The sequence below is a fragment of the Stenotrophomonas sp. YJH_SMC_10 genome, assembly GCF_059371555.1.
Map to the genome: position 1 here is coordinate 1 of NZ_JCAFUS010000009.1, position 55,772 is coordinate 55,772.

Annotated in this window: 53 protein-coding genes (1 of these 53 running past the window's edge); 25 read left to right on the plus strand and 28 right to left on the minus strand. The window is 67.6% G+C overall.

Annotated features, from left to right (window positions below):
- Positions 1-272 (plus strand): hypothetical protein (locus AC5P9C_RS12565; protein WP_495205175.1); only part of this gene is annotated, 272 nt, incomplete at its 5' end.
- A gap of 213 nt (positions 273-485) precedes the next feature.
- A complete protein-coding gene (locus AC5P9C_RS12570) occupies positions 486-3,512 on the plus strand; it encodes an autotransporter family protein (protein ID WP_343541280.1) in 3,027 nt (1,008 codons plus the stop codon).
- Positions 3,513-3,600: 88 nt separating this feature from the next.
- Here AC5P9C_RS12570 and AC5P9C_RS12575 read toward each other — a convergent pair whose 3' ends face one another.
- A complete protein-coding gene (locus AC5P9C_RS12575) occupies positions 3,601-4,035 on the minus strand; it encodes a hypothetical protein (protein ID WP_064239189.1) in 435 nt (144 codons plus the stop codon).
- Positions 4,036-4,449: 414 nt separating this feature from the next.
- Here AC5P9C_RS12575 and AC5P9C_RS12580 point away from each other — a divergent pair, with 414 nt between their 5' ends.
- From AC5P9C_RS12580 to AC5P9C_RS12600, 5 genes are all read left to right on the plus strand, one after another.
- The gene (locus AC5P9C_RS12580) at positions 4,450-5,493 is read left to right on the plus strand and encodes a S41 family peptidase (protein WP_064239188.1); all 1,044 of its coding nucleotides are present in this window, start codon (positions 4,450-4,452) and stop codon (positions 5,491-5,493) included.
- Positions 5,490-5,828, plus strand: a complete 339-nt coding sequence (locus AC5P9C_RS12585; protein ID WP_049414632.1) for a hypothetical protein — start codon at positions 5,490-5,492, stop codon at positions 5,826-5,828. The genes AC5P9C_RS12580 and AC5P9C_RS12585 overlap by 4 nt, the downstream gene beginning before the upstream one ends.
- Positions 5,829-5,877: 49 nt before the next feature.
- The gene (locus AC5P9C_RS12590) at positions 5,878-6,180 is read left to right on the plus strand and encodes a type II toxin-antitoxin system HigB family toxin (protein ID WP_064239187.1); all 303 of its coding nucleotides are present in this window, start codon (positions 5,878-5,880) and stop codon (positions 6,178-6,180) included.
- Complete coding sequence (locus AC5P9C_RS12595; RefSeq protein WP_064239186.1) at positions 6,177-6,536, plus strand: helix-turn-helix domain-containing protein; 360 nt, start codon at positions 6,177-6,179, stop codon at positions 6,534-6,536. The genes AC5P9C_RS12590 and AC5P9C_RS12595 overlap by 4 nt, the downstream gene beginning before the upstream one ends.
- An 84-nt stretch (positions 6,537-6,620) precedes the next feature.
- Positions 6,621-7,055, plus strand: a complete 435-nt coding sequence (locus AC5P9C_RS12600) for an SseB family protein (RefSeq protein WP_005419309.1) — start codon at positions 6,621-6,623, stop codon at positions 7,053-7,055.
- A 79-nt stretch (positions 7,056-7,134) separates the two neighbouring features.
- Here AC5P9C_RS12600 and AC5P9C_RS12605 read toward each other — a convergent pair whose 3' ends face one another.
- Entirely contained in the window at positions 7,135-8,355 is a 1,221-nt protein-coding gene (locus tag AC5P9C_RS12605) for a multifunctional CCA addition/repair protein (protein ID WP_343541275.1), read from the minus strand.
- 206 nt (positions 8,356-8,561) lie between these two features.
- A complete protein-coding gene (locus tag AC5P9C_RS12610; RefSeq protein ID WP_343541273.1) occupies positions 8,562-10,547 on the minus strand; it encodes a transglycosylase SLT domain-containing protein in 1,986 nt (661 codons plus the stop codon).
- Positions 10,548-10,698: 151 nt separating this feature from the next.
- Between AC5P9C_RS12610 and AC5P9C_RS12615 the strand changes: the two genes are divergently transcribed.
- Positions 10,699-11,106: an ExbD/TolR family protein gene (locus tag AC5P9C_RS12615; protein WP_343541271.1), complete on the plus strand. Its 408-nt coding sequence runs from the start codon at positions 10,699-10,701 to the stop codon at positions 11,104-11,106.
- Between the two features lie 53 nt (positions 11,107-11,159).
- Here the strand turns inward: AC5P9C_RS12615 and AC5P9C_RS12620 are convergent, their stop codons facing one another.
- Positions 11,160-12,047 (minus strand): hypothetical protein, encoded by an 888-nt coding sequence (locus AC5P9C_RS12620; protein ID WP_141098714.1) that lies wholly within the window; start codon positions 12,045-12,047, stop codon positions 11,160-11,162.
- A gap of 309 nt (positions 12,048-12,356) precedes the next feature.
- On the opposite strand from AC5P9C_RS12620, the gene AC5P9C_RS12625 reads away from it, so the two are divergent.
- The gene (locus tag AC5P9C_RS12625; RefSeq protein WP_414615312.1) at positions 12,357-15,167 is read left to right on the plus strand and encodes a TonB-dependent receptor; all 2,811 of its coding nucleotides are present in this window, start codon (positions 12,357-12,359) and stop codon (positions 15,165-15,167) included.
- Between the two features lie 103 nt (positions 15,168-15,270).
- Here AC5P9C_RS12625 and fhuE read toward each other — a convergent pair whose 3' ends face one another.
- From fhuE to AC5P9C_RS12640, 3 genes are all read right to left on the minus strand, one after another.
- Positions 15,271-17,409: a ferric-rhodotorulic acid/ferric-coprogen receptor FhuE gene (fhuE, locus tag AC5P9C_RS12630; protein WP_343543300.1), complete on the minus strand. Its 2,139-nt coding sequence runs from the start codon at positions 17,407-17,409 to the stop codon at positions 15,271-15,273.
- 184 nt (positions 17,410-17,593) lie between these two features.
- Positions 17,594-18,151 (minus strand): M23 family metallopeptidase, encoded by a 558-nt coding sequence (locus AC5P9C_RS12635; protein ID WP_343543299.1) that lies wholly within the window; start codon positions 18,149-18,151, stop codon positions 17,594-17,596.
- Entirely contained in the window at positions 18,148-18,621 is a 474-nt protein-coding gene (locus AC5P9C_RS12640) for an Lrp/AsnC family transcriptional regulator (RefSeq protein WP_312580750.1), read from the minus strand. The genes AC5P9C_RS12635 and AC5P9C_RS12640 overlap by 4 nt, the downstream gene beginning before the upstream one ends.
- Positions 18,622-18,693: 72 nt before the next feature.
- Between AC5P9C_RS12640 and AC5P9C_RS12645 the strand changes: the two genes are divergently transcribed.
- Positions 18,694-19,563 (plus strand): EamA family transporter, encoded by an 870-nt coding sequence (locus AC5P9C_RS12645; RefSeq protein WP_343543297.1) that lies wholly within the window; start codon positions 18,694-18,696, stop codon positions 19,561-19,563.
- A 109-nt stretch (positions 19,564-19,672) separates the two neighbouring features.
- Here the strand turns inward: AC5P9C_RS12645 and AC5P9C_RS12650 are convergent, their stop codons facing one another.
- The 4 genes from AC5P9C_RS12650 to AC5P9C_RS12665 all read right to left on the minus strand — a co-directional run bounded on the left by AC5P9C_RS12650 (position 19,673) and on the right by AC5P9C_RS12665 (position 22,961).
- Positions 19,673-20,410 carry an endonuclease/exonuclease/phosphatase family protein gene (locus tag AC5P9C_RS12650; RefSeq protein WP_176422037.1) on the minus strand — a complete coding sequence of 246 codons (738 nt, stop codon included), beginning with the start codon at positions 20,408-20,410 and terminating at the stop codon, positions 19,673-19,675.
- Between the two features lie 53 nt (positions 20,411-20,463).
- Positions 20,464-21,297, minus strand: coding sequence for a thiol:disulfide interchange protein DsbA/DsbL (locus tag AC5P9C_RS12655; RefSeq protein WP_343543479.1), 834 nt, complete (start codon positions 21,295-21,297; stop codon positions 20,464-20,466).
- Positions 21,298-21,403: 106 nt separating this feature from the next.
- Positions 21,404-22,054 (minus strand): DsbA family protein, encoded by a 651-nt coding sequence (locus AC5P9C_RS12660; protein WP_164083083.1) that lies wholly within the window; start codon positions 22,052-22,054, stop codon positions 21,404-21,406.
- Positions 22,055-22,160: 106 nt separating this feature from the next.
- Entirely contained in the window at positions 22,161-22,961 is an 801-nt protein-coding gene (locus tag AC5P9C_RS12665) for a c-type cytochrome (RefSeq protein ID WP_057495005.1), read from the minus strand.
- 157 nt (positions 22,962-23,118) lie between these two features.
- On the opposite strand from AC5P9C_RS12665, the gene yihA reads away from it, so the two are divergent.
- On the plus strand, positions 23,119-23,721 hold the full coding sequence (gene yihA, locus AC5P9C_RS12670) for a ribosome biogenesis GTP-binding protein YihA/YsxC (RefSeq protein WP_049466467.1): 603 nt from the start codon (positions 23,119-23,121) through the stop codon (positions 23,719-23,721).
- 72 nt (positions 23,722-23,793) lie between these two features.
- On the opposite strand, the gene AC5P9C_RS12675 is transcribed toward yihA, so the two are convergent.
- From AC5P9C_RS12675 to AC5P9C_RS12685, 3 genes are all read right to left on the minus strand, one after another.
- Positions 23,794-24,765: an MBL fold metallo-hydrolase gene (locus tag AC5P9C_RS12675; RefSeq protein WP_414615310.1), complete on the minus strand. Its 972-nt coding sequence runs from the start codon at positions 24,763-24,765 to the stop codon at positions 23,794-23,796.
- Positions 24,766-25,390: 625 nt separating this feature from the next.
- Positions 25,391-26,215, minus strand: coding sequence for a helix-turn-helix transcriptional regulator (locus AC5P9C_RS12680; protein ID WP_053506212.1), 825 nt, complete (start codon positions 26,213-26,215; stop codon positions 25,391-25,393).
- Complete coding sequence (locus AC5P9C_RS12685) at positions 26,212-26,916, minus strand: VIT1/CCC1 transporter family protein (RefSeq protein WP_057495007.1); 705 nt, start codon at positions 26,914-26,916, stop codon at positions 26,212-26,214. The genes AC5P9C_RS12680 and AC5P9C_RS12685 overlap by 4 nt, the downstream gene beginning before the upstream one ends.
- 151 nt (positions 26,917-27,067) lie before the next feature.
- Here AC5P9C_RS12685 and AC5P9C_RS12690 point away from each other — a divergent pair, with 151 nt between their 5' ends.
- A complete protein-coding gene (locus AC5P9C_RS12690; protein ID WP_049470395.1) occupies positions 27,068-28,432 on the plus strand; it encodes a glutamate--cysteine ligase in 1,365 nt (454 codons plus the stop codon).
- Between the two features lie 91 nt (positions 28,433-28,523).
- On the opposite strand, the gene AC5P9C_RS12695 is transcribed toward AC5P9C_RS12690, so the two are convergent.
- Entirely contained in the window at positions 28,524-29,582 is a 1,059-nt protein-coding gene (locus AC5P9C_RS12695; RefSeq protein ID WP_343541585.1) for an NAD(P)-dependent alcohol dehydrogenase, read from the minus strand.
- Between the two features lie 104 nt (positions 29,583-29,686).
- Between AC5P9C_RS12695 and AC5P9C_RS12700 the strand changes: the two genes are divergently transcribed.
- Positions 29,687-30,571: a LysR family transcriptional regulator gene (locus tag AC5P9C_RS12700; RefSeq protein ID WP_049470402.1), complete on the plus strand. Its 885-nt coding sequence runs from the start codon at positions 29,687-29,689 to the stop codon at positions 30,569-30,571.
- Positions 30,572-30,622: 51 nt separating this feature from the next.
- On the opposite strand, the gene AC5P9C_RS12705 is transcribed toward AC5P9C_RS12700, so the two are convergent.
- Entirely contained in the window at positions 30,623-31,039 is a 417-nt protein-coding gene (locus AC5P9C_RS12705) for a VOC family protein (RefSeq protein ID WP_312558159.1), read from the minus strand.
- Between the two features lie 114 nt (positions 31,040-31,153).
- Here AC5P9C_RS12705 and AC5P9C_RS12710 point away from each other — a divergent pair, with 114 nt between their 5' ends.
- A complete protein-coding gene (locus tag AC5P9C_RS12710; protein ID WP_343541592.1) occupies positions 31,154-31,831 on the plus strand; it encodes an SMI1/KNR4 family protein in 678 nt (225 codons plus the stop codon).
- A gap of 49 nt (positions 31,832-31,880) precedes the next feature.
- Here AC5P9C_RS12710 and AC5P9C_RS12715 read toward each other — a convergent pair whose 3' ends face one another.
- Positions 31,881-32,984, minus strand: coding sequence for an alkene reductase (locus AC5P9C_RS12715; RefSeq protein ID WP_343541595.1), 1,104 nt, complete (start codon positions 32,982-32,984; stop codon positions 31,881-31,883).
- A gap of 130 nt (positions 32,985-33,114) precedes the next feature.
- On the opposite strand from AC5P9C_RS12715, the gene AC5P9C_RS12720 reads away from it, so the two are divergent.
- Positions 33,115-34,020 (plus strand): LysR family transcriptional regulator, encoded by a 906-nt coding sequence (locus tag AC5P9C_RS12720; protein WP_049470409.1) that lies wholly within the window; start codon positions 33,115-33,117, stop codon positions 34,018-34,020.
- Here the strand turns inward: AC5P9C_RS12720 and AC5P9C_RS12725 are convergent.
- The gene (locus tag AC5P9C_RS12725; RefSeq protein ID WP_049470412.1) at positions 34,002-35,042 is read right to left on the minus strand and encodes a hypothetical protein; all 1,041 of its coding nucleotides are present in this window, start codon (positions 35,040-35,042) and stop codon (positions 34,002-34,004) included. The two genes, AC5P9C_RS12720 and AC5P9C_RS12725, sit on opposite strands and share 19 nt — an antisense overlap.
- Before the next feature lie 177 nt (positions 35,043-35,219).
- On the opposite strand from AC5P9C_RS12725, the gene frmR reads away from it, so the two are divergent.
- From frmR to AC5P9C_RS12750, 5 genes are all read left to right on the plus strand, one after another.
- On the plus strand, positions 35,220-35,495 hold the full coding sequence (gene frmR / locus AC5P9C_RS12730) for a formaldehyde-responsive transcriptional repressor FrmR (RefSeq protein ID WP_049470415.1): 276 nt from the start codon (positions 35,220-35,222) through the stop codon (positions 35,493-35,495).
- A gap of 58 nt (positions 35,496-35,553) precedes the next feature.
- Positions 35,554-36,663, plus strand: a complete 1,110-nt coding sequence (locus AC5P9C_RS12735) for an S-(hydroxymethyl)glutathione dehydrogenase/class III alcohol dehydrogenase (RefSeq protein WP_053461366.1) — start codon at positions 35,554-35,556, stop codon at positions 36,661-36,663.
- 8 nt (positions 36,664-36,671) lie between these two features.
- Positions 36,672-37,016 (plus strand): YqcC family protein, encoded by a 345-nt coding sequence (locus AC5P9C_RS12740; RefSeq protein WP_049470423.1) that lies wholly within the window; start codon positions 36,672-36,674, stop codon positions 37,014-37,016.
- A gap of 22 nt (positions 37,017-37,038) precedes the next feature.
- Entirely contained in the window at positions 37,039-37,869 is an 831-nt protein-coding gene (gene fghA / locus AC5P9C_RS12745) for an S-formylglutathione hydrolase (RefSeq protein WP_049470427.1), read from the plus strand.
- A gap of 1,219 nt (positions 37,870-39,088) precedes the next feature.
- The gene (locus tag AC5P9C_RS12750; RefSeq protein WP_343542644.1) at positions 39,089-40,534 is read left to right on the plus strand and encodes a GGDEF domain-containing protein; all 1,446 of its coding nucleotides are present in this window, start codon (positions 39,089-39,091) and stop codon (positions 40,532-40,534) included.
- 89 nt (positions 40,535-40,623) lie between these two features.
- On the opposite strand, the gene AC5P9C_RS12755 is transcribed toward AC5P9C_RS12750, so the two are convergent.
- The 5 genes from AC5P9C_RS12755 to AC5P9C_RS12775 form a co-directional block, all read right to left on the minus strand.
- Positions 40,624-40,962: a hypothetical protein gene (locus AC5P9C_RS12755; protein ID WP_049469108.1), complete on the minus strand. Its 339-nt coding sequence runs from the start codon at positions 40,960-40,962 to the stop codon at positions 40,624-40,626.
- Between the two features lie 77 nt (positions 40,963-41,039).
- Positions 41,040-41,981 carry a DegV family protein gene (locus AC5P9C_RS12760; protein WP_049469102.1) on the minus strand — a complete coding sequence of 314 codons (942 nt, stop codon included), beginning with the start codon at positions 41,979-41,981 and terminating at the stop codon, positions 41,040-41,042.
- Positions 41,982-42,076: 95 nt separating this feature from the next.
- On the minus strand, positions 42,077-42,709 hold the full coding sequence (locus tag AC5P9C_RS12765; RefSeq protein WP_057494602.1) for a 2-hydroxychromene-2-carboxylate isomerase: 633 nt from the start codon (positions 42,707-42,709) through the stop codon (positions 42,077-42,079).
- Positions 42,710-42,729: 20 nt separating this feature from the next.
- Positions 42,730-44,013, minus strand: coding sequence for an amidohydrolase family protein (locus tag AC5P9C_RS12770; protein WP_057494601.1), 1,284 nt, complete (start codon positions 44,011-44,013; stop codon positions 42,730-42,732).
- Positions 44,013-45,422: an amidohydrolase gene (locus AC5P9C_RS12775; protein ID WP_329851574.1), complete on the minus strand. Its 1,410-nt coding sequence runs from the start codon at positions 45,420-45,422 to the stop codon at positions 44,013-44,015. Before AC5P9C_RS12775 ends, AC5P9C_RS12770 begins: the two co-directional genes overlap by 1 nt.
- Before the next feature lie 152 nt (positions 45,423-45,574).
- Here AC5P9C_RS12775 and AC5P9C_RS12780 point away from each other — a divergent pair, with 152 nt between their 5' ends.
- Positions 45,575-46,351, plus strand: a complete 777-nt coding sequence (locus tag AC5P9C_RS12780; RefSeq protein WP_005419211.1) for an AMP nucleosidase — start codon at positions 45,575-45,577, stop codon at positions 46,349-46,351.
- Positions 46,352-46,394: 43 nt separating this feature from the next.
- A complete protein-coding gene (locus tag AC5P9C_RS12785; protein ID WP_049469087.1) occupies positions 46,395-46,934 on the plus strand; it encodes a DUF924 family protein in 540 nt (179 codons plus the stop codon).
- 118 nt (positions 46,935-47,052) lie between these two features.
- Here the strand turns inward: AC5P9C_RS12785 and grxD are convergent, their stop codons facing one another.
- Positions 47,053-47,979, minus strand: coding sequence for a Grx4 family monothiol glutaredoxin (gene grxD / locus AC5P9C_RS12790; protein WP_057494598.1), 927 nt, complete (start codon positions 47,977-47,979; stop codon positions 47,053-47,055).
- 59 nt (positions 47,980-48,038) lie between these two features.
- On the opposite strand from grxD, the gene AC5P9C_RS12795 reads away from it, so the two are divergent.
- A complete protein-coding gene (locus AC5P9C_RS12795) occupies positions 48,039-48,818 on the plus strand; it encodes a polysaccharide deacetylase family protein (RefSeq protein WP_343541826.1) in 780 nt (259 codons plus the stop codon).
- Between the two features lie 98 nt (positions 48,819-48,916).
- Here AC5P9C_RS12795 and AC5P9C_RS12800 read toward each other — a convergent pair whose 3' ends face one another.
- Genes AC5P9C_RS12800 through AC5P9C_RS12810 form a run of 3 tightly spaced genes read right to left on the minus strand, consistent with a single transcriptional unit; the run spans position 48,917 to position 51,536 of the window.
- Positions 48,917-49,636: a class I SAM-dependent methyltransferase gene (locus AC5P9C_RS12800; RefSeq protein ID WP_057494596.1), complete on the minus strand. Its 720-nt coding sequence runs from the start codon at positions 49,634-49,636 to the stop codon at positions 48,917-48,919.
- A 4-nt stretch (positions 49,637-49,640) separates the two neighbouring features.
- Positions 49,641-50,258, minus strand: coding sequence for an SGNH/GDSL hydrolase family protein (locus AC5P9C_RS12805; RefSeq protein WP_343541828.1), 618 nt, complete (start codon positions 50,256-50,258; stop codon positions 49,641-49,643).
- 3 nt (positions 50,259-50,261) lie between these two features.
- Positions 50,262-51,536: a pyridoxal phosphate-dependent aminotransferase gene (locus AC5P9C_RS12810; protein WP_049469076.1), complete on the minus strand. Its 1,275-nt coding sequence runs from the start codon at positions 51,534-51,536 to the stop codon at positions 50,262-50,264.
- Positions 51,537-51,648: 112 nt separating this feature from the next.
- Between AC5P9C_RS12810 and rsgA the strand changes: the two genes are divergently transcribed.
- Both rsgA and AC5P9C_RS12820 read left to right on the plus strand, forming a co-directional pair.
- A complete protein-coding gene (gene rsgA / locus AC5P9C_RS12815; RefSeq protein WP_049469074.1) occupies positions 51,649-52,758 on the plus strand; it encodes a ribosome small subunit-dependent GTPase A in 1,110 nt (369 codons plus the stop codon).
- 137 nt (positions 52,759-52,895) lie between these two features.
- Entirely contained in the window at positions 52,896-54,149 is a 1,254-nt protein-coding gene (locus tag AC5P9C_RS12820) for a flavohemoglobin expression-modulating QEGLA motif protein (RefSeq protein WP_049469072.1), read from the plus strand.
- A gap of 438 nt (positions 54,150-54,587) precedes the next feature.
- Here AC5P9C_RS12820 and AC5P9C_RS12825 read toward each other — a convergent pair whose 3' ends face one another.
- A protein-coding gene (locus AC5P9C_RS12825; RefSeq protein ID WP_343541832.1) for a TonB-dependent receptor crosses the window boundary here: on the minus strand, positions 54,588-55,772 show its 3' portion. Its footprint extends 1,113 nt past the window's final position; the window shows 1,185 of its 2,298 coding nt (coding positions 1,114-2,298); its start codon lies beyond the right edge, outside the window; its stop codon occupies positions 54,588-54,590.

Genomic DNA, 55,772 nt, shown 5'->3' on the forward strand with positions numbered 1-55,772 from the left:
TCTACGGGGTGTATCGGCGGCTCAATCCACGCATGGCGTGGAGCTACCCGATGTATCGGCGGTTCAATCCACGCATGGCGTGGATCTACCCGATGTATCGGCGGTTCAATCCACGCATGGCGTGGATCTACGGGGTGTATCAGTGGCTCAATCCACGCATGGCGTGGACCAACCGGGTGTGCCGGCGGCTCAATCCACGCATGGCGTGGACCAACCGGGTGTATCGGCGGCTCAATCCACGCATGGCGTGGATCTACCAGGTGCGCCAGTAGATCCACGCCATGCGTGGATGCTCTCGCGACGTATGACCGCCGCAAAGATGAACGATTTCAGGCACGTAGAGGCCAGGTGATGCCCGATCAAGTTCGCATCTGAACTGTGATGAGCGGCACGCAAATTCACCTGACGAAACCATTCACCACGGCGCAGACTGCGCTCGCAGTACCGCATATCCGCAGTTCCTGATCCCTTGCCAGGAGTGCTGTATGTCCCGTGCCGTCCCGCGCGCAGTGCGTATGCGCCGCCTCACTGTTTCCGTACTGCAGGCCTTGGCTGTTCCGTCCGTCATGTTGTTGACCGCCAGCGCCGCCTGGGCCGGCTGTGACAGCGTGGCCCCCGCCGCCGGCCAGACGGTCACCTGCGATGCCAACGCGCCGAACCCACAGACCGTGCCCGTCACCGCCAATGGCGCCGCCGGCATCACCGTCACTGTCGCCAACACGGCACAACTGCAGCAGAGCGGTGGCAGCAGCGCGATTTCGCTTGTCGGCGCCGGCGGGCACCTGCTGTCCAACCTGGGCACGATCAGTTCGGTGGGCGGCCTGGCGGTCCAGCTCGGTGGCGGCAGCCGCGTCGAAAATGCGGGAAGCATCAGTACCGGCAACAACACCGCGCTGCAGTTCGTCGGCGCGGGCGACAGCGTGCTGGTCAACCGCGGAACGATCAGCGGGCGCACCGGCGTGCAGTTCGGTGCCGGCAATGACCGCCTGGACATGCAGGCCGGCAGCATCAGCGGCGGCGTCCTGCAGGGCGATGGCAACGACGTGCTGGTGCTGGGCAACGGTACGATCGACAGCGTCGACCAGGGCAGTGGCGATGACCAGATGACCGTCACCGGTGGCACCGTCACCGGCGTGGTGGCGCAGGGCAGTGGCCGCGATGATTTCGTCATGAGTGGCGGCACGATCGGCGCGCTGCAGCAGGGCGACAACATCGATACCTTCCGCATGAGCGGTGGCCGCATCATCGGTGCGTTCGAGGATGGCGACCAGGCCTGGATGACCGCAGGCCGCATCGGCCGCGTCAACATGAAGCTGGACAAGAACCTGTGGGACCAGTCCGGCGGTACTGTGGATGGCAACGTGGTGACCGGCTTCGACACCGACACCATCATCATTTCTGGCACGGCCTATATCGGCGGCAACATCAGCGTCAGCGGCGGCAACGACAGCGTGACCATCACCGACGGCACCGTGCGCGGGCAGGTACTGCTCAGTACCGGCGATGACACCTTCAACTGGAATGGCGGTGGCATCGTCTACGGTGCGATCGACATGGGGCCGGACAACGACGTCGCCACTCTCGGCAACCTCAACCAGGGCAACCTGGGGGCGGTGCCGCTGTTCGACGGTGGCAGCGGCATCGACCAGCTCAACCTCAGCAACGTCAAGACCGCCGGCGTGGGCCGTTTCCAGAACTGGGAGACGGTGCGGCTGGCCAACAGCACCGAGCTGACCTTCGATGGCGATCTGGTGCTGGGCGACAGCAGTACCGGCACCGGCACGCTCACGGTGGATGACACGAGCACCGTCTATGCAGGCAGTGGCGGCCATGCCATCCGTCCGTTCAACAGTGGTGCACTGGTGGATATGGTCAATGCCGGGCGCATCGACCTGACCGGCACCGGCGCAGGCGACGTGTTCACCGTGCGCGGCAATTATCGCGGCGACGGCGGTGGCCTGTACCTGCGCACCGTGCTGGGCGCAGACAATTCCACCAGCGACCGCCTGGTGATCGATGGCGGTTCCGCCACCGGCACCACCGGCATCGGGGTACTCAATGCGGGCGGCAGCGGTGCCGCCACGCTGGCCGATGGCATCCTGGTGGTGCAGGCCTTGAATGGTGGCCGCACCGCGCCGGGCGCGTTCTCGCTGTTTGCGCCGGTCGCGGCCGGTGCCTACGAGTACTTCCTGTTCAAGGGCGGTGTCAGCGCCGGCACCAGCGAGAACTGGTACCTGCGATCGACGCTGGTGACCGGGCCAACGCCGGCACCCAACGGTGATGGCAGCGCCGCGCCACCGCCGCTGACGCCGCCGGTCGCACCGCCGCCGGCGATCACCCCGGCACCGCCGCCGCCACCGGAAGGCGCCACCGATCCTGACCTGACCGCCGGAGAGACCGCGCCGCCACCGCCGCCACCGGAACCGGCGCCGGTGGCACCGCCCAGCGATCCGGCGGTGCCGGATGTGCCCGTGGCCGGCGGTGCGCTGCCCGGTACCGGCGCCCCGCCAACGCCGGGTGCACGCCCGGCCGAAGGCGCGGTGGTGCCGCTGTACCGCGTGGAGGCCGCCGCCTACGCGGTGGTGCCACCGCTGCTGCGCGAGACCTCGCTGGCCAGTCTCGGCACGTTCCACGAGCGGCAGGGCGAGCAGCGCCTGCTGTACAACCAGGGCGCATTCCGCACCGCCTGGGGCCGGTTGGTGGGGCAGAGCAGCGAGATCCACTGGAAGGGGGATGCGCAGCCGGGCTTCGATGGCGATGTGATGGGCCTGCAGGCCGGCCTCGACGTGTGGGCTGCGGCGTCTGACAACCACCGCAACCAGATCGGCGTATTCGTTGGCCGCACCCGCGCGCAGGGCAAGACCACGGGTCTGGCACTGGGCTGGGAGAACGTGCAGGTGGGCCAGAACCGCCTGGACGACAAGCACGCGGGCCTGTACTGGACGTTCACCGACAGCAATGGCGGCTACATCGACGCCGTGGCGATGCAGAGCCGCTACGACGGCCGCGTGCGTTCCTCGCGTGGGCTCGGCTTCGGCATCAACGGCGATGGCACCAGCGTGTCAGTGGAGGCCGGAAAGCCGCTGCTGCACGTCGGGCAGTCCGCATGGTGGCTGGAACCGCAGGTGCAGGTGATCTGGCAGCGCACTTCGCTGGATGACCGTCGCGATGAAGTATCGAGCGTGCGCTTCGACAACGACAACGCCTGGACCGGCCGCATCGGCCTGCGCCTGGCCGGCGACTACCAGCTGGCCGACAACGGCTGGCAGCCGTATTTCAAGCTCAATTACTGGCATGGCCGTTCCGGCGAGGACCGCATCCGTTTCGACGACGACGTGATCGTCAATGCGCAGCGCTCACGCGCGCTGGAAGCTGGTGTGGGTGTGGTCGGGCGCTTCAACCGCATCATCAGTGCGTACGCCGTGGCCGACTACACGCGCGAGCTGGGCGGCGACCGCAACGAGAAGCGCCGCATCATCGAAGGCAACATCGGCCTGCGCGCGGACTGGTGACAACCGCAACCTTGGGTAGGTGCCGACCTTGGTCGGCACGAATCCCACCCACGCCATGACCTCTGCGCAGCCGGGCATAGGCGCAGCTCTATAGCAGCGGTGCGCACGCATCCGGTTCCACCAACGCTCCGGCATGATCGGCCAATACCACCACTGCGTGCAGCAAGCCTTCCTCCACCTGCGGCGGACACTGCGCCTGCGCATCATCCATCTCGCGTGCCGACTGCGCCGCCAGCAACACGCCCCCACACGCAGACACTGCCGCCAGGCAGCGCGTTGCCTCCGCCAGGTCCCGGCCGCGCGCCTCGCTGAGTTGCCGCTCGCGCCACGCCTGGCCGTCGGCTGCGTGGCTGTGAGCGATGCCGCGCAACCGGGCGAAGAACGCCGATGGCGGCGCCTGTTCGTTGGCTTCGGCGAGTGCATCTTCCAACGCTTCAGCGACGGCAGTGGACAGCTGCAGGCCGGGCAGTGCAGCGCCGAGCAGGGCATGCAGGCGTGGATAGGTGGGGTGGGGCGTGTTCATGGCGGCAACCTCACGAGGCGAGGCCACCTGCGGGATGCAAGGTGGCGGGCGGTGCGGGTTGGCGTGCCGGTGAAGCTCTTCACGAGGAATGACGCCGGCGGATCCGGGGATCCCCTCGCACCGCCCGCCGCAGAACGACGGACGGTGCATTGTTCGGGCCGGCAACGAGGTTGCAAGCCTGCTCGTGAAAAACTTCATTCAGGACGCCAATCCCGACCAGCGCAGGAGGCGCCGGCAAAGCCACCTTGGCGCGTTGTACCCCGCGATGACATGGGCAAAGTTGTAATGTTGTGATCGCAGTGAGCGTGTCTGCCTGCAATCTGCGGAGGAGGCAAATACGACAGTTCGCGCGTGGCGCAAGCGATCATGCCCCGGTTATGCTGCGGTCCTGATTCAACGACAAGGAAGCGTCGCATGCAGGTTCGCAAGGGAGTGCGTCGCATCGGCGCGCTGATGCTCGTGTTGCTGGCGACCGGCGCCATGGCCGATACCCCAAGCGCGGTCGAGGTGCCCTCGCCGGAGGCCCAGGCCGAGATCCTCAACCTGCTTGAACGCCAGGCGCTGTATCGCGACCGGATGGACTGGCCCGCCACCCGCGTACGCCTGCAATCGGCGCAGGGCGACCCGGCGCGACGGCTGGCCGTTCTGCGCGAAGCCATTGCGCTCAGCACCGGCCACCATGGTGCGTGGACCACGACCCAGCGTCAGCGCAAATCCCTCGCGCGTGCGCAGCAGGCCGGTGCCGCCGCCGTGGACCGGGCCAAGGCCGCTGATGCGGTGGATGCGCGCATCGGCTGGGTGGTCATCGAGGGCTATGCCTCCTCGCCGGGCGCGACGCCGCAGGAAAAATTCCGCCAGGACATCCAGCGTGCCGCGCGGTGGCAGCAGGTCATCCGCAGCAAGGACGACGGCGCGCGCTGCGGCTGGATCGTCGACCTGCGGGACAACGGTGGCGGCTCCATGTGGCCGATGCTGCTGGGCATGGCACCGCTGCTGCGCACCTCGGTGGTGAACAACGAGGACGTCGGCTCGTTCGAAACCGCGCAAGGGCCGCAGCGCTGGACGTTGACGGCGACTGCCGTGCAGCTGGCGGGCAAGCCGCTGCTGGACTTCGGCCAGTCGGGTCACGCGCTGCGGCAGCCTGGTGCGCCGGTGGCGGTGCTGTTCGGGCCCCGCACTGCCAGTTCGGGCGAGGCCGCGGTGCTGGCGTGGCGTGGCCGGCCGCAGGCGCGGAGCTTCGGCCAGCCGACGGCGGGTGTCTCCACTGGCAATGTCGTGCACACGCTTGCCGATGGCAGTCGCCTGCTGCTGACCACCAGCGTGATGCGGGACCGCGATGATCGTGGCGATGGCTTGAAGATCGAGCCCGACCAGCGCGTGGAGGGTGACGCGGCCACCGTCGCCGCCGCCCAGGCTTGGCTGCTGGCCCAGCCCACCTGCCGGGGCAACCGGACATGATCCTGATCGGCCAACAGGAACGGGTGCTGATCGTCGGCCCCACCGAAGCGCACCACTGCCTGCGGTGCCAGACGGAAACCGAGTTCGCGCCGCAGCTGCGCTACAAGATGGCGCGCATCGACCTGCTGTTCGGGTTCACCTACCAGCGCCGCTACGAGCTGGCCTGTACCCGGTGCGAGCACGGCTGGGTGCTGGATACCGAGACCATGGACCAGCAGCTGGGCGGGGTGCCGATCCCGTGGCGGCACCGCTTCGGCCTGCCGTTGATGCTGGTGGGCGTGGCCGGGTTGGCCGCGCTGGGCTGGCTGTGGCGGCACGGCTATATCGGCCGCTGATGAAGATGAAACGGTTGCTTATGTCCCATATTGGGACTAGGATGTGCGGATGAAGGTGGTTGCTTTGGCGACGCTGAAACGATTCTGGGAACGTCACCCTGATTCGGAAGCAGTGCTGAGGTCCTGGTACGACGAAGTCAGGCACGCCGTATGGGACACGCCGCACGACGTACGCCAACGTTATGCAAGCGCAAGTTTCGTGGCGAACAGTCGTGTGGTGTTCAACATAAAGGGCAACAGCTACCGGCTCATCGTCGCTGTGAGTTACAGGTTTCAGGTGGTCTACATCAAGTTCATTGGCACCCACGCCGAGTACGACCGGATCGACGCCGACACTGTGGAGCTTCTATGAACATCCAGCCCATCCGTACGGAAAACGACTACGAAAATGCGCTGCGCGAGATTTCGGCCTATGTGGACAACGAGCCGGAGCCGGGCAGCGAGGAGGGCGATCGATTCGAAATTCTCGTAACGCTGGTTGAAGCCTACGAAGCGAAGCACTACCCGATCGAACCGCCAGATCCCATCGACGCAATCCGCTTCCGCATGGAGCAGGGCGGTCTGACCGTGAAGGATCTGGTGCCGTCCATCGGCCAGCTCAACCGTGTCTATGAGGTGTTGAATCGCAAGCGCGGTCTGACTCTGGAAATGATCCGGAAGCTTCACCGCAACCTGGGCATTCCCGCGGAAAGCCTCATCGGCCGCTGAAGCCGGTGTCCCTGCCGAGGCGCTGCCGTGCCTCGTGCCCGGCCTGCTAAAGTTGCAGCCTGCAACCACGTACCGGAACCGACCATGGACCACGACACCCCGTTCGAACCCCTCAACGACCTCGAGGTGCGCCTGCTGCAGGCCCAGGACGGCACGCTGACCGCAGCGCAGTTCCTCGATGGCCTGCTGACCTCGACGGCGTTCGTGCTGCTGGACAAGGCCATTGGTGAGGATGGCGCCTGGGACGAAAGCATCTCGCCGCTGGTGCTGACCAGCGAGAGCGGCGAGCCGATGTTCGCGGTGTTCACCGCGCCCGAGCGTGCCGGCCTGTGGCACGAGCAGCTGCCGCAGTTTGCGCATGCCATGCCGATCGCAGTGCATGCGCTGCTGGCCGGTATCGGCGACGGCGTCGGCCTGGTGCTGAACCCGGGCCTGGACGTGGGCATGGAGATGATTCCCGATGCCGTGGCCCAGCTGAAGCAGCGTGCGGCGGCGATTACCCGTGGGATGGCGCACTGAAGCCAGTGATATAGGGGTGCCGGCCAGCGGCCGGCACTACCCGTGGGAGTCGGTGCGCGGCCGCCACGGCGGTTGCGGATCAGCGGGCGGCGGCGATGGCTTTTACGCGCGCCTTGGCCAGCGCTTCGCCGATGGCCGGGCCCTTCAGGTGCGTGGTATCCAGATCCCGCGCCTGCACTGACAGCGCCGCCTGGTGCAGGCGCTTGAGCGTTTCGCCCTGGGGGTAGTCGGCATCCTCGAAGCCGAGCCGGCCGCGCTTGTCGGCCTCGCAGCACAGTGCGATGCGGGCCACGCGTTCCGGCCGGCGCAGCGCATCGCAGCGGCCCAGCAGTTCCAGCACGGTGGCATCGCGCAGTTCGTCGATGCGGTGCACGTTCAAGTGCTCGCGACACACCGCTTCAGCCAGCTGCTGGTGTTCGGCGGGAATCTTCAACCGCGCGCATAGTGCCTTCAGCGGCTTGATGCCGCGCTGCTCGTGCATGATGTGGCGCGGCCATTTCTCCGGCGGGGTCAGGCCCTTGCCGAGGTCGTGGGTGAGGGCCGCGAAGCCGACCAGGTCATCGCCCGGCGCCAGCCTGGCAGCCATGTCGCTGACCATTTCCTGGTGGATGCCGGTATCGACCTCGGGGTGGAATTCGGCACGTTGCGGCACGCCATACAGCGCTTCCAGCTCGGGCAGGATCGGGCCCAGTGCATGCGCATCGTGCAATGTGCGCAGGAACGCAGAGGGCCGCTCACTGACCAGCGCCTTGCGCAGCTCCTGCCAGACGCGCTCGGGCACCAGCGCGTCCAGCTCGCCACTGGCGGCGACCTCGCGCATCAGTGCCATGGTCTCTTCGGCGACGGTGAAGCCCAGTGGCGCGAAGCGCGCCATGAAGCGCGCCGCGCGCAGCACGCGCAGCGGATCTTCCACGAACGCAGGGCCGACATGGCGCAGCACGCGTTGCTCGATATCGCGCACACCGCCGTAGGGATCGACCAGCGTGCCGGTGTCTTCGTCGCAGGCAATCGCGTTGATGGTGAAGTCACGGCGCTGCAGGTCCTCTTCCAGCGTCACTGCTGGGTCGGCATCGACCACGAAGCCGCGGTAGCCACGGCCGGATTTGCGCTCGGTGCGCGCCAGCGCGTATTCCTCGCCGGTCTTCGGGTGCAGGAACACCGGGAAATCGCGGCCGACGGCGGTGTAGCCCTGCGCTTCCATCTGCGCGGGCGTGGCACCGACCACCACCCAGTCATGGTCGCCGGCAGGTCGCTGCAGCAGGCGGTCACGCACGGCGCCGCCGACAAGATAGATCTTCATGGCGGGAATCATCGCATGCCCGGTGCAGATGCACCGGTAGTGCCGGCCGCTGGCCGGCAACCGCAGTCACCCCGAAGCTGCCGGCCAGCGGCCGGCACTACGGATACAGCGGCCAGCCTGACCCAGGCCAGCAGGCTCATCGTTTCACTCTCCAGGGCGTGGACACGGGGGAATGCCGGCCAGCGGTCGGCAGTACCGTGTTGCGATCAATCGCCGCCCTGCTCGGCGTCGGCCGCGCAGCTGAAGCGCTTGCGCTTGTCCACCAGGCGGCCCATCAGGCGGTCGCTCAGCGGCAGTGCATCACCGTTGAGGCGCCAGTCGTAGATCACGCTGAAGGCCAGCACGCGGGCGACGTACTCGCGGGTTTCCTTGTAGCTGATGGTCTCGATCCACAGATCCGGATCGAAGCCCGGGCGTTGGCCCTGCCAGCGTGCCGTCGGCGTCGGCCCCGCGTTGTACGCGGCGATGGTCACGTACGGCAGGCCGTCGTACTTGTTCATCAGCTGGCGCAGGTAGGCGGTGCCGATCGCGATGTTGGTGTCCGGGTCGTACAGGCTGTCGGCGCCGCCGTAGCCGGTCAGGCCGATCGACTTGGCCACGCTGGCACCGGTGGCCGGCAGCACCTGCATCAGGCCCATGGCGTTGGCAGGCGAGCGCGCGCGCGGGGTGAACGTGCTCTCGGCGCGGATCTCCGCCGCCACCCAGGCCGGATCGATCGCGTTGCGTGCCGACTCGCGGCGGATGGTGGCGTCGTGGTGCAGCGGGAAGCGCAGGTCGTACAGGCGCTGTTCCTGCGGCTGCTTGCCGAGCGCGAACACGGCACGGTCGAACCAGCCGTTGTCCTGCGCCACGCGCACGGCGAGGCGGCGCTGGGTGTCGTCGAAGCGCGACAGCGCGCTGTTCCATTCGGCCACGGCCCAACCGGCGCGGTCGATCTGGTACAGCGCCATCGCCCGCTGGATGGCCGGGTCGCGCGCGATCACGGCCTGTGCCTGCGCGCTGTCGTTGGGCTTCCACGGGCACAGGGTATAGCCCTGCTGCAGCTTGTCGGCGGCAAGGAAACCGTGGAAGGTCGGTGCGCGTGCGGCTTCGCGGAACAGCGGCTGCGCCTGCTGGGCCTGGCCGGTCTTCTCCAGCATGCGGCCTTCGAAGTAGCGCCAGCGCGGGTCGCTGCGCTGCTTGCTGCCCATCTTGCGGATGGCGGTCAGCGCCGCCGGCCAGTCGCCGCGCGACATCGCTTCGCGCACGCGCCACTCGTGCAGGCGTTCGTCATAGGCCGACTCCGGCACCGCGTTGAGGCGGCGTGCCGAATCGGGCAGGTAGGACGCCACCGTCCACAGCGCGATCTGGTACAGCACCTGGCCCTGCTGGTCGGCACTCAGCCCCAGTGCCTGCGCGTACTGCGGCAGCTGCTGTTCGGTGGCGGCCGGGTCGGCCTTGGCCAGCTTGGCTAGGCCATCGGTGGCGATGCGCCGGCTGCGCTCGTTGCGCGGCCAGTTCATGGCGCTGGCATTGGGCTTGTCGACGAAGGCGGCGTAAGTGTTGGCCAGTGCCAGATCGCTGGCAGGCAGGCCGCGGGCCGCGCTGCGCATCACGGCGGGCTGCTGCGCGTCGGCGGCGGCATCGATCCGTTCCCAGCGCAGGGCGTCGCTCAGGCCGCCTTGGGCCTGCAGCACGGTGAACACCGCATCGCAGCTGTCCGGCAGCGGCTTGCCGTTCTTGCGCCACAGCTCCTGAGCTTCGCTGATCCACTGCGGATCGACTTTGCCGGTCACCTGGCGCGCGGTCAGTTGCGCACAGCGCAGGCCGGCGTTGTCGGTGGGCGCCCAGTTGGCCAGCAGGGTCGGCCAGTCCTGGCGGCGGGCGAGCGAGGGCAGCCACACGCTGCGGAACGTGCTGGCCACGGCCTGGCCCTCATAGCGCTTGAGGAAGGCCTGTGCCTGCGCGGTATCGACGGTGTCGATGTTGCGGCGCAGGTTGGCGTACTCCAGCCAACCGTACGCCGGGTGGCGACTGAGCGCAGCGGCCTGGCCAGGATCGAACTGGCCGCGTTCGGCGGCCGCGATCGCGGCTTTCAACTGCGCGTTCTGGGCGTCGAGGGACTGGGCATTGGCGCAGCCGATCAGCAGCGTGGTGGCCAAGGGCAGCAGGGACAGGGCGGTCGGAGATCGTCGGGTCATGGCATGCAGCATAGCGGGCAGTGGCTGAATTCAGTTTCGCATTGCGTGCACGCCGGGCGTCGGCAACGACAGCTGAATGAATCCGTAGAAGCCCCTGCCGCAGCGGGTGACAGTCGTCGTAACGTCGGCCTTGGGCGAACGGCCCGGCTGCAGGGAGCGGCACATGGCGTTCAGTAGCGCAGGAAGAAGCGGCCCGCTGGCGGACATCAATGTCACGCCACTGGTGGATGTCATGCTGGTGCTGTTGATCATCTTCATCGTGACTGCGCCGATCGTGGCCCGGCCAATCGCCGTGCAGTTGCCACAGACCACCGATCGCGTGGTTGACCGTCCCGAACCGCCCCCGCCGATCGAGCTGCGCCTGGACGCTGGCAACCAGCTCAGCTGGAATGGCCAGCCGATGGCGATCAGTGAGCTGCAGGCGCGCCTGCAGGCACAGGTGGGCGAACATGCCGGCAACCTGCCGGAGCTGCGCATCGCCACCGATCCGGCGGCCGAGTACGAAGGCATGGCGCGGATATTGGCTGCGGCCGAGGCGACCGGCATGGAGCGGATTGCCTTCGTGCGGTGAGATGGATGGGGCGCTGTTGGGGGGCGGTGTGCCTCAACAGCTTGCACCTTTAGTCAGTATTGCTGGCAATAGACTGTGCGGCCGTCCCAGCTGCAGGAAATCCGACTGCTGGACCCGCGTTGGACCGGCACACCATACATCTGAGCAGTGCGGACCCATTTGTCGACGTCGCCGCCGTGGCGGAAGTAGTACTGTCCAGCGTAAGAAGGAGCCGTGACAGGGTCTGCAATGGTCTCATCTGGGACCTTGTTTCCAGTGCCGTCCCGGCTCTCACCTTTCTGGTATTTGGCCTCTGCTACGTTATCAGGGGTGATTCGATAGAGGGTTTTTGATCCGTCTCTCCAAGTAATTACTATATTGACTGATCCGCCCCCTTTTATGCTTGCCCAGTTGAGCGAAAATTGCTGTATGGAAAGCGCGAAGCTGTTCCACGCTGGGTTGCTTGTATTGGCCCCTGCGATTTCTAGGGCCAAATACTGGCCTAGTCGCGTCCTCATGGTCGCCGAGCTGACGATCTCGAACGCGTCGGACGATTTGTATGACTCTGGAAATCGCATCCCATTGGAATTCCCCGGATTGTCGGGGTGGAGGGGAACCATTGCGCCTCCCCCCGCATCTGGAAAAGCGTGGCTCGGCTGATCACTAACGCCAGATACGCTTTCCACAATCCGGAGAAATGCCATTTGGATCTGGCTGGGTACGGGGGTTGGAAGGGCTCTCCATTTTCTCATTTCCCGATCATATTCAACATCGAATGCAGTCAGTTGTGCTTTTTCGAAGTCAATTATCACTGTGAGTCCAGATCCAGACTGTAGAGCGACGGATTTGGGCGATACGCAATTGTTGCATTCGATGAGGCCGCCTGCTTCGGATTCACCTGCAAATGAAAAGAAGACAAGTGCGATGATCGCTGCTTGCAGTCTGGCAGTAGTTGCTTTCACGATTGGACCTCGCTTTGAGCGTCGGAGGTCCCAGTCTCTGCCCGATTCGTGATTCAAGCTGGCAAAAGTCTGGAATTTAAAATAATTCCTAGATATTGAACCAATTGCGGATGCCGATGGTTCATTCGTCAGGGTTGCGTGAAAAGGTGTCGCCGGTCACGTCGCGATTTTTACCACTTGTTTACAAAGGAGACGCTGCCGCCATGCAGGGGGGAGCGCGGCAGTCCATGTCCCGACATTCCTTTGGAGAGAGAGCGAATGAATCACCTGCACCACCGCCCGTTGGCGGTTGCCGTCGCGCTGTGCGTGATGGCCCTGGCCCCGTTGGGTGCCGCTGCACAATCCACCACCAACCTGGATGCGGTGGAAGTCACCGGTACCCGCATCAAGCGCGCTGAAGTCGAGGGCCAGGTCCCGATCCAGACCCTGACCCGCGGTGACATCGAACGCACCGGCCTGAACTCGATCAGCGAGGTGCTGCAGCAACTGACCGGCTCGGGTTCGGCGCTCAATGCCAAGTTCAATTCGTCCGGCAACTTCGGCTTCCCGCCAGATGGCAGCGGCGTGGGTGCCGGCTCGGCGCAGGTCGACCTGCGCCACCTCGGTGCCAAGCGCGTGCTGGTGCTGGTCGACGGCATCCGCTGGGTCAACGAGTCGTCCGCATCGGGTGTGGGTGCCGCCACCGACCTCAACACCATCCCGCTGGCCATCGTCGAACGCATCGAGGTGCTGGAAGACGGCGCATCGTCGCTGTACGGCTCCGATGCCATCGCCGGCGTGGTCAACATCATCACCCGCCGCGACTTCGACGGCGGCCAGGTGACGCTGAACTATGGTGAGTACAGCAAGGGCGACGGCACGCAGAAGGGCGTGGATCTGGCCTGGGGCAAGAGCGGCGACCGCTTCAGCCTGTTCCTGGGCGCCAGCTGGACCAAGCAGGATCCGGTGTTCGCCAAGGACCGCGAACAGTCGCGCTTCCCGATTCCCGGCACCGGCCTGGCTTTCGGCAGCGGTGGCATCCCGCAGGGCCGCTTCATGTTCACCGATCCGAACACCGGCGCGGTGCAGAACATCGTGCCCAACAGCGGTGTCAGCAATCCACGGTACGACGGCAGCGCCGGCTGCAACCGCAGCGATGACTACCATTGCTTTACCACCGCCGACCGCTTCAACTTCGCCGAATACAACATGGTACTCACGCCGTCGGAGCGCAAAGGCCTGTTCGGCCAGTTCCGTTTCGACATCACCGACAACGTGCAGTGGTACATCAAGGCGCTGGGCAACCGCCGCGAGTCGACCAACCAGGCCGGACCGGAGCCGCTGTTCTTCGGTCCTGACGGCGCCACCGGCAACCCGCTGGCCGACAACATCGTGGTCTCGCGCCTGAACCCGTACAACCCGTTCGGTTTCGATCTGGTGTCCGGCGACAACATGAGCCTGATCGGCCGCCGTCCGGTGGAGGGCGGGGCACGCGTGTTCAAGCAGGAGGTCAACACCACCTACGTGGCCACCGGCCTGGTCGGCAACTTCCATGCCGCCGACCGCAGCTGGTACTGGGACGTCAACGGCATGTACAGCAAGAACAAGGCCGAACAGACCAACTACGGCAGCTACAACATCTACAACGTCAACCTGGCATTGGGCGATCCGGCGGTGTGTGCGGCAACCCCGGGCTGCGTGCCGCTGAACATCTTCGGTGGCGCCGGCTCGATCACCCCGGACATGCTGAAGTGGATCCAGCCGGTGGTGCGCGACCGCAGCCAGAACGAGCTGAGCCTGTTCACCGCCAACCTGTCCAGCGACCTGTTCACCCTGCCGGCGGGTCCGGTATCGTTCGCCAGCGGCTACGAATATCGCAAGTACAAGGGCTGGTACCAGCCCGACCCGCTGACGGTGATCGGCCACTACAACGGTGTGCCGTCGCAGCCGACGTCCGGTTCGTATGACGTCAACGAAGCGTATCTGGAGTTGAGCGTTCCGATCTTCGCCGACTCGCCGCTGGGCAAGAAGCTGGACCTGAGCCTGGCCGGCCGCTACTCGGACTACTCCACCTTCGGTGGCGAGTTCACCCCGAAGTACGGCCTGCGCTGGCAGGTGACCGACGACTTCGTGCTGCGCACCACCTACGCCGAGGGCTTCCGGGCGCCATCGATCGGCGAGCTGTACGGCTCGGCCGCACGCGCCGACCTGCAGCTGTTCGATCCGTGCTCGGTGGGCCTCGGCGGTACGCCGCCGCGCGGCAGCGCCGCCAACTGCGCCGCGCTGGGCGTCCCGGCCGGCTTCCAGCAGGCCAACTCGCAGATCTCGGTGACCACCGGCGGTAACCGCGAGCTGGAACCGGAGCGCTCGCGCAGCTTCAGCGCCGGCTTCGTGTGGAGTCCGTGGTTCGGCAACAACGCGTCCTGGTCGGAGCGCTTCGATGTGGAAGTGACCTTCTACCGCCATGCCATCGATGGTGCGATCCAGGCCATCAACGCCCAGACCCAGCTGGACCTGTGCGTGGACACGCTTGACCCGCTGTATTGCGGTGGCATCACCCGCGCCAGCACCGGCGCGGTCAGCAGCTTCAACAACCGCCTGACCAACCTGGGCTCGATCAAGACCGATGGCTGGGACGTGGACCTGTTCTGGACCTTGCCGCAGACCTCGGTCGGCCAGTTCAAGCTGGCCTGGAAGAACACCTTCGTCGGTCGTTACGAAGCCACCGGCGCGGCCGGGCAGAAGCAGCCGCAGAAGCCGGGCGTGGAAGTGGCCGACAGTTCCATTCCAGAGTGGACCAGCAACGCCAGCATCGGCTGGACGCTGGACCGCTGGAGTGCGAACTGGACGGTGCGGCACATCTCCGAGCTGACCGAGAACTGTGGCGATGCGGTGGCATTCCCGGTCTGCAGCAACGAGGCGGCCGGTACCAACACGCTCTCGGCCACCACCTTCCACGACGTGCAGGTGGGCTACAAGATCGACTGGATGAAGGGGCTGCAGCTGACCGCGGGCCTGAACAACGTGTTCGACAAGGATCCGCCGATCTGCCTGTCGTGTTCGTTGAACGGGTATGACGCCTCGACCTACGACATCCCGCGTGGCCGCTACTGGTACCTGCGCGCGGACCTGCGGTTCTGATGTGACGGTGGCAGCGCCGGTCAGTTCCGGCGCTGCCTTGCGGGCGTAGAGCCGAGCCCGCGCTCGGCTCAACAGGCGCGGGGTGGTCGTACCCCGCGTCTGATCAGAACGCCCAGGTGAACGTCAGCGAGCCATTGCGGCCATCGCCGTAGGCACCGTAGCCGTTGACCTGCGACAGGTACTTCTTGTCCAGCAGGTTGTTGAGGTTGGCCTGCACGCTGAACTCCGGCGAGATGCGGTAGCGCAGGAAGGCACTGACCAGCGCGTAGCCGCTTTGTTCGATGCGGCCATAGGCTGGCACCGGGTAGTAGATGCGGTTCTGCCAGTTGGCGCCGCCGCCGACGGTCAGTGCCTGCAGCGACTGCGGGGTGTAGCTGGTGAACAGTTTCAGCGCGGTCTGCGGCAGGTTGGTGTTGATGTCGGCGCCGTTGATGTCCTTGGCCACATAGCGCGACGCACCGAAGGTCGCGTTCCAGCCCGGGGCGAGTTCGCCGTTCACCTCGAACTCGAAGCCACGGCTGACGGTGCCGCGTGCAGCGCGATAGGCGAACTCGTTCTGGCTGCCCTGCACCGGCTCACCGGTGGCCTGGCCGACGTTGTCCTGTTCGATGCGGAACACGGCCAGCGAGGCGTTCAGGCGGTTGTCGAACCACGCGCCCTTGACGCCCACCTCGTAGCTCTTGCCATCGACCGGATCGAGGTAGCTGCCATTGCGGTCCTTCAGCGTCTGCGGCTGGAAAATCTCGGTGTAGCTGGCGTAGGTCGAGTACGTCCCGTTGATGTCGAAGACCAGGCCAGCGTACGGCGTGGTCACCTTGTGCGCGCGGTCGGCGCCTTCACCCTCGCTCTTCCAGTCGGTGTAGCGTGCGCCGAGGATCAGCTTCAGCGGATCAGCCAGCGACAGACGGGTGGCGGCATAGCCGGCCTTCTGGGTGATGGTGCCCTGGCTGGCCAGCGCCAGCGGGTTCCAGTTCGGCTGGGCGATGTTGCCGGTCCAGTCGAGATAGGAGCTGAAGGGATTCCAGCCGGTGCCGGGGCCACCCGTCTGGAAGTCACCGTAGTTGGCGAATTCGCGTTTGTTGTAGCTCAGGCCGGCCATGAACTGGTGCTCGCGGCCGAACAGCTGGAACGGGCCGTCGATGTAGCCATCGATGCCATCGACCTTGCGCTCGGTGTTGTAGAAGCCGGCCATCGGCGTGACGCCGGTGCCGGTGGCCTTGTCGAACGCGGTGTAGGACGGATAGAACAGCTTGTCGTCGGCGTTGGTGCGGTCGTGGGTGGCGCCGATCCTGAACTTCCAGCCGTTGCTGAAGGCGTGCTGCAGGGTGGCGAACGCACGCTTGCTGGTAGTGTCCCAGTAGGTCCAGTCCGGCGACGGATTGAACGAGGTCGGGTAGTTGGTCGGGCTGCCATCGGCGTACCACATCGGGAAACCGCCCCAGGTCGCACCATTGGCGCGCTTCTGCTGGTAGTCGTAGCCCACGCTCAGCTGGGTGTCCGGAGTCAGGTCGGCATCAATGACGGCGTAGCCCAGCGTCTTGCGCTGGTTGTAGCGGTCCATCTGGCCATCGGTATCCAGATAGCTGCCGATCACGCGCCCACGCACGCTGCCGCTGGCATTGAGCGCGCTGCCCACATCCACGGTGGTGCGGGTGCGGCCCCAGCTGCCCACGTTCACCGACACGCTGCCGGCCAGCTCGGCGCTGTCGGCGTGCTTGCGGATCAGGTTCACCGACGCGGACGGGTTGCCGGCGCCGCTGAGCAGGCCGGTGGCACCTCGCACCACTTCCACACGGTCATACAGCGCCAGGTCCAGCCCGGAGTCACCGTAGCTCCAGTTCTGCACCATCTGCGTGGGCAGGCCATCGAACTGGTAGGCATCGATGTAGAAGCCACGCGCGTAGAACTCGGTGCGCTCGCTGTCGGACTGGGTGCTGGTCACGCCGGTGGTGTTGGCCAGCACGTCGATGATGTCGTCCAGCTTCTGATCTTCGATGCGCTGGTGGCTGATGATGCTGAGCGACTGCGGGATCTCGCGCGGCGCCAGGTCGAAGCGGGTACCGGCCGAGGTGCGGCGCACCGAATAGCCTTCGGCGCGTTCGCCTTTGACCACGACCTTGTCCAGCGTGGTCGGGTCGGCGGCGGTGTCGGCGAAGGCGGCCGGGGCCACGCTGCAGAGCACGGCGAGCACGGCAACGGACAGCCGCTGCGGCTGCGGGATACGGAGGGCGGAACGGGTCATGGAGGTCCTGGGCGAGCACGCGCGCTCGGCCGGCATCCAGGAGGCGAGGCGCTACGGGTAGGGGAAGGGCGGGCAGGCCGTCCTGGCACCACCGGAAACGAAAGAAATGTTAATACGAACTATTCCTATTTACAAATCCTGAACGAGGAAGGCGCTTGGGCAGGGCCCGACGCAACAGTTGGGGTCAGCGCAGCAGTGGCAGCGGATCGCGGGCACCGTCGGTGCCGTAGATGCCCCAGTGCAGGTGCGGGGGCGTGCCCTTGGCATTGCCGCTGTCGCCGACGTGGCCGAGCAGGTCGCCGGCCCGGACCACCTGGCCGCGCGCCAGGCCCTCCGCCCAGTCTTCGAGATGCGCGTAGTAGTAGCGTTCGCGACCGGGCCCGATCACCCACACCTGGCGCCCGCCGAGGCCACCCTCACGGACGTCGGCGATGACGCCAGGCGTGGCGCTGCGCACCGGGGTGCCACGCCTGGCGAAGATGTCGATGCCGGCGTGGGAGCGGTCGCGACCGCGCGGTGCGCCGAACGTATCGGCGATCTGCCCGGGTCTGACGCCGTCCACGGGCACCGGCAGTCCGGTGGCCGGCGGCATCCGCGAGAGTGTCCACAGCATCTTCGGTGCGGCCGCCCACGGGCTGTTCCACACCGCCATCACCGCAACAAGGGCCACGGCCAGCCACAGGCCGCGCAGCAGCCAGCGGCGCAGGCGGCGGGCCGCGGAGGGGGAATCAGCGGATGTCATGCCAGCGGCACCTCGAAACTGCGCTTCAACGTGCCCAGCGCCACCGATGTGCGGAAGCGCTCGATGTTGTCATCTGCGCCGAACAGCCGCTCGGTGATTGCCTCGTACTCTTCCATCGACGCGGCCGACACCAGCAGCAGGAAATCGCCATCGCCGGTGATCGAGTAGCACTGCTGCACCGCCGGGTCGTCCTGCACGCGGCGCTTGAACGGTGCCACGCGGCCGCGCTGCTCGCTGACCACGCGCACCTCGACGATGATGGTCAGCGGTCGCCCGACCCTGGCCGCGTCGACCACCGCCACGTTGGCGGCGATCACGCCGCCGTCCTGCAGGCGCTTGATGCGGCGCTGCACGGCCGGCGCGGACAGGTGCACAGCCTCGGCGATTTCGCGTTGCGGCAGGGTGTTGTCCCGCTGCAGCAGGTCGAGGATGGCGCGGTCGAAGCTGTCGAGCACGGGGGCGGTGGCCATGGCGAGCAGAAGTTGCACGAACGGGCCGTCAATTGAGCCAAGTGCTCGGCGCCGGCGCAATAGACTTTGCCCATGCAGACCCCACGACTCGCGCCGATGTTGCCGGCGCTGGCGGTGCTTGGCTCGGTCACCTCCCTGGCCATCGGCACCTCCTATGCAAAAAACCTGTTCCCGCTGATCGGCGCGCAGGGCACCAGCGCGCTGCGCGTGGGCTTCTCGGCCCTGTTGCTGCTGCTGTTCTGGCGGCCGTGGCGCTGGAAGACCGGCCGCGCGGATGCGATCACCATCCTGCGCTACGGGCTCACCCTGGGCCTGATGAACCTGCTGTTCTACATGGCCCTGCGTACGATTCCCTTCGGCATCGCGGTGGCCATCGAGTTCACCGGGCCGCTGACGGTGGCGATGCTGTCGTCACGACGACCGATCGATTTCCTCTGGGTGGGCTGTGCGGCGGTGGGGTTGCTGTTGCTGCTGCCGATCGGCGGCGGCCCGGCGCTGGATCCGGCCGGCGTGCTGTATGCGATGGGCGCTGCGGCGTGCTGGGGCCTGTACATCGTGTTCGGCAAGCGTGCCGGCCACCTGCACGCCGGGCATTCGGTGTCGCTGGGGCTGCTGGCGGCGTCGCTGGTGGTGGTGCCGGTGGGCATGGTGCACGCCGGCGCGGCGCTGCTGGACCCGAAGATCCTGGCCGCCGGCCTGCTGGTGGCGCTGGTCTCCAGCGCGATCCCGATGTCGCTGGAAATGATGGCGCTCAAGCGCCTGCCGAAGGAGACGTTCGGCATCCTGATCAGCATGGAGCCGGCGGTGGCCGCACTGTGGGCGATGCTGCTGCTGCACGAGCACCTGCATGGGCTGCAGTGGCTGGCGATCGGCTGCACGGTGCTGGCCTCGGTGGGCAGCACGATGACCGCGCGGCGCCTGAAGGCACCCGTCACCGCCTGAAAAAGGGGACGGAGGGGATTAAGTCATTTATGCCCTGATTTAGGGGGGGCCGGGCGGCGGCCGGCGCGAAGCGTGCGGACCAACGGTCCGCACCTACCAGGGCGGCGGTTCAGCGCAGGGCGTCGGTCGGGACGTCGATCTGCATCGCCAAGGCGAGGTGATCGGAGAACGCGGCCGGTACGGCTTCCACGGTGCGGGTCAGCAGTCCGCTGCTGACCAGGATGTGGTCGATGGCGCGATCGGGGCGCCAGCTGGGGAAGGTCGGCACGATGCAGCCGGGCGGCTGCAGCCGGGTCTTCTGGTACAGCACCTGCATTTCCGGGCGTTCGGCCAGGCAGTTGAAGTCGCCCATCAGCACCGCGTTGGGGTGGTCGGACAGCAGCTCGGCGATGAAGCCCAGCTGCGACATCCGCGAGCCCGCGCCCAATGACAGATGCGCCACCGCCACCGCCAGGCCATCGGTACCGTCGCCGAACTTGGCCAGCAGCACGCCGCGCCCGCCGATGCGGCCGGGCAGGGCATGGTCCTGCACTTCCACCGGCTCCAGCTTGCTCAGCAGGCCATTGGCACTGGACGCCACGCCGCCCATGCGCCGGTTCGGCTGGTGGCTCCAGTAGTTGAAGCCGGCGCGCTGGGCCAGGTAGTGGGTCTGGTTGGTGAAGCCCGAGCGCAGGCTGCCCGGGTCGGCCTCCTGCAGGCCGACGATGTCATGGTCGCGCGCCAGGGTGGCGATCGCGTCCAGGCTGCTGCGCTTGCGACCCGCCGGCAGCGCATGTGACCAGCTGCGGGTCACATAGTCGCTGTAGCGGCGGGTACTTGAGCCGGCCTGGATGTTGGCCGTCAGCAAGCGCAGGGTCCGTGTACGGGGGGAATTCACGGCCGGGAAATGCGTCTCTTGGATCAGTGAGCCTGGGCCGCACCGCGTTCGCGGGCGATCAGGTGGTCGGCGATGCGCAGCATGTCCGGGAAGCTCTTGCCCTTCACCAGGTACTTGCCGTTGACGATGATCGACGGGGTGCCGCTGATCTGGCTGCGCTGGGCGAACTGCTTGGCCGAGTTGGTCTTGGCGTTCACTGCGAAGCTGCCCATGGTGGCGGCGAACTGCTTCGGATCCACGCCATAGGCGGCGTAGAACTTGGCGATGTCCTCCACCGAATCACGGCCGCGCTCGCCCTTCAGGGTCTTCTGCGAGTGGATGGCGGCATACAGCGCTTCGTGGGTCTTTTCCTGCACGCCCAGGGTCTGCGCGGCGTAGAACGCACGGGCATAGTCATCCCAGGTGCCGCCGAACATGGCCGGCACGTAGACGAAGTTGACGTCGCTCGGCAGGCCGGCCTTCCACGGGCCGACCAGCGGCTGGAACGCGGCGCAGGCCGGGCAGACGTAGCCGAAGATCTCGGTCACTTCGATCTTGCCGGCGGCCGGCTGGAACGGCTGGCCGTTCGGGATCACCTGGTAATCGGCGCCTTCCACCGGGGCCGGGCCGGTCAGCGCGGCGGTGGTCGGGGCCGGCGCGGCGGCCGGAGTCGCTTCGGCCGGGGCCTTGTCGCCTTCGGCGGCAGCCGGCGCGGCGCCTTCGCTGCCCGCCGCCGGCGCAGCGGCCGGTTCGGGGGGGGCCGGGGCGGCGGCCGGTGCGGCCGGGGCCGCGGTGGTGTTGGTGCTGCCGTCATCAGCCTTGCAGGCAGCCAGGATCGGCAGCAGCGCTGCGAGGGCGAGGGCGTAACGGATCTTCATGGAAACGTCTCCAGCATCTGGAAAGGTGGGGCCGGCGCCAGGCGCCAGCCAGGGGGAAATGATGACATGCGGCGGCGACAGCGCCGTGTCGAGGGTGGGCGTTGGTTCAGCGGCCGCGGGCGGCGCGGGCCTGGGCGATCAGCGCCGAGGCGATGCGCAGCTGGTCGTCGAAGCTGTTGCCGCGCACCAGGTACTGGCCGTTGATGATGATGGCCGGGGTGCCCGGCACCTTGGTGCGCTGGGCGAACGCGCGCGCGGCCTCGACCCTCTTCTGCACGGCATCGCCGCGCAGCGCCTGGAGGTAGCGCTCCGGGGTCACGCCGTAGGCCTTGTAGAACGTGGCGAGCTCATCGGCCGAGACGTTCTGCATCGGCAGCGATCCCTGCTCGTGCAGGGCCTTGAACACGGCAGCGTGGCTGCGCTTGGCCACGCCGACTTCGTCGGCGGCGTAGTAGGCCAGTGCCCAGGCATCCCAGGCGCCACCGAAGGCCGCCGGGACCGGCGTGAAGCGCACGTCGGCCGGCAGCTTGGCCGCCCAGGCTTCCAGCTGCGGTTCGAAATGGGCGCAGTGCGGGCAGGTGTAGCCGAAGACTTCGACCACCTCGATCTTGCCGGCCAGCGGCTGGAACGGGCCCGGCTGGGCGATGCGCTCGTAGTCTTTGCCCTCGACCAGCGGGGCATTGGCGGGGGTGGCGGCGCAGGCTGCCAGCGGCAGCAGCACCAGCACGGACAACAGCAGGCGGGAAATCAACCTCATTGACACGCATCTCCGTTGAAAAAAGCAACGCCGGCGCAGCCGCCGGCGTGAAGGAAACATACCGCAGCCGTGGGCCGACGTCGCGGCCCCGGCCGACCAGTGGTGCTCAGGGGGCGGCAGCCGGTTGCGTCGGCGTGGCTGCAGCGGCCACATCGTCGGCCTTGTTGTGCAGGCCCTGCAGGTAGCTCGACAGGGCCTGCACCTCCTGCTCGCTGAGCTTCTGCGCGACCGTGGCCATGATCTGGAAGTGCGCCTTGTCGGTCTCGTTGGTCTGGCCGGCCTGGTACTCCTGCAGGCGGCGCGCGACATAGCTGGCGTGCTGCCCACCCAGGTGCGGATAGGCCGGGCCGGGATTGCCGGCACCGCTGGGGCCGTGGCAGGCCATGCAGGCCGGCAGCCCACGCTTGGCATCGCCACCGCGGTAGAGCTGCTGGCCGATCTCGTAGAACTTCATGCCCTTGTAGGGGCCGTCGGTGACCGCCGTGTCGTCGGCGATGCCCGCGTTGGCCTTCTGCGTGGCGAAGTAGGCGCCGATATCGCGCATGTCCTGCGGGGTGAGGTTCTGCACGAACGGCACCATCGCCACCGCGGCGCCGGAGCTGCGCTGGCCATTGGCGATCAGGGCCATCTGCTGGGCCACGTAGCGTTCGCTCTGGCCAGCGATGGACGGATACATCTCCACCGTGGAATTGCCGTCGGCGCCATGGCAGGCCGCACAGGCCGTCGCCTTGGTCTGGCCGGCCTTGGCATCACCCCAGTGGGTCTTGCTGAAGTCCACCTCCAGCGACGCGGTGCGGATCGGCCCGTTGTCGGGCAGCGGAGTCAACGTGGTCTGCGCGAACGCAGCGGCGGCAACGACTACGGCAGTGGCAAGGGCGGATACGGCAAGAACGCGAGCGTGGCGCATGCTGAAGCTCCGTATGGACCGGGCGGGGCGATGGCGGCCGGCATCGCCCGGATTATCAACGCCGTTTCCGCGCACGGTCAACGCAGCAGTGCAGCAAAAATGCCGGCACGGGCCGCCGGCACGGGCGCGCGGCGCCGCAACATGCGATCCTAGGCATATGTCATTGCTCATCGAACGCGCCCGTTACCACCTCTCGGCCCACAACGTGCGGCAGCTGCCGCCCGATGAAGGGGCCGAAGTGGCCTTCGCCGGCCGCTCCAACGCCGGCAAGTCCAGTGCGCTCAACGCGCTGACCCGCCAGAACGCCCTGGCCCGTGTCTCCAAGACCCCCGGCCGCACCCAGCAGCTGGTGTTCTTCCAGATCACTCCGGACGCGCACCTGGTCGATCTGCCCGGCTATGGCTACGCCAAGGTGCCGCTGGACCTGCAGGCGCACTGGCAGGCCTTCATCGACAGGTATTTCCGCACCCGAGAGGCCCTGAAGGGGCTGGTGGTGGTGATGGACATCCGCCATCCGCTGAAGGACTACGACCGGCAGATGCTGGCCTATGCCGTGCAGCGCGGCCTGCCGGCGCACGCGCTGCTGACCAAGGCCGACAAGCTCAGCCGCAGCCAGCAGATGCAGACCCTGCAGAAGGTGCGCAAGGAGCTGCACTCGGCCTATGGCGACAGCGTCAGCGTGCAGGTGTTCTCCGGCGAAGACCGCACCGGCGTGGACGAAGCCCGCGGCGTGATCGGCGGCTGGCTGGGGCTGGAATAAGGCTCTCCGGTCGCCCGGCTGGCAGCCGGGCGCTACCCGATCGGGTGGGTGCCGACCTTGGTCGGCACACCCTCACAACGGCGAATACTCCGCCGGCACCCACGCATACGCCTGGCCTTCGCTGCGCACGTGGCCCAGGCCCGGGAACGGCAGGTGTGCACCGGCCACCCACCAGCCGCGGGCGGTGGCCTGCTGCAGCAGGCTCCGGCGGCTGGCGATGGCCGCCTTGCGGTCCGAGTCGGCCTCGAACGCCGCCTCTGGGTGCGCGAATTGCACCGCGTGGAAGTGCAGCACATCGCCCCACACCAGCAGTGACTGGCCCTGGCTGTCGAACCGGTAAGAGACATGGCCGGGGGTATGGCCATGGGTATCCATCGCTACCGCGCCACCGGGCAGGGCATCGCCGGGGCTGAAGGTGCGCAGGTGGCCGCTGGCCTGATACGGCGCCACCGCGTTGCGTGCCAGCGGGAAGGCGAAGCGCACGCCCTTCGGCGCGGTGGCCTCGCTGGCCGGGTTGAGCCAGTAATCGGCATCCGCCTTGGACAGCCACACCGTGGCATTCGGGTAGGCCGGCTTGCCCTGTGCGTCGAGTACGCCGCACAGGTGGTCCGGATGGGCGTGGGTCAGCAGCACCTCATCCACCTCGGACGGGTCCACGCCGGAGGCACGCAGATTGCCCAGCACCTGGCCCAGGCCGGGGCCGAAGCACTGCGCGGTACCGGTGTCGACCAGGGTCAGGTGGTTACCCTGGCGCACCAGGAAAGCGTTGATCGCGGTCTGCAGGCCTTTCTTGTCTTCCGGTACGTAGCGGCCTTCCAGCAGGCGGCTGACCAGCGTCGCTGGCACATCCACCACTTCCTGACGACCCAGCGCGACCACGCCATCGAACAGCGCGGTGACCTGCAAGGTGCCGACGCGCTGGTGGTAGACGCCGGGTACCTGCTGGGTGGGCGCGGGCGAGGTGGCTTCGGCCAGCGCAGCCAGCGGCAGGGAGGACAGGACCAGCAGCAGGGCGCCGCGCAGCGGCAGGGGGTGCAGGGTCATGGCGGTTCTCGGTGAACGGGTGATTCCGTGGTGCCAGCGTGCCGTGACGGGCGTGTGCGCGGCGCTCAATCCGCTGCGCGGAATGCTCAGGGAAGGGGTGTTGTCTGCAGGGCTGCGCCCTGCACCCGCAGAGGCAACAGCAACGGCAACGGCAGCGGCCGAAGCAAAAGCTGGTTTCCTGTGGGATGGCGGGGTGGGTCCGGTTGCGGGAGACGCCGTAAACCCGTCCATGGGGGCTTGGCCGCGGCATCCATGCCGCGGACACTCCCGCAACCGGACCCACCCCGCCTTCGACAGTTTTCCGCGATCTGTTGGAAATGCTCTTGGGGTCAGATCCGTTTTCCGCAGGAAAACGGATCTGATCCCAGATCGATTTCGATATCTGACAGATGTGTCGACCAAGGTCGACACCTACCAACAGTCGCGAAGATCTGTCAGAGGTGGGGCGGTGTCGGAGTGCGGGGTGTCAGCCGCATGGATGCGGCTGCCAAGCCCCCAGGGATGGGTTCACGGCGTCCCCGCACTCCGACACCGCCCCGCCATCCCACGGATAGCACGCTGTTGCTGTTGCTCCGGCTCTTGCACTCGCTTCGGCGGGTGCAGGGCGCAGCCCTGCCGAACGCCCTCAAATGTCGGTCGGAGCCAGTCCGTACTGCTCGGCGAAGCGCTTGCTGAAACTCGCCGCAGACCGGTAACCCGCGCGTGCGGCGACGGTCTTCAGTGGCAGGTCGGTGGTGTAGAGCAGCTGCATGCCATGCGCCAACCGCGCCTCGGTGAGCAGCTGGCGCAGGCTGGTGGCTTCGGCGGCGAGGCGGCGGCGCAGGGTGGCGCCGCTCAGCGCGAACTGCGCTTCCACATCACGTGATTGCCAGTCGCGTGCCGGTTCGGCGGCGATGCGGTCGCGGATCTGTTCGCTCAGGCTCGGCGCCTGCGGCAGCAGCAGGTTGCCATGACCTTGGCGGCACAGGGTCAGCACCAGCGAGGCCAGGGCCAGTCGCGCTTCGCTGTAACGCCCGTCCTGCAGTGATTGCCGCCACTGGCGCAGCACCACGGCATGTTCGATCAACGGCAGCCGCGCCATCGCCGGGCCCGGGGCAGGAAGCTCTTCGTTCCAGAGCGTACGCGCCGCCGCCAGCACTTCGGCGCAGAGCGGCACGATGGCACTGAGGTAGCGGCCGCTGCAGGGATCAGGGGTGTTGACCACGTCGATGCGGCACCGCTGGGTCAGCAGCAGGATGTCGCCGGGAACGAACGTCAGCGACTGGTGTGCAGTGCGCACCTGCTTGCGGCCTTCCAGCAGGATCGCGAACTGCGGCTGCGGAACCTCTACCGAACTGGCGCCATGCTCGCGGCGCGCGGTGATGCAGGCGTAGCCCTCGGCGCGCCCGCAGCCGGCCAGACTGGCCATCTCGGCCAGCACTGCGGTGGCCGGTGGGAGCATGCCGGTCATGACACCTGGGCACCGAACAGGCGACCGACGCCGGCCGCCGCAGCCATCGCCAACGCGCCCCAGAACATCACCCGGATCGCGCCGCGCACAGGCGGTGCACCTCCGGCCCGGGCTGCCACCGCGCCGGTCAGGCACAGGCCGAGCAGGGTGCTGGCAGTGGTCATCAATGCGACCTTGTCGACCGGCGCCAGTAGGGCGGTCAGCACCGGCAGCGCTGCTCCGCAGGTGAACGCACCGGCCGAGGCCAGCGCCGCCTGCAGCGGGCGCGCGCGCAGGGTGTCGGTGATGCCCAGCTCATCGCGGGCGTGGGCACCCAGTGCATCGTGGGCGGTCAGCTGTTCGGCCACCTGCCGGGCCAATGCAGGCTCCAGGCCGCGGTGGCGGTAGATCGCAGCCAGTTCCTCCAGCTCGCTGTGCGGGTCTTCGCGCAGTTCGCGTGTTTCCATGGCCAGGTCGGCCGCTTCGGTGTCGGCCTGGGTCTGCACCGAGACATACTCGCCGGCGGCCATCGACATCGCGCCGGCCACGGTGCCGGCCACGCCGGTGGCGAGGAGGGTGGCAGCGGAGGCGCCGCTGGCCGCCACGCCGACCACCAGGCCGGCCACCGAGACGATGCCATCGTTGGCGCCCAGCACGGCGGCACGCAGCCAGCCGACGCGCTCGGAGCGGTGCAGTTCGGGGTGTCGCGAATGGCGGCTCATGCGCTGAGTGTACGAGGGTCAAGAGGGCGTCGGTAGGATGCTGAAACCCGTCACCGTCGCATGACGCAACGGGGTGCCACGCTATAGTGCGCCCTTGCGATGGAAGGCCGCGAGCCCCACATCCCCCGCCACCGTCCAGCGAGCCTTCCCCTTGTCGAGCCCCAGCCACGTCGCCGATACCCCCATTACCGACCGCTCGCAGCTGGTGGAGGTGATCGCCTCCGGCGAGAAGCCCCGCGCGCAGTGGCGCATCGGCACCGAGCACGAGAAGTTCGGGTTCCGCCTGGATGACCTGCGCCCGCCGACGTTCGAGGGCGAGCGCGGCATCGAAGCGTTGCTCAACGGTTTGGTCCGCTTCGGCTGGGAGCCGGTGCAGGAAAACGGCAACACGATCGCGCTGCTGCGCGACGGTGCCTCGGTGACGCTGGAACCGGCCGGACAGCTGGAACTGTCCGGCGCGGCGCTGGAGACCATCCACCAGACCTGCGTGGAGACCGGCACCCACCTCAACGAAGTGGCACAGGTGGCCGGCGAACTGCAGCTGGGTTTCCTCGGCATGGGCTTCCAGCCGAAGTGGAAGCGCGATGAAATGCCGTGGATGCCGAAGGGGCGCTACAAGATCATGCGCTCGTACATGCCCAAGGTCGGCTCGCTGGGCCTGGACATGATGACCCGCACCTGCACCGTGCAGGTGAACCTGGACTACGCCACCGAAGCGGACATGGTGAAGAAGTTCCGCGTGTCGCTGGCGCTGCAGCCGATCGCCACCGCGCTGTTCGCCGATTCGCCGTTCACCGAAGGCAAGCCGAACGGCTACCTGAGCTACCGCTCGCACATCTGGACCGACACCGACGCCGACCGCACCGGCATGCTCGACTTCGTGTTCGAGGATGGCTTCGGTTACGAGCGCTATGTCGACTACCTGCTCGACGTGCCGATGTATTTCTCCTACCGCGATGGCATCTACCACGACGCCAGCGGGCAGAGCTTCCGCGACTTCATGCAGGGCAGGCTGCCGGTGTTGCCGGGTGCGCTGCCGACCCTGCGCGACTGGTCGGACCACATGACCACCGCGTTCCCCGAAGTGCGCCTGAAGAAGTACCTGGAAATGCGTGGCGCCGATGGCGGCCCGTGGAGCCGCCTGTGTGCGCTGCCCGCGTTCTGGGTCGGCCTGCTGTACGACGACACCGCACTCGATGCTGCCTGGGACCTGGTGCATGACTTCACCCTGGCCGAGCGCCATGCGCTGCGCGATGGCGTGCCCAAGCATGCGATGAACCTGCCGTTCCGCAATGGCACGGTTCGCGACCTGGCCCGGGAAGCGGTGAAGATTTCGGTGGAAGGCCTCAGGCGCCGCGCAGCGCGCAATGCCGACGGCCAGGACGAGAGCAAGTTCCTGGACGTGCTGCAGGAGATCGTCGAGTCCGGCCTGACCCCGGCCGAGCGCAAGCTGGCGCTGTTCCATGGCCGCTGGCACGGCGACGTCGATCCGGTGTTCCGCGAATTCGCGTACTGATCGTCATGCGGGGTTGCCGGCCAGCGGCCGGCACTACCAGAAGAAAAACCCCGGCATTGCCGGGGTTTTTCATTTCCACATCTGCGTTGGATCAGGCGGCGTCCTTCATCGTCGCCATGTCGATCACGAAGCGGTAGCGCACATCGTTCTTCGCCATGCGTTCCCAGGCCTCGTTGACGTTCTTGATGTCGATGATCTCGACATCGCTGACGATGCCGTGCTCGGCGCAGAAGTCCATCATTTCCTGGGTTTCGGCCATGCCGCCGATCGCCGAGCCGGTCAGGTGCTTGCGGCCGAAGATCACGCTGCCACCGGTCAGCGGCGGGTCCAGTTCGGTCAGTACGCCGACCAGGCACATGGTGGCCTCGCGCTTGAGCAGGCCCATGTACGGGTTGGTGTCATGGCCGACCGGGATGGTGTTGAGCAGGAAGTCGAAGCTGCCGGCGTGCGCCTTCATCTGCGCGGCATCGCGCGAGACCAGTACCTCATCGGCGCCCAGGCGCTTGGCATCGGCACCCTTTTCCGGCGTGGTGGTGATCATCACCACGTGTGCGCCCAGTGCCTTGGCGAACTTCACGCCCATGTGGCCGAGGCCACCGAGACCGATCACGCCCACCTTCTGCCCCGGACCGACCTTCCAGTGGCGCAGCGGCGACCAGGTGGTGATGCCGGCGCACAGCAGCGGTGCGGCCGCCTTCAGGTCGAGGGTGTCGGACACCTTCACCACGAAGCGCTGCTCGACCACCACGTGGTCGGAATAGCCGCCGTAGGTCGGCGCGCCGGTTTCGCGTTCACGGCCGTTGTAGGTCCAGGTCGCACCCTCGGCGCAGTACTGCTCCAGGTCGTGCTGGCAGGCGTCGCAGTGGCGGCAGGAATCGACCATGCAGCCGACGCCGGCGTGGTCGCCGACCTTGAAGCGGGTGACTTTGCTGCCGACTTCGGTCACCCGGCCGATGATCTCGTGGCCCGGCACCATCGGGTAGATCGAGCCACCCCAGTCATCGCGGGCCTGGTGCAGGTCGGAATGGCAGATGCCGCTGTAGAGGATCTCGATGCGCACGTCGTCCGGGCCGACCGCGCGACGTTCGAACGCGTAGGGCACCAGCGGGGCGGTATGTGAATGGGCGGCGTAACCACGGGCGAGGGACATGGGGAATCCTTGGCAGGGTTTATCGAAAGGCGCTTTACAATACGCCCCATGCCCAGTGGCAAGAAGCGCGGATATCGGCATGATTCATCAAGTGAAACTGCACAATGGCCACTGACAACCTGACGCATCTGGCCGCGTTCGCCGCAGTCGCCCGCCATCGCAGCTTCCGCCGCGCCGGTGCCGAACTGGCATTGTCGACCTCGGCGGTGAGCTATGCGATCCGCGCGCTGGAAGAGCGGCTGGGCGTGGGCCTGTTCCATCGCACCACCCGCAGCGTGGCCCTGACCGAAGCCGGGCAGCGCCTGCTGGAGCGCCTGCAGCCGGCGTTGGGGCAGGTGCACGACGCACTGGAAGAAATGAACCACTTCCGCGCCGCCCCGGCCGGCCTGCTGCGCATCAACGCCACCCGCGCGGCGGTGCCGACCCAGTTGGGGCCGCGGCTGGCGCGCTTCCTGCACGCCCATCCCGACGTGCGCGTGGAGCTGACCGAGAACGATGGCCTGGTCGATATCGTCGCCGAAGGGTACGACGCCGGCGTGCGCCTGCACGAGTTCGTACCCGAGGACATGGTGGCGGTGCCGATGGGCCCACCGCTGCGTGGCTTGATTGTCGGCTCGCCGGACTACCTGCGGCGGCGCCCGGCGCCACAGCATCCGCGCGACCTGGCCGCACACGAATGCATCCGCTTCCGCTTCGCCAGCGGGCACCTGTACAAGTGGCAGTTCGAGCGCGGTGGGCAGGCGCTGGAGATCGATGTACCGGGGCGGCTGACCCTGTGCGAGCAGGGCACGATCGTGCGCGCTGTTCTGGATGGCATCGGCCTGGCGTACGTGCTGGAAGACACGGCAAGGCCGTACATCGACTCGGGGCAGATGGTGGCAGTGCTGGAAGACTGGAGCGAACCGTTCGCCGGCTTCGCGCTGTACTACCCGAAGCAGCGGCAGATGCCGGGCGCGCTGCGGGCGTTCGTGGATATGCTGCGGGCGTAGTGGCGGTAAGGGATGCAGTGCCGACCCACGGCCGGCACCCACCCCAATCGCTCATGTCACCAGCGCGTCGTAGCCTTCGCCACTGAACTGGATCAGGCAGAAGCCGTGGCCGAATGGATCGGCCAGCACGGCGATGCGTCCCCAGCGACGCTCGCGCACGGAGTGCTCGAGTGTCGCCCCGGCTGCGACTGCACGTGCCAGCGCGGCGTCGATGTCATCCACCACCCAGTCCAGGTGCAGCGGGGTCCAGTGGCGCTCGTAGTCGCGCACGTCGCCGTCTTCGGTGGTGGCGCTGCCAGCCTCGTTCTGCAGCAGGTAGAGCGGTGTTGGCCCACCGAGCAATTCCACGGCCCCCGGGCCGAGACGGCGGCCGATGCGCAGTCCAAACGCGGCCACGTAGAAGGTTTCGGCGGCGGCCAGGTCGGGCACGTCGAGGTTGACGATGAAGCTGTAGGCAGGGGCGTTCATGGCAGCGATGGGCGGCATCCGGTGGTCGCAGTCTAGTCCTGCCGCGTGCTGCCGCCGGTTCATCTGCTGCGCGCATTCGGGCAAGCTGGGCGGTCTCTATCGACAAGGACATCCATGAGCACGCTATCTGACATCGAACGGGCCACCGGCCAGTCCTTCCCGCCCCTGTTCAAGCAGTTGCATGCAGCGGGTCGGTTGAGCTGGGGTGCCCCACATCCGGAATGGTCCAAGGTGGTGTTCCCGACGCTGCAGGCGGATCCGCCGGTGCTGCTGTACGCCCAGGAATACGAACCGCTGGAACACGATGAACTGCGCGAGGCGTGGCAGGAACTGACCGCCGAGGATCATTACAACCCCCTGCGCACGGACCTGCAGCTGCTGCCGTTTGCGCGGACGGGTGGCGGCGACAGCTACTGCTTCTGGAGCAACGCGCCCGGTGTTGCTGAACCGCCGGTCGTGCTGGTGTGGCATGACGATGATCGTGCCGATGTGCTGGCCGCCAGCTACCAGGACTTCCTGTTCCGCAAGATGGTCGAAGCAGTTGCCGACTACCAAGCGCCGTACACGCTGCTTTCGCATGGCGAGCTGGCCAGCAATCTGCAGCGCTGGCTGCACAGTCATCAACCGTTCCTGCGCGATGACCAGTACGCGGCGTTGCAGCGGCTGTTCGCCCGTGTTGACGCTATTGCCGAGGGACGTATCAGCGACGAGGATGCGCAGGCCATCGTCGCTGAAGTGATCGGCTTCGAGCGGTTGGACCATTCGTTCGCCTACGTGCGCGAGGACGCCTGATCCAAGGGTCGGAGCCCCCCCTGTGGCGGGGATCCGACCCCGTGCGGGATCAGCCGGCGGCCGGGTAGTCGAGGTAACCCGCTTCGCCGCCCCCGTAATAGGTGGTGCGGTCCGGAGTGGCCAGCGCGACGTTGCGCTGCAGGCGCTCGACCAGGTCCGGGTTGGCGATGAACGGTTGGCCGAACGCGGCCAGGTCGATGGTGCCTGCCTCGACCCGCTGCAGCGCGCGTTCGCGGGTCATGCCACCGGCCAGGATCAGGGTGCCGCCGTAGGCCTGCTTGAACTGCTGCAGGAAGGCCTCGCCCAGCACCGACTGGCCCGCCTGCAGGTTGTCGTTGAGATGCGCGTAGGCCAGGCCGCGTTTGCCCAGTTCCCCGGCCAGGTACAGATAGGTGGCTTCGTTGTCGGGGTAGAACGGCATGTCGAAGGTGAGGTTGTTCGGTGCCAGGCGCACGCCGATACGGTGGGCACCGATGCGCTGCGCCATCGCATCGACGGTGTCCAGGATCAGGCGCGCACGATTGGGCAGTGAACCGCCATAGCGGTCTTCGCGCTGGTTGATGAGCGGGTTGAGGAACTGTTCGAACAGATAGCCGTTGGCAGCATGCAGCTCGATGCCGTCGAAGCCGGCCGCGATGGCGTTCTCCGCGCCGCGCACGAAGTCGTCGACGATGCCGGGGATCTCTTCGGTGGCCAGCGCACGCGCCGGAGTGGGATCGGCATGGCCGCGGCTGCCGTCGTCCAGGTAGACGAACGAGGTGTTCTTCGGTGCGCTGGCGACCGGGCGAGTGCCAGCGCTGACCGGTTGTCCGCCATCGGGCTGCAGCGAGGAATGCGACATGCGGCCCACATGCCAGAGCTGGGCGAAGATCGTGCCCTGTTCGGCATGCACGGCCTCGGTCACCTGCTTCCAGCCCGCCACCTGCTCGGCCGACCAGATGCCCGGCACGTCGATGTACCCCTGGCCCTGCGGCGAGACCGGGGTGCCTTCACTGATGATCAGCCCAGCGCTGGCGCGTTGCCGGTAGTACTGCGCGGTGAGCGCATTGGCGACCGAGCCGGGGTTGCGGGCACGGGTCATCGGGGCCATCACGATGCGGTTGCGCAGGAGGGTGCCTGACAGGTCGAAGGAGCGGAACAGGGTGGCGGTCATGTCGGTCATCTCGGTGCGGGGGAGGAGCGCCAGCGGCGCGATGCCCACAGGATGGAGTTGACATGCGGGCGCATAAAGCGCTTCGATCTCCCTGAGTGTGGGACTATTTGTCCCCAATGTGGGGGAAAGAATGCTGCCGCTGGAATCATTGAATGGCCTGGTGACCTTCGTTACTGCGGCCCGCTCGGGCAGCTTCACCGAAGCGGCCGATGCACTGGGCGTCTCACGCTCAGCGGTGGGCAAGGCCATCGCCCGGCTGGAAACGCGGCTGGGGGTGCGCCTGTTCCACCGCACCACGCGGCGCATCGCGCTGACCACCGACGGCGAGGCGTACTACGCGTCGTGTGCGGCGGCGCTGGAAGAAATCTCCGCCGCCGAGGCCTGCCTGGGTTCGGCCGGCCTGCCCAGCGGGCGGCTGCGCATCGACATGCCGTCCTCGTTCGGGCGGCTGGTGGTGCTGCCGGTGCTGCTGCGGTTGTGCCGGCAGTACCCGGACCTGCAGCTGACGATGACCTTCACCGATCACTTCGTCGATCCGGTCGAAGAGGGCATCGACCTGCTGATCCGTTTCGGTGGGCTGCACCACGCAGAGCACCTGGTCGCGCGCCGGCTGGGTCGCCAGCGCCTGGTCACCTGTGCATCGCCGGAGTACCTGCAGGCGCATGGTGTGCCTGCGACCGTGGAGGAACTGGCACAGCACCGCAGCATCGTCGGCTTCCGCCACGGGCAACCGGTGGCGTGGCGGATTGGCAGTGATGATGCCGAAGGAACGTTCATCCCGAATGCGGCCTACCAGCTCAACGACGGCGATGCAGTGATCGACGGCGCCATTGCTGGGCTGGGTATCTGCCAGATGCCGGAGTCACTGGTGCGCCGGCACCTGGAATCCGGCGCGCTGCAATCGGTGCTGGATGCGCACATGCAGCGGCATATCGACATCCATGCGCTGTGGCCGCCAACCCGCCACCTGCGGCCGAAGGTGCGTTATGTGGTGGATGAGCTGGCGCGGCTGGCGGCTCAGGGATTGTTTGACTGAGCCGGGGCTGCCACGTCGGGTGCGCCATCGAGCGTGTTGCGGGGCGGGAACGCCATCATCCCTGCCAACTGGCAGTACGCGGCAGCATCCAGGAAGGTGGTGGGCACATGGTCCTCAAGCTGGCGGACTTTGCGCAGTCCTTCGATCGGTTCGAGGATGGCCGGAAAATTCTTGTCCTGCTCGTCCAGGACGCGGTCAAGCCGGTCTTTCAGCGGGCTCTTGTAGAAGAAGTCCGGCAGCACGATGCACATCTGGGTGCCGGGCCGCGAGGCGATCTCGCGCATCGCCGTTTCGAATGCGTCGGCATGTTCGGCATCGTCGATGCGCAGCTGCAGGTCCTCCGCCTCGCCGACCGGGCGGTAGTACACGCTGCCCGGGCGGAACAGGAAGGTATACAGATGCGTTCCTTCCACCTTGTACGTCTTTGGTGAGCGTTGCCGCTGCAACTCGGTGGGGAGTGGCACTGAGCGCCCGTCGGCCAGCAGCAGCCTGGCGTTCATGCCGCAACTGCTGCCGTCGGTACCGAACGATACTTCGTAGTCCAGGCCGGGTTCCGGCGTCAGCAGGAGCGAGGGCGGCAGCGTGAAGCGCAGGTCGCGAACCCTTTCGCCCGCGGGAACGCAGCGGCGATTGCCCTCGAAGTTGGCCATCACATTGACCAGCTGGCCCGGCACCAGTGCGAATTCGCGATAGAAGGGCTTGCGGATACCGCCCAGCGTACCGGTGGCGAATGACTCGGGCATGCCGATCGAGGTGCTTTCATTGCCGGTGGCCAACGAGGCGAGCGTGCTGAACACACCCTTGGACGCCTTGCTCTCCACCCTGACCACCTCGGCTTCGGCGCCGCTGCGCGTGTGGTTCTTGCGCATCGCCAGATACTGGCCATTGGCACTGAACAGGCGGATGCGCGCCGGTTGCTGCAGATCCACCTGGGCCGTCGCGTCAGTGGGGGCCTGCTCGGCCAGTGCGGGGAATGCCAAGGCCATGGCCAGGCAGGCGGGCAGCAGGAGGCGCACCATCATCAGAACTCCGTGTCATTGCCGGCGACTCATTCGCCATCAGGCACCGGGTAGCGGCTGCGTGGCGGCGTTCTTTAGCCCGGCTCTGCCGGCGGATCACGATGACGGCAGGGCGCGTCGGTGACACTGGCAGGGTGGCCGTGTATACTATCCCCCAGTATAGTTCCGAAGTGGCCCGCCATGCCGCACTCCCCCGAAGAGAAGAAGAAGGTCCTGGCCCGCGTGCGCCGCATCCGCGGCCAGTGCGATGCGCTGGATCGCGCGCTCGAAGCTGGCGCCGACTGCGGGCCGGTGCTGCAGCAGATCGCCGCCATCCGTGGCGCGGTCAACGGCCTGATGTCCGAGGTGATGGAAGCCCATCTGCGCGAGGAGTTCGGCCAGCCCGCCGCCTCCGACGCACAACGCGCCGAACGCGTGCGCGACATGAGCGCGTTGATCCGCTCGTACCTGAAATAAACGACGGCGCAACAGTGCGCCGCCCATCCTGTTACTGCCTGCCCTTGGAGAAGCCACCATGAAGTCCCGTGCCGCCGTCGCCTTTGGTCCCGGCCAGCCGCTGCAGATCGTCGAGATCGACGTCGCCCCGCCGAAGAAGGGCGAAGTGCTGGTGAAGATCACCCATACCGGTGTCTGCCACACCGATGCGTTCACGCTGTCCGGCGATGACCCGGAAGGCCTGTTCCCGGTGGTGCTGGGCCATGAAGGCGCCGGCATCGTGGTTGAAGTGGGCGAGGGCGTGACCAGCGTCAAGCCGGGCGACCACGTGATTCCGCTGTACACCGCCGAGTGCGGCGAGTGCCTGTTCTGCAAGAGCGGCAAGACCAACCTGTGCGTGTCGGTGCGCGCCACCCAGGGCAAGGGCGTGATGCCCGATGGCACCAGCCGCTTCAGCTACAACGGCGAGCCGCTGTACCACTACATGGGTTGCTCGACCTTCAGCGAGTACACCGTGGTGGCCGAAGTCTCGCTGGCCAAGATCAACCCGGACGCCAACCCGGAGCACGTCTGCCTGCTCGGCTGCGGCGTCACCACCGGCATCGGCGCGGTGCATAACACCGCCAAGGTGCAGGAGGGCGACAGCGTAGCGGTGTTCGGCCTGGGGGGCATCGGCCTGGCGGTGATCCAGGGTGCGCGCCAGGCCAAGGCCGGCCGCATCATCGCGGTGGACACCAATCCGTCCAAGTTCGAACTGGCGCGCGAATTCGGCGCCACCGACTGCATCAACCCGAAGGACTTCGACACGCCGATCCAGCAGGTCATCGTTGAAATGACCACCTGGGGCGTAGACCACAGCTTCGAGTGCATCGGCAACGTCAACGTGATGCGCGCGGCGCTGGAATGCGCGCACCGTGGCTGGGGCCAGAGCGTGGTGATCGGCGTGGCCGGTGCCGGGCAGGAGATCTCCACCCGCCCGTTCCAGCTGGTGACCGGCCGCAAGTGGATGGGCACTGCCTTCGGCGGCGTGAAGGGCCGCAGCCAGCTGCCGGGCATGGTCGAAGACGCGATGAAGGGTGATATCGAACTGGCGCCGTTCGTCACCCACACCATGGAACTGGACAAGATCAACGATGCCTTCGACCTGATGCATGAAGGCAAGTCGATCCGTTCGGTGGTCCATTACTGAGCCGCGTCATGGGCTGGCTGGATGCCCTGCGCCGGCCGCGTGCGGAAGACCCGCGCGCGGCCCTGGTCGACCCGATCGAGCAGGCGCTGCGCGCGCTGGGCTGGGTCGACGGCGACGTGGGGCCACCGCGTGCGGTGGATTCACCTTTCGGTATCGACGAGATGCCGTTCGAGCACTGGCTGGCACAGGTGTTCCTGCCGCGCCTGCACGAAGCCCGCGCCGACGGCCAGTGGCCACCGCGCAGCGACGTGGCGGTGGCGGCGTACCGCAACCTCGACGGCCAGCCCGGTGTCGAGCCGCTTCTGCACCTGCTTTCGCAGCTGGATGAACTGATCAATCGACGCGCCGGCTGAGGCCGGTGCGCAGGAGAGCCTGATGGAACGCATTGAACACCGCGCCTGTTTCGGTGGCTGGCAGGACGTCTACCGCCATCATTCGACCACGCTGGGCTGCGACATGCAGTTCGCCGTGTACCTACCGCCGCAGGCGGAAACGCAGACGCTGCCGGTGCTGTACTGGCTGAGTGGGCTGACCTGCACCGAGCAGAATTTCATCACCAAGGCGGGCGCGCAGCGTTATGCGGCCGAACACGGCGTGATCATCGTCGCGCCAGATACCAGCCCGCGCGGTGATGACGTGGCCGATGCCGAAGGCTACGACCTCGGCAAGGGCGCGGGGTTCTACCTCAACGCCGCCCGCGCGCCCTGGGCGAAGCACTACCGCATGCATGACTACGTAGTGCACGAGCTGCCGGCGCTGATCGAAGCGGAGTTCCCGGCGACCGGCGCACGCGCCATCAGCGGTCACTCGATGGGCGGCCACGGTGCGTTGGTGATCGCGCTGCGCAATCCGGGGCGCTACCGCAGCGTATCGGCGTTCTCGCCGATCGTCGCGCCCAGCCATGTCCCGTGGGGGCAGAAGGCGTTCACTGCCTATCTGGGTGACAACCCGGCCGACTGGGCGCAATGGGACGCCTGCGCACTGATTGCCGCGGCCAGCGAGCGGCTGCCGTTGTTGGTCGACCAGGGTGAGGCGGACGAATTCCTGCAGACCCAGCTGCAGCCGCAGCGCCTGCAGGAGGCCTGCGCGTCGGCCGGCCATCCGCTGACCCTGCGCCTGCAGCCGGGCTACGACCACAGCTACTACTTCATCGCCAGCTTCATCGGCGAGCACATCGCCCACCACGCCCGCGCCCTGCACGGCTGACGCCTTGCCGGTAGTGCCGGCCGCTGGCCGGCAACCTGCCGCCGCGTGATTCCCACGGATGCCGGCCAGCGGCCGGCACTACCGTGGCGGTGCCCGCGGCGTGTTGTTTTGCCGCAGTGGATCACGCAGTTGTGGCGTGCCGGCCCATCGCACCCACACGCTGTACGCCTGAGGCCTTTCCGGTAGTGCCGGCCGCTGGCCGGCAACCTGCCGCCGCGTGATTCCCACGGATGCCGGCCAGCGGCCGGCACTACCGTGGCGGTGCACGCGGAGCGTCGTTTCGCCGCAGTGGATCACGCCGCTGTGGCGTACCGGCCCACCACACCCACACGCTGTACGCCTGAGGGTTTTCCGGTAGTGCCGGCCGCTGGCCGGCAACCTGCCGCCGCGTGATTCCCCCGGATGCCGGCCAGCGGCCGGCACTACCGTGGCGGTGCGTGCGGCGTGTTGTTTTGCCGCAGTGGATCACGCCGCCGTGGCGTACCGGCCCACCACACCCACGCGCTGTACGCCTGAGGCCTTTCCGGTAGTGCCGGCCGCTGGCCGGCAACCTGCCGCCGCGTGATTCCCTCGAATGCCGGCCAGCGGCCGGCACTACCCTGGCGGTGCGTGCGGCGTGTTGTTTTGCCTCAGTGGATCACGCCGCCGTGGCGTGCCGACCCATCACACCCACACGCTGTACGCCTGAGGGCTTTCGGTAGTGCCGGCCGCTGGCCGGCAACCCGCCGCCGCGTGATTCCCACGGATGCCGGCCAGCGGCCGGCACTACCGTGGCGGTGCACGCGGAGCGTCGTTTCGCCGCAGTGGATCACGCCGCTGTGGCGTACCGGCCCCACCACGCCCACGCGCTGTACGCCTGAGGCCTTTCCGGTAGTGCCGGCCGCTGGCCGGCAACCTGCCGCCGCGTGATTCCCACGGATGCCGGCCAGCAGCCGGCACGAACCTGGCGGTGCACGCGGCGTGTTGTTTTGCCGCAGTGGATCACGCCGCTGTGGCGTGCCAGCCCCACCACGCCCACACGCTGCACGCCTGAGGGTTTTCCGGTAGTGCCGGCCGCTGGCCGGCAACCTGCCGCCCCGTGATTCCCTCGGATGCCGGCCAGCGGCCGGCACTACCGTGGCGGTGCGCGCGGCGTGTTGTTTTGCCGCAGTGGATCACGCCGCTGTGGCGTGCCGGCGCGCTATCGTGCGCCCATACGGCCTTGCGGATGGGGGAAGGCATGCCGGTAGTGCTGGCGCTGCTGTATGTGCTGTGCCATGGGCTGGTGCTGGCCCTGTGGCCCGGTCCCGCCGGGGCGGGTTCCTTCGTTTTCCTGACCGGCGCCCCGCTGCTGGCTGCGATCGCCTGCCTGTGGCGGGCCCGCCGCGACCGCGCGGCACTGGGGTGGCGCGCCACGGCGCTGGCCCTGCTGCTGTGGGCCGGCGGCATGGCGTTCAACATGATTGACGCCCTAGGCGCCGGGCGTGCCGATTTCACCCCGCGCGCAAGCCTGTTCCTTTACGTGCTTTACGGTGTGCCCCTGGTGTTTATCCTGGCCCGGGCGCGCCGGGAACGGGTCAGCATCAGCCTGATCGATGCGGCGATGGCGGCGCTGTTGGGCGTGCTGTTCTTCGTGCACGCGCAGTCGTTTGCCGCCCGCGTTGACATCGACGACCACGCGCTGGCCAACATGCAACGCATGTTCGATATCCAGAACCTGTGCATCGCTGTGTTCGCGGTGGTGCGCTGGCTGGCCGGCGACGTTCCCGAGCGGCGCACCTTTTTCCGCGCGCTGGCGATGTATGCGGTGACCTACCTGTTGGTGGCGTACTACATCAACCACTACACCTCCGGCGATGCGTTCGGTGCCTATGCCGACCTGCTGATCGATCTGCCGTTCCTGCTGCTGGCGCTGCTCGCACTCAGCCAGGCACCGGCGCGGGTCCTGGCGCCGCATTCGCGGATGGCGCGCACGGTGCAGGCGGCGGGCCCGATGATCCTGCCGCTGCTGCTGCTGGTGGTAGGCACGCTGGTGGTCGACCACGCCCGGCCCCTGGCCGTGAGCGGGTTCGTGGTGGCGACGCTGGGGTTCGGCCTGCGCAGCATCCTGCTGCAGGTGGACCTGATGGAACGGCAGGCCTCGCTGGACCAGTTGGCGCGCCAGGATGGCCTGACCGGCGTGGCCAACCGGCGCGAGTTCGACGCGCTGCTGCTGGCCGAGTGGAACCGCGCACGGCGCAGTGGCACCGAGCTGGGCCTGCTGCTGTTGGATATCGATCATTTCAAGGCCTTCAACGACCGCCACGGCCATCCCGCCGGCGACCGCTGCCTGCAGGCCGTGGCAGCGGTCCTGAAGGCGAGCGCCGGCCGCGCCGGTGACCGTGTTGCGCGCTACGGCGGCGAGGAATTCGCGGTGATTGTGCCCGGAAGCGCGCTGTCGGGCGTGCTGGCACTGGCCGAGCGCCTGCGCGAGGCGGTGGCGGCGCTGCCGCTGCCGGAAGGGTCGGTCAGCATCAGCATCGGCGTGGGCTATTTGCATCCGCCAGCGATGGCCAGCGCCGATCAGCTGCTGGCCGACGCCGATGCCGGCCTGTATGCCGCCAAGCGTGCCGGCCGCAACCAGGTGGTCCTGCATGCGCACGTGCTGGATGACGAGGGCAACGCGCACGGAACCATGGACTGTTGAGCGGACCAGCCCTTAGTGCCGGCCGCTGGCCGGCACCTCCTCGGACGCCGCGGTTGCCGGCCAGCGGCCGGCACTACCACGGCATGGCCTCAACGCACGTCGCGCAGTTCCCAGTGGCTGCCGGCCAGCAGGCGCAGGCGCTGCTTGAACACATCGCTGTCGATGCGGGTGGTGGCCACCAGGTTGATGCGCAGGTCCTTCTGCTCACCGGTCACGGTGGCCTCGGGATCGGTTGCGCCCCACTGCGGCTCCACTGCATCCGGGTCGGGCTGCTTGGCCTTCCAGCGTTCAAACAACGTGCCGCTGCGCAGGGCATCCTGCAGCTCCTCGGCGAAGCCGGCGGCGCCCTGCGAATGGAAGGACAGGTCAGGGTCGTTGCCGCGTGCCTTGGACGGGTCGGGCAGGCTGATGTGGTACTGCGCAGGCATGGTGTTCTCCTAGAAGTGCGGCAAGGCTGGCACAACCGCGGTGGAATCGATGTGCAGAGTTCCGCCGCGGTTGGCCTTCATTCAAACCGATGCGGTCCATCGGCAAAGCCCACGGTGACCGCGCCCTTGCCGACGTTGACCATGCCGGTCAGGCTCATCACCGTTTCGTACACGGTTACGCCGTGGCCGGCGCAGACGTCCTTCATCTGGGCGTAGCCGGGCAGGGCGCGCAGTTCGTCCAGTTCACCGCCGTAGCTGATGCACACCGTCGGTGTCATCAGCCCGGCGCGCACGCGCTGGCCGACCACCGCAAACAGCTTCTGCACGGCGTTGTCGAAACCCTTGATCTTGGCCACCGGCCCGGTCTCGCCGCGGTAACCGTGCAGCACCGGCTTGATGTCCAGCGCGCTGCCCAGCGCCGCGCTGAGCAGGCCGACACTGCGGTCACCCTTGTGCCGCGCACGTGCGCGCATGTAGTACAGGTCGCGGGTGACCATGTAGCCGTGCACGTTGCCGGCCAGTTCTTCCAGGCGTTCGCGGATCTGCTGCACGCTGGCGCCACTGGCGCGCAGGCGTACCGCTTCCACCGCAGTCACCGCCTGCGCGGCGAACAGGTTCTGGGTGTCGAGCACGCGCAGCGCGAACGGCGAGTTGTGGCCGGCCGCCTGCCGCACCGGCTTGTAGTCGTTGAGGATGGCGAAGCTGGCCTGCAGCGCGTTGTCGTGGATCGGGCTGCGGGTCTTGGTGATGGTCATGCAGAACACGTGGTCGTAGTCGATCACCAGTTGCTGCAGGAACAGATCGCGGATCTGGTTGACGCTGAAGGGAATGGTCTCCGCCTCGGCGCCGTGCTCGGCCACGTGCGCGTGCAGGAAGCTCAGGGTGGCCTGCTCATCGCGATGATCGGCCAGCACGGCTTCGCCGATCCGCACGGTGATCGGCAGCAGCACGATGTTGTGCTCGGCAATGAAGTCCTGCGGCAGGTCACAGGCCGAGTCGACGACGATTCCGATGCGCATCCGCGGCTCCCCCTCCAGGGCGGTTGTAGGTTCGGAAACGTGAAATCTATCTCAAAATCTGGCGTGGCGCGCGCGGCAAATGCGCCACGCCCTGTTCAGCGACTGCGCTGCACCGCCACCGGAAGCTCGGCCAGGCGCTGCCATTCGGGCTGCTGCAGCAGGTCCGGGTCGGCCAGCACCGCCGCCATCAGCGGGTGGGCATCGTTGCCCCAGAACAACTCGCCATCGATGGCCAGGGTGGGGACGCCGAACACGCCGGCGGCAATGGCGGCCTCGGTGTTGCGGCGCAGCTGCTCCTTGACCGCCGGCGCGGCGATGGCATTGGCGACATCCTCGATCCCCAGCCGCGCACCCGGTTCGCGCAGGGCCTCGGCACTGTCGCCCGCGTGCCCCTCGCGCCAGATCCAGTCGAACAGTACGTCCACCGCTTGCGTGCCGGCGCCAGCAGCCAGGCACAGCCGCAGGGCGGATAGCGGGTTGAACGGATGGCCCGGCGGGAAGTGCAGCGGCGTGCCCTCGGCCTGCGCCGTCCACAGCAGCTGGCGGTACATGAAGCGGCGCTTGGCCGGAATCTCGGCCGGCCCGAGATTGCCCAGGTGGTGCAGCACGGCGCCAAAGGCGATCGGCACCGGCTGGATCCGCGCGAACTGGGGCAGCTGCTTCAGCTTCTGCCAATGCAGGTAGGAGTACGGCGAAACGAAGTCGAAATACCAGCGCAGGGTGGCCATGGTGGTGTCCTTCAATGCGGTCAGGGCTGCGCGTTGCGCTGCAGGTAGCGGTCACGCAGTTCGGTCTGGCGCGAGCGCATCGGCATCGCCCGGCCGCCCAGCCAGACCTGTTCGGCATAGTGCGCCACGTCCAGCGGGTCGCCCTCCCACAGCACCAGGTCGGCACGCTTGCCCGGCTCGATGCTGCCGATCTGGTCGGCCACGCCGAACGCCTGCGCCGGCACCCGGGTCAGCCCGGCCAGGCCGTCGGCCCAGGGCAAGCCGTTGGCCACGGCATTTCCGGCCAGCTGGCGCATCTTGCGTGCGTTGTGCGAAGCGTCACCACGCTGCACGAACGACACGGCCACGCCGGCCCGTTGCAGGCGTGCCGCGTTTTCCAGCGTAGCGCCGATCTGGTCGAAGCTGGCCGGCAGGTTGGACAGCACGTCGACGAATACCGGCACCTGCGCGGCTGCCAGCTCCGGTGCCAGCTGCCAGGCTTCGCTGCCACCGGCAATGGCGATCTTCACCTTTTCGCGGGACGCCCAACGCAGCAGTTGGCGGATGTCCGCGGCGCGGTCCACCTCCACCACGATGCGGCCCTGGCCGGCCAGGTAACGGCCCAGGGTGCGGCGCCCGGCCGGCGTCAGCAGCGCGTGCGGCGAGTCGGCGGCAACCTGGCCGCGCGCCTCGTCCACCATCTGCTGCAGCAGCATCCACTGCGCAGCGCGCGAGTGTCCGGTCAACTCCACCGCAGCCGACCCCAGGCGCAGGAACAGCGCGCGCGGTCCGAGCGGGTCGGCGCTGCCGTCCAGCCGCATCACACCGCCCTGGCCAGCAACGAAGCCGCCACCGGTGGCGGCCCCCAGCGCAGTGAATCCGATGCCATCCAGGCGCGCCACCGGGATCAGCACCGAGGCCGGGTTGTAGGCCAGGGTGACATCGAATTCGGGGCGCAACGGTTGTTCGCCGATCTTCAGCGTGCTGTCGACCGTGCTCGCTTCGCCGGAGACTTCTTCGATGCCGATCTCGGTGATGCCCCCGAACAGCGCCGGCGTCAGCGGGCGCCCATCGGCGTCGACCACGGTTGTGCCGGCCGGGGCGGACAGGCCGCGGCCGACCGCGCGGATGATGCCGCCCTGCACCAGTACGTCCGCGCCCTGCAGGCTGCCGCGCGCGCTGGCCGTATGCACGGTCGCGTTGCGCACCAGCAGGTCCTGCGCCTGTGCGGATGCGGAAAGGCAGGCCAGCACCATGACCGTCGCGCCGAGCCATGCCCGGCGGCCCTTCGCCGCAGACTGCGCCAACTGCTTGAGCGCCACCATCAGTGCACCTCCTGGCCAAGCTGGAAATCGGAACGTGGCGTGGCCGCAGGTACGCTGCGGTCGTACAGCCGGCGGCCGTCGATGAAGACCTGCTCCGCCAGCGCGTAGGAGCTGAAGGGGTTGCCGTTCCACACCACCACGTCGGCCATCTTGCCGGCCTCCAGGGTGCCGGTCTGGCCTTCGATGCCCAGCGCCTTGGCGGCGTTGGCGGTCATCCAGGTGATGGCGTGTTCGGGGGCGATCTCCGGCATGTGCGCACGGCGCGCGGCCGCGATCACCTTGGCCGCTTCCTGGTTCAGCCGCTGGATGCCTTCGGGCGAATCGGAATGGACGATGGCGCAGCTGTTCTTCGGCCGGTCGACCAGTGCGATGTTCTCCGGGATACCATCGAAGGCTTCCATCTTGAAGCCCCACCAGTCGGCCCACAGCGCACCGCAGACGCCGTCGGCGGCCAGCCGGTCGGCCAGCTTGTAGGCCTCCACGCCGTGGTGGAAGGCTGCCACCTTGAAGCCGAATTCCTTGGCCAGGTCGAGCATGGTGGCCATCTCGTCGGCGCGGTAGCAGTGGATGTGCACGCGGATGTCGCCTTCGATCGCGCCGGCCAGCGTGTCCAGCTTGAGATCACGCTTGCCGCCGGCATCACCGGCGCTGTCGCCCTTGTCGCTGCCGAACCAGCCCTTGCGCTTGGCCGGCTTCGGTTTGTTCTTGGCGATGTAGTCGGCGGCATCGATGAAGGCGGCACGATAGCCGGCGACGTTGCCCATCCGCGTGGCCGGGGTCACGCCCTTGCCTTCGCCGTAGACCCGCTTGGGGTTCTCGCCACAGGCCATCTTCAGTCCCCACGGTGCGCCGGGAAACTTCATCGCCTGGTAGGTGATGGCGGGGACGTTCTTCAGGGTCACGCCGCGGCCACCGACCAGGTTGGCCGAACCCGGCAGCACCTGCATGCTGGTCACGCCGCCGGCCAGCGCGGTGGCAAAGCCCGGGTCCTGCGGCCAGACCGAGTGCTCGGCCCAGACGTTGGCGGTGACCGGCGCGGTCATCTCGTTGCCGTCGCTGTGCGCGCCGACGCCCGGGCTGGGGTATACGCCCAGGTGCGAGTGCACGTCGATCAGGCCGGGGGTGACCCACTTGCCCTGCGCATCGATGCGGGTGACACCGGCGTCGGCCTGCAGCTGGCGGCCCACGGCGGCGATCCGGCCCTCGCGCAGCAGCACGTCGGCGTTGTCCAGGCGCTGGCCGGTGCCGGTCAGCACGGTGGCGTTCTGGATCAGCACCGGCGCATCGGGATGCGCCTGGTAGGTGCTGGGGTAGGGATCGGCGACGAAGCGCGAGGCGCCTGTCGCGGGTGCGGTTGCCAGTGAGAGCAGCGCCAGCCCCAGGCTGGTGCGCAACAACGGTGATGCCATGCAGTTCCCCTCGCAGCGTGATCCAGCCGCCGACGCTAGCCGGGCGATGGCGGGCTTGCCAAGTGACCTTCTTCACAGGCCTGCCGACGGTCGCTCGACGGCACCGGCCGGGTGGCTGAAACTATGCGGTCCCCCGCCGTACCGGACTGCCCATGAAGAGCAAGCAGGAAATCGTCGACAACTGGCTGCCGCGTTACACCGGCGTGCCGCTGGACCAGTTCGGCCAGCACATCCTGCTGACCAATTTCGGCGGCTACCTGCACACCTTCTCCGCGCTGACCGGGGCCCCGGTCATCGGCCTGGACCGGCCGATGGCCAGTGCCACCATCGATGGCATCACCATGATCAACTTCGGCATGGGCAGCCCCAATGCCGCGATCATCATGGACCTGCTGTCGGCGGTGATGCCCAAGGCGGTGCTGTTCCTGGGCAAGTGCGGTGGCCTGAAGCGCAAGAACCAGCTGGGTGACCTGGTGCTGCCGATCGCGGCGATCCGCGGCGAGGGTACTTCAGGTGACTACCTGCCGCCGGAAGTGCCGGCGCTGCCGGCCTTCGCGCTGCAGCGTGCGGTCTCGACCATGATCCGCGACCTTGGCCACGACTACTGGACCGGTACCGTCTACACCACCAACCGCCGGGTCTGGGAGCACGACGAGGCCTTCAAGGAGCGGCTGCGGGCGATGCGCTGCATGGCCATCGACATGGAAACCGCCACCGTGTTCGCCGCTGGCTTCGCCAACCACATTCCCAGCGGCGCACTGCTGCTGGTGTCGGACCAGCCGATGATCCCCGACGGGGTCAAGACCGAGGCCTCCGACGCCAAGGTCAGCTCCCAGTTCGTGGAAAACCATATCCAGATCGGTATCGAGGCGCTTAAGCTTATCCGGCGCAACGGCAAGTCGGTCCGCCACCTGCGCTTCGACGAATGATGATGATGGCCTGGCGCGGCGCGCCGGCCCTGGGGAGTAGGTAATGGACGTTGCCGCGCACGTGGTGGAATTCTGGAAAGAGGCGGGCCCTGCGAAGTGGTTCGCCCGCGACGACGCGTTCGACGCGCAGTTCCGCCAGTTGTTCCTGGATGAGCATTACGCTGCGGCATCGCGCGCACGCGAGCATTGGCTGGGCAGTGCCGAGGGCGCGCTGGCGCTGATGCTGCTGTTGGACCAGTTCCCGCGCAACTGCTTCCGCGGTACCGCCCACTCCTACGCCACCGATGGCCTGGCCCGGCACTACGCCATGCGCGCCATCGAGGAAGGCCTGGACCTGCAGCTGGTGCCGAAGCTGCGCGCCTTCATCTACCTGCCGTTCGAGCACTCCGAGGACCCGCTGGACCAGGACCGCTCGGTGGCGATGTTCGACGTGCTGGGCGACAAGGAATACCTGCAGTACGCCGAGCTGCACCGCGACATCATCCGCCGCTTCGGTCGCTTCCCGCACCGCAACGCCGTGCTGGGGCGTATCCCCTCGCCGGAGGAACTGGACTACCTGGCCGAGGGCGGATTCGCCGGCTGAAAAAAGGGGACGGAGGGGATTAAGTCGTTTATGCCACAAACGACTTAATCCCCTCCGTCCCCTTTTTAGGGGTCAGATCGCCTTTCCGCAGGAAAGGGCTCTGACCCCGGGCCTTCAATCAGTACTTCGGCACGCCGTTGTCGACGTCTTCCGACCAGGCGTTGATGCCGCCGGTGACGTTGAACACCTTGGTGAAGCCCAGGGCGCGGAACTGCTCGGCGGCCTGCGCGCTACGGCCACCGTGGTGGCACAGGAAGGCCAGCGCGGTGTCCTTGGGCAGGGCCTCCAGCGCGGCGCGGCCGTTGCCGTCGAAGGTCTTGAACGGCACGCCCACGGCAGCGATCTCGCGCTCATCGGCCGGGCGCACGTCCACCAGGGTGATGGTGCCGGCGCGCACCAGGTCGTCGGCATCGCGCACGCTGATTTCCTGCACCGGCTTGGGCGCATTCGGGTTGTCGATGGCCAGACCCTTGCCGCGGATGTCGTCCACCCAGTCGATGGTGATGCCGTTGGCGCGACGGGCGCTGGCCAGGTCGAACTGCACGCGCAGGCCGTTGGACTCGGCGGCAATGGCGCCTTCGTCGTGCGGGGCCAGCTGGAAGTTCGGCTGGAAGCGCGCGTCGATGGTCAGCTGCAGCGCAGCGCCCGGGGCATCGGCCAGCGCGCCCTTGAGCATTTCCACGGCGGCCGGGGTGACGGTGATGCTCGGCGGGGTGCGATCCGGAGCGGCCAAGCCGAGCACGCTGCTCAGCTCGCCGCTGGCGGCCATCTGCAGCACGATGTCGCTGCCACCGACCAGTTCGCCGTCGATGTACAGCTGCGGGATGGTCGGCCAGTCGCCATAGGCCTTGATGCCTTCACGGATTTCCTGGTCGGCCAGCACGTTGACGTGGGCGAACTCGACGCCGAGGTCCTGCAGGGCGCCCACGGCCTTGGCCGAGAAACCACACTGCGGCATCGACGGCTGGCCCTTCATGAACAGCACGACGCGGTTGGCGTTGAGGATGGATTCGATGCGCGAACGCAGGGCGGGATCGAGGGACATGGACGTCGGGGTTCCGGGAATTCGAATCATCAATTCTACCCCTCATGGCATCATGGGGGATGAGCAACGCAGGAACATTGCATCGCATCCCGACCCGGCCCTGGCGCTGGCTGCCCTGGCTGGTAGCGTCGCAGCTGGCGGTGATCCTGGTCTGGGCCCTGGCCGGCTGGCGCTGGGGGCTGCCCGTGATGGTGGCCAGCCACGCACTGTTCCTGGTGCCGGTGTTCCTGCCCAACAGCCGCTTCTACGCGCCGGTGCTGAGCCGGTTGCCGGAGGCCGGCAACAGCGTCTGGTTGACCATCGATGACGGTCCCGGCCCGGAAACCCGCGCCGTGCTCGACCTGCTGGACCAGCACCAGGCCCGCGCCACCTTCTTCCTGGTGGGCGAGCGCGCGCTGGCGCAGCCGGAACTGGTGCAGGAGATCCTGCGCCGCGGCCACGACCTGGGCAACCACAGCCACAGTCATCCACAGGCGCGCTTCTGGCGGCTGGGCCCGGCAGCGATGCGTGCCGAGATCGAGGGCTGCCAGCATGCGCTGCAGGCGGTGGGTGGTCGCCCGGTGCGCTGGTACCGCTCGGTGGTCGGCATGACCAATCCGTTCGTGGCGCCGGTGCTGAAGGCGCTGGGACTGGTGCGCGTGGGCTGGAGCGCCCGTGGCTACGACGGTGTCGGCTGCACGCCGGAGGGCGTGCTGTCACGGCTGTTGCCGGACCTGCGGCCGGGCGCCATCGTGCTGTTGCATGAGGGCGCCGCCCACGGCCACAACCTGGCGATCATCGAGCGCGTGCTGCAGGTGCTGGACGAGCGTGGGCTGAAGGCGCGGCTGCCGGTCCCGTAACGCCAGCCTGGTGATATAGAGCAGCCGAGCATGGGCTCGGCGCTGCAAGGGTTGGCGATCATCCTGTAGTGCAGCGCCGCCACATGCTGCGCTCGGCGCTACGACGCGGTGCGTTCGGCCACCAGCAACCAGCTGTTGAACGGCGTGCGCCCGTGCAGGGCGCGCGGTGCCGTCACCGTCAATCCGGCCTCGGCCAGTGTCGCCTGCAGCACCTGCGGGTCGGGGTAATGGCGCGGTCGCGTGCCCATCCAGCCGACCAGCCAAGCCAGCCGGTCCGCCACCCGCGTGGTGCGGTCGCGGCCATCGCCGGTGGCCAGCGGCGTGCGCAGCAGCAGGCGACCACCGCGGGCGACCCGGGCACTGGCCGCGCGCAGCAGCGCCTGCTGTGGGCCCGCATCCAGGTACTGCAGCACATCCAGCAGCAGCACGTGCCCGGCCTGCGCAGGCAGCGGTGCCTGCACGTCCAGGCAGTCGAAACGCACAGCGGGCAGGCCGGCGGCGGCACGCTGCGCACGGGCAATCTTGCCGGCGTCCACGTCCACGCCCAGGTAGGGCTGGGAGCCGCCGCGCTGGCGCAGCACGTGGGCGAACAGGCCCAGCCCGCAGCCCAGGTCCAGCACCGGTTGCCCGTCGCCAGGCAGGTGCTGCAGCACGCCGTCATACAGCGGGTCGCTGCCCAGCTTGCTGCGGGTGTAGTAGTAGTCGCGGCGGCTGGCCCAGGCGTGCGCGGGGCGGAATGCCTCGGCGATCGCACGGGCCTGCGGTGCGGCCAGGGGAGTGCAGGGCAGGGGCGAGCCGTTCCGTGGCGTGCCGTCCATCGCCTCAGTCCGTTCCGCCAAGCAGGTGCGCGGCGACCGGCAGTGCGCGAGCGCTCCACAGTGCGTACATCCGGGCCGACGGGTGCAGGCCATCGTCGGCGATCATCGCCGGATTGCCTCCCTGGTCACGGCTGATGTCGGTGATGTCGACGAAGGCCACGCCCTGCTGGGTGCAGATCACTTCGGCGGCCGCGTTGAATTCGTCGGTCTCGATCTCGATCGCGGCCAGGTCACGGCCGCTGCCGATACCGAACGGGGTTGCGCCCCAATCGGGGAAGGACAGCACCAGCACGCGCCCGGGACGACCACCGGCCAAGCCGATCGCCCGCTGCAGCAGGGGCTGGAACTGCACGCGGTACTCGTCAAGCGGGCGGCCGCGGTACTGGTTGTTGACGCCGATCAGCAGGCTGACGAAATCGAACGGGCCCTGCGGCGCGGCCGCATCGATGCCGGCGTCCAGCTCGTCGGTGGTCCAGCCGGTGGTGGCGATGGTCTGCGGGTCCGCCAGCGCCACATCCTGCGCACGCAGTGCGGCGGCCAGCTGGTGCGGCCAGCGGCCTTCGACCGCAACCGCTTCACCGATGGTGTACGAGTCGCCCAGCGCCAGGTAGGACAGCGCCACGGCTCAGGCCACCGAGCGGCGCGGCTTCAGCGGCACGACCTTGGTCGCGTCCTCGGCACGGCGGGCCAGCACGCGGTCGATGCGGGCAAACACATCGCGCATCACCGACGCTTCCGGCAGCAGGGTCACGCGGAAATGATGGCGGTACGGCACATTGAAGCTGGAACCCGGCACCACCAGCACGCCTTCGTTGTTCATCAGGTCCAGTGCGAAATTGTGGTCGTCGAAGCCCTTGGCGGCGGCACCGACCACGGCCGGGAATGCGTACAGCGCACCGGCCGGCGCGACCAGCGACAGGTGTTCGCTGGCTGCGCAGGCCTCGATCACGGCGCGGCGCGTTTCATACAGCCGCCCGCCCGGGGTGCACAGTTCGGAGATGGTGTCCGGGCCGTTCACTGCGGCCTCGATGGCGTACTGGCCCGGCACGTTGGCGCACAGGCGCAGTGCGCCCAGCAGGTCCAGTGCAGCGCGGAAATCGCCCAGGCGCGCATCATCGCCACTGAGGTGGGCCCAGCCCACGCGCCAGCCACAGGCGCGGTGCACCTTGCTCAGGCCACTGAAGGTCAGGCACGGATGGTCGCCGGCCAGCGGCGCGACCGGCTGGAACACCGCATCGTCGTACAGGATCTGGTCGTAGATCTCATCGACCAGCAGCAGCAGGTTGTGGCGGCGCGCGATCTCGACCACGCGCTCCAGCAGTTCGCGCGGGTAGCTGGCGCCGCTGGGGTTGTTCGGGTTGATCAGCACGATGGCGCGGGTGCGCGAGGACACCAGCGTCTCGATCTCGCTCGGGTCCGGCTGGAAGCCGTTCTCGGCGGCGCAGCGGTAGTAGACCGGGCGGCCATCGTTGAGGATGGTCGAGGCCGACCACAGCGGGTAGTCGGGTGAGGGCACCAGCACTTCGTCGCCCGGGTTGAGCAGGGCGCGCAGCGACAGGTCGATCAGTTCACTGACGCCGTTGCCGACGAACACACGGTCAGGATGCGCATCCGGCGCGCCACGGCGGGCGTAGTACGCGGCGATGGCTTCGCGCGCCACCGGCAGGCCCTGCTGGTGGGTGTACGGGTCGGTGCGGCCCATGTCATCGGCGATCGCGCGCTGCAGGTGTTCGGGCGCACGGAAACCGAAGTTGCCCGGGTTGCCGATGTTGAGCTTGATCAGCTTGCGGCCCTGCGCTTCCAGCTCCCGGGCTCGCCGCGCCAGTTCTCCGCGGATTTCGTAGCGCACTTCGGAAAGGCGCTCGCGGATGGCCAGGGGCTTGGGCGAGGGGGTGGACATGGGGCTGGGCCGTCAGTGGCGTGGGGTTTCCATCCTACCGGAATTGCTGCAGCGCATGGCAAGGGCTCCGGGCTTGTCATTGCTGGGCTGGCAGGGGGCTGGCACAGGTAGAATGGCGGCGATGACCCAGACCCCCGATTTCATCGCCCTGCAGACCATCGGTTGGCCCTGGCCGGGCCCGGCGCAGCAGGCCGACTGGCAGGCCGTGATGGCCACGCACCCGCAGGCCCGCCCGGCCCGGGTGATCGAACAGCACCGCACCCACTACGTGGTGGCCGATGGCCCGGATGCGTCGATCAAGGCCGAATCGCTGCCGGAATGGCAGCGCCCACGCTTCCCCAGCCACGAGCGGCCTGCAGTGGGCGACTGGGTGCTGCTCGACGGCATCCGCATCGTTGCGCTGCTGCCGCGCCGTACCGCGATCAAGCGTGGCGCCGCCGGCGAGCACTACCACCAGCAGGTGATCGCGGCCAACATCGATACGGTGTTCATCGTCTGCGGCCTGGATGCCGACTTCAATCCGCGCCGCATCGAGCGCTACCTGCTGCTGGTCGGCGGTGGCGGTGCCGAACCGGTGGTGGTGCTGACCAAGGCTGACCAGACCGAGTACAGCGAGGATGCGCTGGCGGTGCTGGAAGAGCTGGAAATGCAGGGCATCGCGCTGCATGCGATCAACGGGCTGGATGCCGACAGCGTGGCGGTGCTGCAGCCATGGCTGGGCCCGGGCCGCACCGTGGTGCTGGTCGGTTCCTCCGGTGCCGGCAAATCCACGTTGACCAACACCCTGCTCGGCGAGCAGCGCATGAAGACCAATGCGGTGCGTGCCAATGATTCGCGCGGTCGCCACACCACCACGCACCGTGCGCTGATGCCGCTGCCGACCGGCGCCTGCCTGATCGATACGCCGGGCATGCGCGAGCTGAAGCCGACCGGCGAAGAGACGCTGTCCGAAGGGGGCTTCGCCGATATTGAAGCGCTGGCCGAGCAGTGCCGGTTCCGCGACTGCTCGCATCACCAGGAACCGGGCTGTGCGGTACGGGCGGCGATCGAGGCCGGCGAGATCGAAGAGAGCCGGCTGCTGAACTACTTCAAGCTGAAGGAAGAAGTGGCGGCCGCTGCCGCCAAGCTGGCGGTACGCCAGGCCGAAACCGCGCAGGAGCGCGGCGGCAGGAAGGGCAAGGGCCAGCAGTTCCGCCCGGCAGGCAAACCGCGCCGGCGTTGATCGGTGTCGCGGGGTCGGATCCCATTGCACCGTAATGGGTTCTGACCCCTGCAATGAATCTGCGTCTGCCTGCTTCGGGTGGGTGCCAACCACGGTTGGCACCTACCAACGCGCGGGCAGGGCGTTATAGTCCGCGCATGGAACCGACCGCGACGCTGGACCGTGAGGTGGCCCACCATGCAGCGCTCGATGCGCGCCTGGTCGAGGCCGTGGGCGGCATCCGCCTGCTGGGGCTGACCAGCTGGCCGGCCACGGTGCAGGCACCGTTTCTGGACAGCGTGGCGCGCGGCCAGCCGGTGCTGCCGAAAGTGGATTACCCCCGGCTCGACTTCAGCGAAGAGCGCCGTGCGCTGGCCGCGATCGCTGCCGACTGCGATGACAGCCACCCGCTGGGCCACTATGTGCAGCAGTCGGCGCAGAGCTGGGACCTGGCCGCGCAGCTGCTGGAAGGGCTGGGCACTGCCGCTGTCGATACCTGTTCGGTGCAGCTGTTCGGTGCCCCCGAGCAGCCGCTGCCGGGCAATGGCCCGAGTACGCGCGACGCGGCGCGCCACTTCATCCAGATCGCCGCCGAACTGGACCACGAGCTGCTGGCGCCCGAAGAGCAGGTGCCGGTCTCGGCCATTGCCCTGCAACTGCAGCTGCAGAACGATCTGGATGCGTTCTTCGAATCGCGCATCATCCAGGTGCAGCTGGACCCGGAACTCGTTTCCAAGGCCGCCGCCGGCCCGACCCGCATCCGCCTGCGCACCAGCGCGCGCTTCAGCGCCTACGACCGCGCGCAGCTGTTCCACCATGAAGCGCTGGTGCACTCGCTGACCGCATTGAATGGCCGCGGCCAGCCGGTACTGCCGAGCCTGGCGTTGTCCTCGCCACGGGTGACGGCGACCCAGGAAGGGCTGGCCACGTTCGCCGAGCAGATCACCGGCAGCATCGACATCGAGCGCCTGAAGCGGATCAGCCTGCGCACCGAAGCGATCGCGATGGCACGCGAAGGCGCCGACTTCATCGAAGTGTTCCGCTACTTCTGCGATGCCGGGCAGAACCCGGAGGAGAGTTTCGCCTCGGCACAGCGCGTGTTCCGCGGGGTGCCGCCCAGCGGCGGCCTGGCGTTCACCAAGGATACGGTGTACCTGCGCGGGCTGGTGTCGGTGCATACCTTCTTCCGCCACATGCTGGCCGAGGATCGCCTGCAGGTCTGCCGCTGGTTGTTCGCCGGCAAGATGAGCCTGGCCGATGCGATCGCGTTCGCGCCGTTGTTCGAGGCGGGGGTGTTGAAGCCGCCGCGCTGGCTGCCGCACTGGGTGAGCCGGGCAAACGGCCTGGCCGGGATGCTGGCGTTCTCGCTGTTTGCCAACCGCATACGGATGGACCAGCTGGCGCCGGAATGAAATGCGTTGGCGGGATGATGCGCTGGCGCCTCGATGGATATCGCTGGGCGGCGGTGGGGCACCCTGGCCAGGACACGCCGTAAACCCATCCATGGGGGCTCGATCGGCGCATCCATGCGCCTCACGGTCCTGGCCAGGGTGCCCCACCGCCGCCAGACAGTTTCCCGCGCGGGCGGCAGCACATCACCGCGCCGAAGGGATTGCGCTTGAAAAGCAAAGAGCCGGGCAATGCCCGGCTCTTTGCTTTTGCTCTTCCTTGCCTTCCGCACCGTGGCGCGGGAAGCCGTCGAGCAGGGTCGGATGGGCCGGCGCAGGACCGTTGGCGCCATGGATGGCGCCATCGAGCCCCCATGGATGGGTTTACGGCGTGTCCTGCGCCGGCCCATCCGGCTCTGCCCCGCGATGATAATCAAGACGCCGCGGAGCAACGCTTTCGACTTAGAACTCCGCCGCCACCGTCATGAACAGTTGCCGCGGTGCGCTCGCGTGGATCGCATAGCGCGTGCCGTTCGGGTCGGTCGGTGCGAACGAGCTCAGCTGGCCCGCGTAGCGCTTGTTGGTCAGATTGGTCGCGTTCAACGACACCCGCACGTTGCGCAGGCCCAGCCCGGGGCCGAAGTCGTAGCCGGCACCGGCGTCGAAGGTGGTCACGCCCGGCACCGACTGGTCGTTGGTGTAGGTGTAGTAGCGCTTGCCGGTGTACTTGGCACGCAGGCTGGCGAAGAAGCCATCGCGGTTCCAGCTGATCTCGCTGGAGGCCATGCGCTGCGGCGTGTCCACGGTGATCTTGCCGGCCACCGGCACCACCGCACCGCCGGACAGATAGTCGTCCTCGTAGGTGGTCTTGTTCCAGGACAGCGCGTTGTACCACTGCAGGCCATCGATCGGCTTGAGGATGAAGGTCAGTTCCGCGCCATGGCTCTTCACCGAACCGACGTTGATGAAGCGCGTCACGCACTCCGGGCGCGTGCCGACCTCGATGCTCGAGCACGGGTTCAGCGACAGCAGGCGGTTGTCGAACGTGACGTTGTATGCGGCGATCGACGCCTGGTACTTCTCGCCGAAGGTACGGAAGCCGGCTTCCAGGCTCTTGGACTTCTCCGGCTCCAGCCCGGCGCTGGCCGCGAACGATTCCGGCGACACCTGCAGCGGACCGCCGCTGCCACCGCCAACGAAGGCGGCGATGTTCTCGGCGTAGGAGGCGAACAGCTCATTGTTGGCGTTGAGCTTGAAACCCACGCCCACCTGCGGCAGCACCGATTCCTTGGCGGTCAGCGTGCCCGAGGCGATGCGGGTCTCGACACCGGGCTGCGCGGTGGCGCGCATGCGGGTGTTGGGGCTCTTGATGCCCACGTCCACGGTCAGGCGCTGGTCCAGGAAGCGCATGCGGTCCTGCACGTAGAACTGGCGCGTGCGGATGTCGAAGTCCTGGTTGAACAGCAGGCGGTCGGGGTTCTTCAGGTACAGGTCGTCCAGGAACGGGCCGCTGATGTAGTAGAAGTTGCGCGACACGTTATGGTCGTTCTGCTCGTACCACAGGCCGGCTTCCAGCTCGTGGATGCCCACCGTCCACGACAGCGCGGCCGTCAGGCCATCGCGGTTGATCGTGTAGTTGGTGCTGCG

Coding starts and splice junctions, on each gene's coding strand:
- AC5P9C_RS12570 (WP_343541280.1), top strand. CDS start 486: ATGTCCCGTGCCGTCCCGCGCGCAGTGCGTATGCGCCGCCTCACTGTT.
- AC5P9C_RS12575 (WP_064239189.1), bottom strand. CDS start 4,035: ATGAACACGCCCCACCCCACCTATCCACGCCTGCATGCCCTGCTCGGC.
- AC5P9C_RS12580 (WP_064239188.1), top strand. CDS start 4,450: ATGCAGGTTCGCAAGGGAGTGCGTCGCATCGGCGCGCTGATGCTCGTG.
- AC5P9C_RS12585 (WP_049414632.1), top strand. CDS start 5,490: ATGATCCTGATCGGCCAACAGGAACGGGTGCTGATCGTCGGCCCCACC.
- AC5P9C_RS12590 (WP_064239187.1), top strand. CDS start 5,878: ATGAAGGTGGTTGCTTTGGCGACGCTGAAACGATTCTGGGAACGTCAC.
- AC5P9C_RS12595 (WP_064239186.1), top strand. CDS start 6,177: ATGAACATCCAGCCCATCCGTACGGAAAACGACTACGAAAATGCGCTG.
- AC5P9C_RS12600 (WP_005419309.1), top strand. CDS start 6,621: ATGGACCACGACACCCCGTTCGAACCCCTCAACGACCTCGAGGTGCGC.
- AC5P9C_RS12605 (WP_343541275.1), bottom strand. CDS start 8,355: ATGAAGATCTATCTTGTCGGCGGCGCCGTGCGTGACCGCCTGCTGCAG.
- AC5P9C_RS12610 (WP_343541273.1), bottom strand. CDS start 10,547: ATGCTGCATGCCATGACCCGACGATCTCCGACCGCCCTGTCCCTGCTG.
- AC5P9C_RS12615 (WP_343541271.1), top strand. CDS start 10,699: ATGGCGTTCAGTAGCGCAGGAAGAAGCGGCCCGCTGGCGGACATCAAT.
- AC5P9C_RS12625 (WP_414615312.1), top strand. CDS start 12,357: ATGGCCCTGGCCCCGTTGGGTGCCGCTGCACAATCCACCACCAACCTG.
- fhuE (WP_343543300.1), bottom strand. CDS start 17,409: ATGACCCGTTCCGCCCTCCGTATCCCGCAGCCGCAGCGGCTGTCCGTT.
- AC5P9C_RS12635 (WP_343543299.1), bottom strand. CDS start 18,151: ATGACATCCGCTGATTCCCCCTCCGCGGCCCGCCGCCTGCGCCGCTGG.
- AC5P9C_RS12640 (WP_312580750.1), bottom strand. CDS start 18,621: ATGGCCACCGCCCCCGTGCTCGACAGCTTCGACCGCGCCATCCTCGAC.
- AC5P9C_RS12645 (WP_343543297.1), top strand. CDS start 18,694: ATGCAGACCCCACGACTCGCGCCGATGTTGCCGGCGCTGGCGGTGCTT.
- AC5P9C_RS12655 (WP_343543479.1), bottom strand. CDS start 21,297: ATGAAGATCCGTTACGCCCTCGCCCTCGCAGCGCTGCTGCCGATCCTG.
- AC5P9C_RS12660 (WP_164083083.1), bottom strand. CDS start 22,054: ATGAGGTTGATTTCCCGCCTGCTGTTGTCCGTGCTGGTGCTGCTGCCG.
- AC5P9C_RS12665 (WP_057495005.1), bottom strand. CDS start 22,961: ATGCGCCACGCTCGCGTTCTTGCCGTATCCGCCCTTGCCACTGCCGTA.
- yihA (WP_049466467.1), top strand. CDS start 23,119: ATGTCATTGCTCATCGAACGCGCCCGTTACCACCTCTCGGCCCACAAC.
- AC5P9C_RS12675 (WP_414615310.1), bottom strand. CDS start 24,765: ATGACCCTGCACCCCCTGCCGCTGCGCGGCGCCCTGCTGCTGGTCCTG.
- AC5P9C_RS12680 (WP_053506212.1), bottom strand. CDS start 26,215: ATGACCGGCATGCTCCCACCGGCCACCGCAGTGCTGGCCGAGATGGCC.
- AC5P9C_RS12685 (WP_057495007.1), bottom strand. CDS start 26,916: ATGAGCCGCCATTCGCGACACCCCGAACTGCACCGCTCCGAGCGCGTC.
- AC5P9C_RS12695 (WP_343541585.1), bottom strand. CDS start 29,582: ATGTCCCTCGCCCGTGGTTACGCCGCCCATTCACATACCGCCCCGCTG.
- AC5P9C_RS12700 (WP_049470402.1), top strand. CDS start 29,687: ATGGCCACTGACAACCTGACGCATCTGGCCGCGTTCGCCGCAGTCGCC.
- AC5P9C_RS12705 (WP_312558159.1), bottom strand. CDS start 31,039: ATGAACGCCCCTGCCTACAGCTTCATCGTCAACCTCGACGTGCCCGAC.
- AC5P9C_RS12710 (WP_343541592.1), top strand. CDS start 31,154: ATGAGCACGCTATCTGACATCGAACGGGCCACCGGCCAGTCCTTCCCG.
- AC5P9C_RS12715 (WP_343541595.1), bottom strand. CDS start 32,984: ATGACCGCCACCCTGTTCCGCTCCTTCGACCTGTCAGGCACCCTCCTG.
- AC5P9C_RS12720 (WP_049470409.1), top strand. CDS start 33,115: ATGCTGCCGCTGGAATCATTGAATGGCCTGGTGACCTTCGTTACTGCG.
- AC5P9C_RS12725 (WP_049470412.1), bottom strand. CDS start 35,042: ATGATGGTGCGCCTCCTGCTGCCCGCCTGCCTGGCCATGGCCTTGGCA.
- frmR (WP_049470415.1), top strand. CDS start 35,220: ATGCCGCACTCCCCCGAAGAGAAGAAGAAGGTCCTGGCCCGCGTGCGC.
- AC5P9C_RS12735 (WP_053461366.1), top strand. CDS start 35,554: ATGAAGTCCCGTGCCGCCGTCGCCTTTGGTCCCGGCCAGCCGCTGCAG.
- AC5P9C_RS12740 (WP_049470423.1), top strand. CDS start 36,672: ATGGGCTGGCTGGATGCCCTGCGCCGGCCGCGTGCGGAAGACCCGCGC.
- fghA (WP_049470427.1), top strand. CDS start 37,039: ATGGAACGCATTGAACACCGCGCCTGTTTCGGTGGCTGGCAGGACGTC.
- AC5P9C_RS12750 (WP_343542644.1), top strand. CDS start 39,089: ATGCCGGTAGTGCTGGCGCTGCTGTATGTGCTGTGCCATGGGCTGGTG.
- AC5P9C_RS12755 (WP_049469108.1), bottom strand. CDS start 40,962: ATGCCTGCGCAGTACCACATCAGCCTGCCCGACCCGTCCAAGGCACGC.
- AC5P9C_RS12760 (WP_049469102.1), bottom strand. CDS start 41,981: ATGCGCATCGGAATCGTCGTCGACTCGGCCTGTGACCTGCCGCAGGAC.
- AC5P9C_RS12765 (WP_057494602.1), bottom strand. CDS start 42,709: ATGGCCACCCTGCGCTGGTATTTCGACTTCGTTTCGCCGTACTCCTAC.
- AC5P9C_RS12770 (WP_057494601.1), bottom strand. CDS start 44,013: ATGGTGGCGCTCAAGCAGTTGGCGCAGTCTGCGGCGAAGGGCCGCCGG.
- AC5P9C_RS12775 (WP_329851574.1), bottom strand. CDS start 45,422: ATGGCATCACCGTTGTTGCGCACCAGCCTGGGGCTGGCGCTGCTCTCA.
- AC5P9C_RS12780 (WP_005419211.1), top strand. CDS start 45,575: ATGAAGAGCAAGCAGGAAATCGTCGACAACTGGCTGCCGCGTTACACC.
- AC5P9C_RS12785 (WP_049469087.1), top strand. CDS start 46,395: ATGGACGTTGCCGCGCACGTGGTGGAATTCTGGAAAGAGGCGGGCCCT.
- grxD (WP_057494598.1), bottom strand. CDS start 47,979: ATGTCCCTCGATCCCGCCCTGCGTTCGCGCATCGAATCCATCCTCAAC.
- AC5P9C_RS12795 (WP_343541826.1), top strand. CDS start 48,039: ATGAGCAACGCAGGAACATTGCATCGCATCCCGACCCGGCCCTGGCGC.
- AC5P9C_RS12800 (WP_057494596.1), bottom strand. CDS start 49,636: ATGGACGGCACGCCACGGAACGGCTCGCCCCTGCCCTGCACTCCCCTG.
- AC5P9C_RS12810 (WP_049469076.1), bottom strand. CDS start 51,536: ATGTCCACCCCCTCGCCCAAGCCCCTGGCCATCCGCGAGCGCCTTTCC.
- rsgA (WP_049469074.1), top strand. CDS start 51,649: ATGGCGGCGATGACCCAGACCCCCGATTTCATCGCCCTGCAGACCATC.
- AC5P9C_RS12820 (WP_049469072.1), top strand. CDS start 52,896: ATGGAACCGACCGCGACGCTGGACCGTGAGGTGGCCCACCATGCAGCG.